We start from the raw sequence: 56,662 nt of genomic DNA, 5'->3' as shown, positions 1-56,662 counted from the left end.
CCGCTGGTGTCGGTGGCGCGCCGCGGGTCGGCGAGGTAGAGGCGGACGGTGTTGCCGACGCCGGTGGTGTAGCCGCGCTCCAGGACCAGCAGCCGGCCGTCGGGGGTCGCCTGGACCTCGGGCACGCCGAGCCCCTTGTCGGCGCGGTAGGCGTACTGCGCGGAGAGCCGGAAGTGGTCGCCCTTCGTCCGCTGCCAGGTCTGGAAGCGGACGGTGTCGGCGGCGTCGCCGGAGAGCGCGCCCTCCATGGCGGCCAGCAGCGTGCGCCCGCCGGGCAGCAGGGTCAGGCCCTCGAAGGTCTGGTTGTTCGTGGCGCGCCCCGCAGGGGCGACCAGCAGCGAGGACGGGACCGGCAGCCGGTCGAGGATCCGGCCGTCGCGGGAGTAGCGGCGTACGGACGGCTCGGTCTCGGAGCTGATCAGCCGGGTCCCGTCGCGGTCGATGACCAGGCCCTCGGAGTCCAGCTGGGCGCCCTTCTCGTCGGCGAGCGGGAGGACCGACGTCGGCTGGAGAGTCCGCGCGTTCAGCCGGAAGAGCTCGGAGCGGTCGGAGAGGGCGGCGAGCGAGCCGTCGCGGTCCACGGCGAGCGCGGAGAAGTTGCCGACGAAGGAGCCCTCGTACGTCGTCTTGTCCAGCGCGTCCGAGAAGCGGTCGACGGAGACGGCGGGCGAGCAGGCGTTGCCCGTCGCGGAGGCCGCCCCTGCGGTGCCCGCGGCGGTGAGGCAGGTGGCCGCGGCCAGTGCGGCGGTGAAGGTGGCGAGTGCGGTTCTCATGCGCATGGGCGTCACCGTAGGGCAGGTCGGTGACGCCGTGGGGTCCGCGCAGTGAAGGCTCAGCTTCCGGCCGCGGCGAGGTCCTTGTGGATGGCCTTGGCCACGCCCTGGACGGTGCTGATGCCGTAGTTCATCGTGCTGTTGCCGTGGGTCAGCACGGTGATCATGTAGTCGTGCCCACGGCCGTCGAACGTGCCGACGCTGTGCACCCGCCAGCCGTGCGTGGAGCGCTGCAGCCAGCCGTTCTTGACGTGCACGGAGACACCGGAGGGCGCGCCGTACGGGGTGCCCCAGCGCTGCGCGGGGACGACCTGGCCCATCAGCTTGCGGACGTAGGCGCGGGAGTTGTCGCTGAGCACGGCGTTCTTGGCGGTGACGAGCTTGAGCAGCTTCTGCTCGTCGGCCACGGTGATCTGGGTCAGGCCCCAGTGGCCGTTCGCGCCCGGCTTGGTCTGCGTCATCTTCGCGGCGGCCAGGAAGCCCTTGATCTTCGTCAGGCCCAGCTGCTTCCACAGCTTGCTGGTCGCGTCGTTGTCCGACTTGGTGATCATGGCCTTGGTGAGCGTGGCCTCACGGTCGGTCAGATAGCGGTTGTGCTTCTTCGCGTCCCACAGCAGCGTGGCGAGGACGGTGACCTTGACGACGCTGGCCGAGTCGTACGCGGTGGAGGCCCGCAGGGTGCAGGTCGTCGTGGAGGTCCGGTCGTAGAGGCCGACGGCGACGGTGCCCTTGCGGCCCGCGAGGGCGGCCGTGATGTCCTTCTGCAACTTGCCGGCGAGGCCCGCCCTGGCGGACGTGCAGCTGACCGCCGGCGCGGTGGCGGCGGCGGCCGGCGCGGCGACGACGAGACCCGGCACGAGCGCCGCGGCACCGACGCCCGCCGCCAGTACCGCGGTTCGTCTGGATATCCGATGAGTCATGTACCTGTTGACTCACAAGTACGAACGAAAGGTTGTACGTCCCGGCGTGTTCACAGGAAGCGGCAAGGCGCGGCACAGCGGCCACCCACCCCGGCCGGGCACGATGCGCCGGTGACCTCAGCCACCGATCCAGTCCCCCACCCGGCCCCCCACTCGACCGCACCCCCGGAGACGCCGCCCACCCGCCATGCGGCGCCCCGGACCGCGGCGCCCCGCTGGTCGCTCCCCGCGCTGGCCGCGATCATGATCCTGGCGGCGGTGCTCTACTCCTGGAACCTCTCCGGCTCCGGTCTCAACAGCTTCTACAGCGCGGCGGTGCTCAGCGGCACCCAGAGCTGGAAGGCCTGGTTCTTCGGCTCGTTGGACGCGGGCAACTTCCTCACCGTCGACAAACCACCGCTCGCCCTCATGGTCATGGGCCTGTCCTGCCGCGTCCTCGGCTACGGCACCTGGCAGATGATGGCGCCGATGGTCGTGGCCGCGCTGGCGACGATCTGGATCCTGCACTCGTCCGTGAAGCGGGTGTGGGGCCACGGGGCCGCCGCGGTCGCCGCGCTGGTCCTGGCGCTGACCCCGATCACCGTGGCCATCAACCGCGACAACAACCCCGACACCCTGCTGGTCCTGCTGATGGTCGGCGGGGCGGCGCTGGCGCTGCGCGCGGTCGCGGCCGGCCGGCTGCTGCCGCTGCTGGGCTCGGCGGCCTGCTTCGGCCTCGCGTTCAACACGAAGATGCTCCAGGGCTATATCGCGCTGCCCGCCGTCTTCGCGGTCTATCTGTACGCGGCCCGGCCGCCGCTCGTGAAGCGGATCGTCAATCTGCTGCTCGCGGCCGTGGTGCTGGCCGTCGCCAGCTTCTGGTGGGCGGCGGCGGTCTCTCTCGTCCCCGCGTCGGAGCGGCCGTACATCGGCGGTTCCACGGACGGCACCGCCTGGAACCTGATCATGGGCTACAACGGCCTCGGCCGGATCTTCGGCGGCGACGGCAACATGGGCGGCGACGGAGGGGGCGGTGGGGGCGGCTTCTCCGGCGCCGCCGGGCTCGGCCGGATGTTCAACGACATCCTCGGCGGCCAGATCTCCTGGCTGCTGCCCTTCGCCGCGGTCGCCCTGGTCGCCGGTCTGCTGCTGTGCGGGCGCTCCCCGCGCACCGACCTCACCCGCGCCGCGCTGGTGCTGTGGGGCGGCTGGACCGCGCTGCACTTCCTGACCTTCAGCATGGCCGAGGGCACCATGCACCCGTACTACACGACCGCGCTCGCGCCCGGCATCGCGGCGCTGTGCGGGGGCGGCGGGACGATGCTGCTGCGGGCGTTCCGCGCCGACAAGCGCTGGGCGTGGGTGCTGCCCGTGGCCCTCGCGGTGACCGGGATCTGGGCGATCGTGCTGCTGCGCCGGGCGGCGGGCTGGCACACCTGGCTGTGGCCCACGGTCGGCGTGGTCATGGCGGCGGCGGTCGTGGGCCTGCTGGTCTTCCGCGACGGCAGGCGGCTGCGGCTGCTGGCGGCCTCCGTGACCGCGGCGGTGGTCGCGGCGGTGGCGGGCCCGGCGGCGTACGCCTGGTCGGTGCCCTCGGGCTCGGGCGGCGGCATGGGCGGTACGAACCCGACGGCGGGCCCCACCACGGGCGGCGGCTTCGGCGGCGGGGGCGGCTTCGGCGCGAACGGGGGTCCTGGCGGCGGGGGTTCGGGCAACGGCGAGATGCCCGGGCAGGGCGGCGCGAACGCGGAGGCGGGCGCGGGCTTCCCGGGCGGTGGCGCACCCGGCGGCGCGTCGCCCGGCGGTGGTGAAGCGCCCAGCGGCACGCCCGGCGACGGTGAGCTGCCCGGCAGCGGTCAGCAGGGCGACGGCCCGGCCGGCAACGCCTCCGGCGAGGGCGGCACCGGGCGCGCGGGCGGCTTCGGCGGCATGCCCGGCACAGGCGGCATGGGCGGCGGTGCCGACAGCGAGCTGATCGCGTACCTGAAGAAGCACCAGGACGGCGCCACCTGGCTGCTCGCGGTGTCCGGTTCGCAGAGTGCGGCGCAGCTCATCGTGAGCAGCGGCCGGCCGGTCATCTCTATGTGGGGCTGGTCAGGCACGGACCGGGCGATGACGCTCGCGAGGCTCAAGGAGCTGGTGAAGAAGGGCGAGTTGCACTACATCCAGCTCGGCGGCGGTGGCCTGGGCGGCGGCCCCGGCGGGGACAGCGGCGTCAGCTCCGAGGTCACGGCCTGGGTGCGGAAACACGGTACGGCGGTGCCGGAGAGCGCGTACAGCAAGACCGCGTCGTCGGAGTCGTCGGATACGTCGTCGGACTCGGGTTCGTCGTCGAAGTCCTCTTCGGATTCCGCGTCCGAGTCGTCGTCCGGCTCGGCCGACAACGCGGCGACCTCGTCGACGGTCTACCGGCTGGACCCGTCGGACGTGAGCTGACCCCGTCGCCGCACGGCCCCTCGGCCCCCGACCGCCCCACGGTCGGGGGCCGTTCGGTGCGCGGCGGACGGAGCGTGTCGCATTCCGTCACGCAACCGACACCCGCCGTACACCACCGCCATCGCATGTCCATGTCACCCTACTCGGTGCCGCCTCCATTCAACCCGCGTAGAACGGACCCCACATGATGTCGGCGACACCCCTGCGCCGCTGGAGGACAGTGGCGTTGACCACGGCCACCGTCCTGGTCGCGCTCACCGCCCCCACCCTCACCGCGGCCCCGGCCCTGGCGACGACGACCGCGTACGACACGACGTACTACAAGAACGCGGTCGGCAAGTCGGGCACGAGCCTCAAGTCCGCCCTGCACACGATCATCAGCAGCCAGAGCAAGCTGTCCTACGCCCAGTTGTGGGACGCGCTGAAGGTGACCGACCAGGACCCGAACAACAGCAACAACGTGGTCCTGCTGTACTCGGGCATCTCCCGCAGCAAGTCCCTCAACGGCGGCAACGTCGGCGACTGGAACCGCGAGCACGTCTGGGCGATCTCGCACGGCAACCTCACCACCTCGACCGGCCCCGGCACCGATCTGCACCACATCCGCCCCGAGGACGTCCAGGTCAACTCCACCCGCAGCAACAAGGACTTCGACGAGGGCGGCAGCACCTTCACCAACTCCGGTGGCAGCCGCACCGACTCGGACTCCTTCGAGCCCCGCGACGCCGTCAAGGGCGACGTGGCCCGCATGATCCTCTACATGGCGGTCCGTTACGAGGGCGGCGACGGCTTCGCCGACCTCGAACCGGACGAGAAGGTCAACAACGGCAGTACGCCCTACATAGGCAAGCTGTCGGTCCTGAAGCGGTGGAACGACGAGGACCCGCCGGACGCCTTCGAGGAGCGCCGCAACCAGGTCATCTACGACTCCTACCAGCACAACCGGAACCCGTTCGTGGACCACCCGGAGTGGGTGGACGCCATCTGGTAGACGCGCCACGGCCGCCCCTCCGGTGCGGCCGGTCCTGGGCCCGGGCTGCTGCCGGCCCGGGCCGTCGTCCTCAGCCGAGATGCGTCGGCGCGAACATCCGCAGCACCGCAGGGAGCACGACCACCGACGGCCCTGGTGTCGCCAGCGCGGTCGCCAGGTCCGCCTCCAGGGTCTCCGGGCCGGTACGGACACCCGGCACCCCGAAGGACTCGGCGAGCGCCACATGGTCCGGACGGATCAGCTCCGTCGCCGTGGCCCGGCCGAACGCGTCGGTCATGTGCGCGCGCAGGATGCCGTGACCGCCGTCGTCGACGATCAGCCAGGTGACGTTCAGACCGTACTGGCGGGCCGTCGCCAGCTCGGCGATCGAGTAGAGGGCGCCGCCGTCGCCCGACACCGCCAGCACCGGGCGGGTCGGGTCGGCGACGGCCGCGCCGAGGGCCGCCGGGAAGCCGTAGCCGGGGCCGCCGGCGCCCTGCGCCGAGTGCATGGCGTTCGGGGCCTGGGCGTCGAAGGCCGACCAGGCCCAGTAGGCGAGGATCGTCATGTCCCAGAAGGACGGGGCACCGGCCGGCAGGGCGCGCCGGACCGCGGCCAGCACGTCCTGTTCCAGGGCGAGTTCCTGGGCGGCGATGCGGTCGGCGACCTTGGCGAGCAGGGTGCGCACCCGCTGCGGCGCCGCGGCGTCCGTGCGCTCCGCCACCGTCTCCAGCAGCGCCTGCAGGGCCGGCCGGGCGTCCGCGTGGATGCCCAGGGCGGGGTGGTTGGACTCCAGCTTGCCGAGGTCGGCCTCGATCTGGATCACCCGGCCGCGCGGCGCGAACGTGTGGTGGTTGGAGGACAGTTCGCCGAGTCCCGAGCCGACCACCAGCAGGACGTCCGCGTCCTCCAGGAAGTCGGTCGTGTGCCGGTCCTCCAGCCAGGACCGGAGGGAGAGCGGATGCTCCCACGGGAACGCGCCCTTGCCGCCGAAGGTCGTCACGACCGGGGCGTCGAGGCGCTCGGCCAGCCGCAGCAGCTTGCCGGCGGCGTCCGCCCGGACCACTCCCCCGCCGGCGATGATCGCCGGGCGGGCGGCGCGCGCGAGCAGATCGGCGGCGAGGGCGGTCAGTTCGGGGCGCGGGGGCAGTTCGTCCGGGGTGGCGTCCGGCGCGGTCACCACCGGCAGGGCCGTCTCCGCCAGCAGCACGTCCTGCGGGATCTCCACCCACACCGGGCCGTGCGGCGCGGTCAGCGCCGACTTCCAGGCGGCGGCGAGCGCGGACGGGATCTGTGACTGGGCGCGGACGGTGTGGACCGACTTCACCACACCCCGGAACGAGGCCGCCTGGTCCGGGAGTTCGTGCAGATAGCCGTGGCGGCCACCGCCCAGCCCGGCCGTCGGGATCTGGCTGCTGATGGCGAGGACCGGGGCCGAGGCCGCCGCCGCCTCCTGGAGCGCGGCCAGCGAGGTCAGCGCGCCCGGTCCCGTCGACAGCAGCAGCGGCGCGGCCTCGCCGGTGATCCGGCCGTACGCGTCCGCCGCGAAGCCGGCGTTGTTCTCCATGCGCAGGCCCACGTAGCGCAGGTCCGAGCGGCGCAGCGCGTCGGACACGCCGGGGCCGTGCCGGCCGGACAGGCCGAACACGGTCGTCGCACCCAGTCCGGCCAGGGTCTCCACGACCAGGTCCGCGCCGCTGCGGCCGGGGGGCGGGCTGAGGGCGGCGGCCGTCTGCGCGGGCGTCGGGCGGAGTACCAGGTCGTGGTCGTGCGTCACTGGGGCTCGGTCTCCTGGGAGCGGTGCGTGCGGGGGGAGTCACACGGTGCGGTCCGCCGCGATCCGGCGGGTCATCAGGGTGGTCAGCTCGTACGCCGTGTGGGAGGCGGCCACCGAGGTGATCTCGGCGTGATCGTACGCGGGCGCCACCTCCACGACGTCCGCCGACACCAGGTTGCAGGACGCCAGGCCGCGCAGGATCTCCAGCAGTTCGCGCGAGGTCATGCCGCCCGCCTCGGGGGTGCCGGTGCCGGGCGCGTGCGCCGGGTCGAGGCAGTCGATGTCGATGGAGATGTACAGCGGCCGGTCGCCGATGCGCCCGCGCAGCTGGTCGGCGATCTCGTCGGCGCCGCGCCGGTAGACGTCCGCCGAGGTGACGATGCCGAAGCCCAGCTTCTCGTCGTCGCTGAGGTCCTGCTTGCCGTAGAGCGGGCCGCGGGTGCCGACGTGGGAGAGGGCGGAGGTGTCGAGGATGCCCTCCTCGACCGCGCGGCGGAACGGGGTGCCGTGCGTGTACTCGGCGCCGAAGTAGGTGTCCCAGGTGTCGAGGTGGGCGTCGAAGTGGAGCAGCGCCACCGGGCCGTGCCGCTTCGCGACCGCGCGCAGCAGGGGCAGCGCGATGGTGTGGTCGCCGCCGAGGGTCATCAGCCGGGCGCCGGTGCCGAGCAGGTCGTCGGCCGCCGCCTCGATGGTCTCCACGGCCTCGTTGATGTGGAACGGGTTCACGGCGATGTCGCCGGCGTCCGCGACCTGGGCGAGCACGAAGGGGGAGGCGTCCTGCGCCGGGTTGTAGGGGCGCAGCAGCCGGGACGCCTCCCGGATGGCGTTGCCGCCGAAGCGGGCGCCCGGCCGGTACGAGACGCCGGAGTCGAACGGCACGCCCACGACGGCGACTTCGGCGGTGCCGACCTCGTCGAGGCGGGGCAGCCGGGCGAAGGTCGCGGGGCCGGCGTACCGCGGGACGCGGGAGGAGTCGACGGGGCCGCGGGGCGTCTCGCTGCTGCTCATGGTGAAATGCCTTCTTTCCTGCGCTTATTCGTGTATGTACCGCTTTGGCGGTGACTCCACCGGTGGGCCGAGGCGGGTTCGAGCGCGCGTCCGGGGGACCGCCCGGCGAGGCGCTCGCGGCAGACGCCCGTGCCCGCGACTGCCGGTCCGCACCGACATTAGGTGGCCGGAGGGCGACTGCGAAGTGTACGTTTCATCCATTCGAGCGAGTGAGAATGGAGGGAACGCACACAATGCCGGACCCGTCCGCACCGGCCGCGCCAGCCGTCGTCCCGCCCACCCCGCCGGTCCCGCTGGCGGCGCTGCTGGCCCGGGAGGACCTGGCCCTGCGGCAGATCGCCGGTCCGTCGGGGCCCGGGGTCGTCATCCACGGAGCGCACACCTCGGAGATGTCCGATCCCTACCCGTATCTGCTGGGCGGCGAGCTGCTGCTGACCGCGGGCGTGCACATCCCGGAGGCGGCGGGCTCGGACGGGGGTGCCCCCGGCGGGGGGAAGCCGGGACGGGGGGACTATTTCGACGACTACGTCGCCCGGATCGTGGCGGCGGGCGGCGCGGCACTCGGCTTCGGTGTCGCCCCGGTGCACGACACGGTCCCGCGGGCCCTGGCCGCGGCCTGCGAGGCGTACCGGCTGCCGCTCGTCGAGGTCCCGCCGCAGACGACGTTCTCGGGCGTGGCCCGGGCGGTCTGGCAGCTGATGGCCCAGGCCCGGCTGGCCGAGCTGCGCCGGGTCACGGAGGCCCAGCAGGGCCTCGCGTCCGCCGCGTCCCGCCCCGACCCGGTCCACGCGGTGCTGCGTCAGCTGGCCCGGCGTCTGGGCGGCCGGGCGTCCCTGTACGGCCCCGACGGCACGGAGATCGCCTCCGCGGGCCGCGCCCCGGGGGACGACGTCCGCACGGCCCTGGACCGGCTGACCCGGGTGGTACGGCCCGTCACGGACGGTCCCCGCCCCGCCCCGGACCAGGCGGACCGAGACCAGGCCCCGAGGTCCCGGACCCCCGAGCCGAGCCACCCGCACCCGGCGCCGACGGATCCCGCGCCCACGGGTCCGGCCGCCGCGGGCCGGGCGCCTGCGACGCGCACAGATCCTTCGGACGCCCCCGCTCAGGCCGCGGACCCGGGCCGCGCCTGCTCCGGTGGCCGCACCCTCGCGCCCGCCGCTTCCTCCGGCCCCGCCGCCGGCCGGTCCGGGCCCGCCTCCGCGACCGATGCGCTGGGTGGTACCCATCTCGCCGCCTACGCCCTGGGCAACGGGCAGGGGTTCGTGCTCGGGGTGGCGGTGCCCCGGCGGGAGGCCGGCGATCACACCATCGCCTCCGTGGCCGCCGTCCTGTTGTCGCTGCTCACCGGGGAGCAGCAGAGCGGCACCGGGGCGGCGCGCTCCTCGGCGCTGGTCCGGCTGCTGCTCGGCGCGGCGCCGGACGACGTGGCACCGCTGCTGGGCGACGGACGGTGGCTCGTCGTGCACGCCCGCCCGCAGTCCCAGGCGCCGGACCCGGTCGCCGGTTCCGCGCTGGGCGCGGCACTGGGCTCGGCGCTGGTCGACGTGGACCGTGAGGTCGTACGGGTGCTGGTGCCCGCCGGCCGCGAACCCGCCCCGCAACCCGGCTGGACCCTCGGCGTCAGCGCCCCGGCCGCCCCGCACGCGTGGCCGTCCGCCGACGCCCAGGCGGCCCGCGCCCTGGCCCGTGCCCGTGTCACCCGTACGGCGCTGGTCCGCCACGGCGGCCGGACCGGACTTGACGGGCTGGTCCCGGCGGGCGAGGCGGAGGGGTTCGCCCGCGAGCTGCTCGCGCCGCTCGCCGGCCGGCCCGCGCTCGCCGACACCCTGCGCACCTGGCTTTCCCTGCACGGCAGTTGGGACCGCACCGCGGTCACGCTCGGCGTGCACCGCAACACCGTGCGGCAGCGGATCGGGCGGTGCGCGGCCCTGCTCGGCACGGACCTCGACGATCCCGATGCCCGCATGGAGCTGTGGTTCGCGCTGCGACACCGGTGAGTGACCCGCGTCCCAGCGTGCGATACACCAGGGGAATCGCACGGCCCGCTGCCCCACAATGGGGGGCATGCCGATACCCGGGACACCCAGCCGCGCCGAGCTTGTCGACCACCTAGTGAGCACCCGTATCGCGGGCGATGTCGCCACCCCCCGCGAGAACAACCTCTCCCACTACCGCAAGCTGGCCAACGGCGACCGCAATTTCTGGCTCGGGCTGGAGCTCGGGGACCGCTGGCAGGACGAGCAGGACGTGCTTGCGGTGATGGCGGAGCGGGTCGGCGTCAACGACGACGCCGAGTACCGGTACGGACAGGACACCATCGACCCCGAGTTGACGGTCGACGCCCTGGGCCGGCTGGCCCTGCGGCTGCGCAAGGCGGCCGACGGACGGCAGCGGGTGCTGTTCGCCACCGGCCACCCCGGCGGTCTGCTCGATGTGCACCGGGCCACGGCCGCCGCGTTGCGCGCCGCGGGCTGTGAGGTCGTGGTCATCCCGGACGGGCTGCAGACGGACGAGGGATACGTCATGCAGTTCGCGGACGTGGCGGTCCTGGAGCACGGCGCCACGCTGTGGCACACCCACTCCGGCGAGCCGATGCGGGCCATTCTGACGGGACTTGAGCGCGAGGGGCGCCCGCTGCCGGACCTGGTCGTGGCCGACCACGGCTGGGCCGGGTACGCAGCGCAGCACGGCCTCGACTCCGTCGGGTACGCCGACTGCAACGACCCGGCGCTGTTCCTCGCCGAGTCGGAGGGCACGCTCCAGGTGGCGGTGCCGCTCGACGACCACGTCCTCAGCCCGCGCTACTACGACCCGATGACGGCCTATCTGCTGACGGAAGCGGGCCTGGCCCAAGGCGATTGACGGATCGACCGACTCCGGACGCAACGATGTGCGGCCCCGATGAGGGAGCCGCACATCGCGCTATGTGCGTGATCGGTCAGCGTCCGCCGCCGTGGCCGCCACCACCACCGTGACCGCCGTAACCGCCACCGTGGCCACCGTGACCGCCACCGTGACCGCCGCCATGGCCGCCACCGTGACCGCCACCGTGACCGCCGCCATGACCGCCACCGTGACCGCCACCGTGACCGCCGCCGTGACCGCCACCGGCGTCGCCGTAGCCGGCGTAGTGGCTGGAGTATCCGGAGTCGACGTGCGACGGGGCCGCCGAAGCAGTGCCTGCTGCGCCGATCGCGGCGCCACCGGCCATCAGGATGCCGGCAGCGGACACCACGAGGAGACGCCTCGTGCGTTGTGCTCGCATGGGAATGCCTTTCCTTCCATCGTCTCGCGCGCCTCTCCTGAGAGGACGAGCGAGGGGATGGCCGCAGCCGCCAGGAAAAGAAGGTGCGGCGCGGTCTCTGGCTTCACCGCTTGGATATGAAGAGCACGTCTCGGTGCCGATGCCGCCAGGTCGGACCACGCGGTACGCGTGGGCGAGATCAACGACCGGAGTTCCGCGTCTCGGGAACTTCAACGGCACGGGGCGTGCCCTGTTTTGCGGCTCGCCATTCAGCCTAGTCCGGCCCCAGAGGATCGGCACCTCGGGCAGGACATCAAAACCTTTGACGCCGACACGGGCCGTACGACCAGCGGTTCAGCCCGCCGGACCCGGTGAGTTGGCCGCCGAGCGGTCCGCCCGCAGCCAAGGCCGAGCGCCGACGAGTCCGCCATGACGGGCGCCCCGAACCGGCCCGGTCCAGAGGCGACGGCCCCGGCCGACGGGGAGGCCGCGCCCACCAGCCGTGCGCCCTGTCCCCGGTCTCACCTGGGTACGCGGACCACGCCTTCCTGGATCACCGAGACGGCGAGCCGGCCGTCCTGGGTGTAGATCCGGGCCTGGCCGAGCCCGCGGCCGCCGTGCGCGGACGGTGACTCCTGGTCGTACAGCAGCCATTCGTCGGCGCGGAACGGCCGGTGGAACCACATCGCGTGGTCCAGCGAGGCCCCGACCACATCGCCGACGGCCCAGCCGCCGCGGCCGTGCGCGAGCAGCACGGAGTCGAGCAGCGTCATGTCGGAGACATAGGTGGCGAGGACGACGTGCAGCAGGGGCGCGTCGATGTCGCCGTCCAGCTTGCCTTCGGTGCGGAACCACACCTGGGAGTGCGGCTCGCGCGGAGCGCCGTAGCTGCCGTAGGGCGGCTCGTCGACGTAGCGCAGGTCGACCGCCTCGCGCGCCTCCAGGAGCTTCTCCACGATCCGCGCGTCGAGGTGCGGGTGGCCGCGCAGCCGCTCCGATGCGGTGGGCAGCGTCTCCGGGTCGGGTGCGGCGGGCATGGGCGCCTGGTGTTCCAGTCCCTCCTCGTACGTCTGGAAGGACGCCGAGAGGTGGAAGATCGGCTGCCCGTGCTGGACCGCGACCACCCGGCGGGTGGTGAAGGAACGGCCGTCGCGGATGCGGTCGACGGTGTAGACGATGGGGGCGCCGGGGTCGCCGGGCCGCAGGAAGTACGCGTGCAGGGAGTGCGCGTGCCGGTCGGCCGGGGCGGTGCGCCCTGCGGCGACCAGCGCCTGGGCCGCGACCTGCCCGCCGAAGACGCGCGGGACGACGGATGGCCTGGACTGACCGCGGAACATGTCCTGTTCGATCCACTCGAGGTCGAGCAGATCGAGCAGCGACTGAAGTGCCTGACTCATGAGTCAGTTGTATCCTGCACTCTTTTCGTGAACTTGCCGGGGACCTTACAGGCCCATGTCCTTGGCGATGATCGTCTTCATGATCTCGCTGGTGCCGCCGTAGATGCGGTTGACGCGGTTGTCCGCGTACAGGCGGGCGATCGGGTACTCGTTCATATAGCCGTAGCCGCCGTGCAGCTGGAGGCAGCGGTCGATGACGCGGTGCGCGACCTCGGTGCAGAACAGCTTGGCGCTCGCGGCCTCGGCCGGGGTCAGCTCGCCGGCGTCCAGGGCCTCCAGGGCGCGGTCGACGACCGCCTCGGCGGCGTCCACCTCGGCCTGGCAGGCGGCCAGCTCGAACTTGGTGTTCTGGAAGTGGGCGACGGGCTTGCCGAAGACGACGCGCTCCTGGACGTACTGCTGGGCGAACCGGACGGCCGCCCTGGCCTGCGCGTAGGCACCGAAGGCGATGCCCCAGCGCTCGGAGGGCAGATTGGCGCCGAGGTAGTGGAAGCCCTTGTTCTCCTCGCCGAGCAGGTCCTCGACCGGGACCTTGACGTCGACGAACGCCAGCTCGGCGGTGTCGGAGGTCTTCAGGCCGAGCTTGTCCAGCTTGCGGCCGACGGAGTAGCCCTCGGACTTGGTGTCCACCGCGAACAGGGAGATGCCGAAGCGGCGGTCCTCGGCCGTCGGCGCGGAGGTGCGGGCGCAGACGATGACGCGGTCGGCGTGGACGCCGCCGGTGATGAACGTCTTGGCGCCGTTGAGGACGTAGTGCGTGCCGTCCTCGGAGAGCCTGGCGGTGGTCTTCATGCCCGCGAGGTCGGAGCCGGTGCCCGGCTCGGTCATCGCGATCGCCCACATCTCGTCGGCGGAGACGAACTTCGGCAGGTAGCGCTTCTTCTGCTCGTCGGTGGCGAGCATCTTGATGTACGGCAGGGCGAGCAGCACATGCACGCCGGAGCCGCCGAAGCTCACGCCCGCGCGGGCGGTCTCCTCGTACTGGATCGCCTCGAACTTGTGCGACTCCAGCCCGGCGCCGCCGAACTCCTCCGGGACGTTGATGCCGAACAGGCCCAGCTCGGCGAGCTTGTAGTAGAACGCGCGCGGGGCCTGGCCGGCGGCGAACCACTCGTCGTACACCGGCACGACCTCGGCCTCGATGAAGGCGCGAAGGGTCTCCCGGAACGCCTCGTGATCCTCGTTGTACACCGTACGGCGCACGCGCCACCTCCACGGACCTCGACATGTCTAAGCGCTTGCTCAGATACCACGGTACCGGTGAGTACGGACCCCGTCCAGGGGATCCCTGGGGTAACCCTCATCACGCCCGGCGCTGTTCAGTCCGCCCCCGCCGCCGCGAACGCCCCCCGGGCCATGCGGTGCAGCAGGGCCGCCGTCGTCGCGCGGCCCGGCAGGGAACCCGGCCGGCCCAGGTGCGGGGTCGAGTTCAGCAGGCCGAAGACCGAGTGGACCGCGGAGCGCGCGGCCGGTTCGGCGAGCCCGGGATACGCCGCGCGCAGCGCCTCGACCCACAGCTCCACGTACTGCCGCTGGAGCTGGCGCACCAGCTTGCGGTCGCTGTCCCGGAGGCGGTCCAGCTCACGGTCGTGCAGGGTGATCAGGGGACGGTCGTCGAGGGCGAAGTCGATATGGCCCTCGATGAGGGAGTCGAGGACCGCCATGGGACCGGCCGCGCCGTCGGCCTCCGCCAGGCGCCGCTTCGCCCCGGTCAGCAGCTGCCCGCTGATCCCGACCAGCAGCTCCGCGAGCATCGCGTCCTTGCCCGCGAAGTGCCGGTAGAGACCGGGACCGCTGATGCCGACCGCGGCCCCTATCTCGTCGACCCCGACGCCGTGGAAGCCGCGCTCGGCGAACAGCCGGGCGGCCTCCCTGAGGATCTGCTCGCGACGGCCGGCGGCGCCGGTTCTGGTGACCATGGCAGCAATTCTAGACAGCAGGGTTAGCGCTCGTTAACCTGGAAGAAATGGTTAACGCTCATTAACAGTCGACCACTGGGTGAGGGGACCGCAGGATGCTGGAGGCACCGGAGCTGACGAGCGCGGCAGACCCCGCGTCGGAGGCCTGGCGGGCCAATGAGCAGGCGCACCGCGCGCTCGCGGAGGAGCTGCGCGGCAAGCTGGCCGCGGCCCGGCTCGGCGGCGGCGAGCGGGCCCGCGCCCGGCACACCGCGCGCGGCAAGCTGCTGCCGCGGGACCGGGTGGACACGCTGCTGGACCCCGGGTCGCCGTTCCTGGAGCTGGCACCGCTCGCGGCCGACGGGATGTACGAAGGGCAGGCCCCGGCGGCCGGGGTGATCGCCGGGATCGGCCGGGTCGGCGGCCGGGACTGCGTGATCGTCGCCAACGACGCCACCGTCAAGGGCGGCACCTACTACCCGATGACGGTGAAGAAGCACCTGCGGGCGCAGGAGATCGCCCTGGAGAACCGGCTCCCGTGCCTCTACCTCGTCGACTCCGGCGGCGCCTTCCTGCCGATGCAGGACGAGGTGTTCCCGGACCGTGAGCACTTCGGCCGGATCTTCTACAACCAGGCGCGCATGTCGGGCGCCGGCATCCCGCAGATCGCGGCCGTCCTCGGATCCTGCACCGCGGGCGGCGCCTACGTACCGGCGATGAGCGACGAGGCCGTGATCGTGCGCAACCAGGGCACCATCTTCCTGGGCGGCCCCCCGCTGGTGAAGGCCGCCACCGGCGAGGTCGTCACCGCGGAGGAACTGGGCGGCGGCGAGGTCCACGCGCGCGTGTCAGGCGTCACCGACCACCTCGCGGAGAACGACGCGCACGCGCTGCGAATCGTCCGCGACATCGTCGCCACGCTCCCCGCACGCGGGCCCCTGCCCTGGCAGGTGGCACCGGCCGCCGAACCGAAGGTGGACCCGTACGGGCTCTACGGCGCGGTGCCGGTCGACCCGCGCACCCCCTACGACGTCCGCGAGATCATCGCGCGCGTGGTCGACGGTTCACGGTTCGCCGAGTTCAAGGCGGAGTTCGGGCAGACCCTGGTCACCGGCTTCGCCCGGATCCACGGCCACCCGGTCGGGATCGTCGCCAACAACGGCATCCTGTTCTCCGAGTCGGCCCAGAAGGGCGCCCACTTCATCGAGCTGTGCGACCAGCGCGGGATTCCGCTGGTGTTCCTGCAGAACATCTCCGGCTTCATGGTCGGCAGGGACTACGAGGCCGGTGGCATCGCCAAGCACGGCGCCAAGATGGTCACCGCCGTCGCCTGCACACGCGTGCCCAAGCTGACCGTGGTCGTCGGCGGTTCGTACGGCGCCGGGAACTACTCCATGTGCGGCCGGGCCTACTCCCCGCGCTTCCTGTGGATGTGGCCGGGCGCCAAGATCTCCGTCATGGGCGGGGAGCAGGCCGCCTCCGTCCTCGCCACCGTCAAGCGGGACCAGCTGGCGGCCCGGGGCGAGTCCTGGCCCGCCGAGGAGGAGGAAGCCTTCAAGGCCCCGGTCCGGCAGCAGTACGAACGCCAGGGCAACGCCTACTACGCCACCGCCCGGCTCTGGGACGACGGCGTGATCGACCCGTTGGAGACCCGGCAGGTGCTGGGTCTGGCCCTGACCGCCTGCGCGAACGCCCCGCTGGGCGAGCCGCGGTTCGGCGTCTTCCGGATGTGAGGGGACCGAAGACGATGTTCGAGACAGTCCTGGTGGCCAATCGCGGCGAGATCGCGGTGCGCGTGATCCGCACGCTGCGCGCGCTGGGCGTGCGCTCGGTGGCCGTGTTCTCCGACGCGGACGCCGACGCGCGCCATGTGCGCGAGGCCGACACGGCGGTGCGGCTCGGTCCGCCGCCCGCGGCCGAGAGCTATCTGTCGGTGGAGCGGCTCTTGGAGGCCGCCGCCCGCACCGGCGCACAGGCCGTCCACCCCGGGTACGGCTTCCTCGCCGAGAACGCGGACTTCGCGCGCGCCTGCGCACAGGCGGGGCTGGTGTTCATCGGCCCGCCGGCCGACGCCATCGCCCTCATGGGGGACAAGATCCGCGCCAAGGAGACGGTGCGGGCGGCCGGGGTGCCGGTCGTCCCCGGCTCCAGCGGGAGCGGCCTGTCCGACGCCCGGCTCGCCGCGGCGGCCCGAGAGATCGGCATGCCGGTGCTGCTGAAGCCCTCGGCGGGCGGCGGCGGCAAGGGCATGCGCCTGGTGCGGGAGGCGTCCGCGCTGGCGGACGAGATCGCCGCCGCCCGGCGCGAGGCCCGCGCCTCCTTCGGCGACGACACGCTCCTCGCGGAGCGCTGGATCGAGCGGCCCCGGCACATCGAGATCCAGGTCCTGGCCGACGAGCACGGCAACGTGGTGCATCTCGGCGAGCGCGAGTGCTCGCTGCAACGCCGGCACCAGAAGGTCGTCGAGGAGGCGCCGAGCGTGCTCCTCGACGAGGCGACCCGGGCGGCGATGGGCGCGGCTGCCGTGCAGGCGGCCCGCTCCTGCGGCTACCGGGGCGCGGGCACGGTGGAGTTCATCATGCCGGGCGGCGACCCGTCGTCGTACTACTTCATGGAGATGAACACCCGGCTCCAGGTGGAGCATCCGGTCACCGAGCTGGTCACCGGGCTCGACCTGGTGGAGTGGCAGCTGCGGGTCGCCGCGGGCGAGCTGCTGCCGCTCGCGCAGCGGGAGATCCGGCTGACCGGGCACGCGATCGAGGCCCGGATCTGCGCGGAGGACCCCGCGCGCGGGTTCCTGCCGTCGGGCGGCACGGTGCTGCGGCTGCGCGAGCCGCAGGGCGACGGAGTGCGCACCGACTCGGGGCTCAGCGAGGGCACCGAGATCGGCAGCCGGTACGACCCGATGCTGTCCAAGGTGATCGCGTACGGCCCTGACCGGGCGACGGCGCTGCGCCGGCTCCGTGCGGCCCTGGCGGAGACGGTCACGCTGGGCGTGCCGACCAATGCCGGCTTCCTCCGCCGGCTGCTGGCCCATCCGGCGGTCGTGGCGGGCGAGTTGGACACCGGGCTGGTCGAGCGGGTGGTGGCCGGCCTGGTCCCGGCGGAGGTACCGGAGGAGGTGTACGAGGCGGCGGCGGCCGTCCGTCTCGACGCGCTGCGGCCCGCCGGCGACGGCTGGACGGACCCCTTCTCGGTGCCGAACGGCTGGCGGCTCGGCGGGGTGCCCCGGCCCGTCTCCTTCTCCCTGCGGGTGACCGACCCCGTGGAGTACACCCCGCGCGGCACCCACACCGTCACCGACGACCAGGTGTCCGTGACCCTGGACGGCGTCCGTCACACCTTCTACCGGGCGGGCGACTGGCTCGGCCGCGACGGTGACGCCTGGCCGGTGCGGGACCACGATCCGGTGGCCGCCTCGCTCACCCGGGCCGGGCTCGCGGGCGCCGACTCGCTCACCGCGCCGATGCCCGGCACGGTCACCGTGGTGAAGGTCGCCGTCGGCGACGAGGTGAGCGCGGGCCAGAGCCTGCTGGTGGTGGAGGCGATGAAGATGGAGCACGTCGTCTCGGCCCCGCACGCGGGCACGGTCACCGAACTGGACGTACGGCCCGGCAGCACGGTCGCCATGGACCAGGTGCTGGCCGTCGTCGCACCGCACGAGGAGGCGGCGGAATGAGCGCACCGGGACTGCCGATGGTCGTACCCGCGCAGGATCTGCCCGAGCGGGTGCGGATCCACGAGGTCGGCCCGCGCGACGGGCTGCAGAACGAGAAGTCGGCCGTGCCGACCGAGGTCAAGGCGGAGTTCATCCACCGGCTGGCCGACGCGGGCCTGACCACCGTCGAGGCGACGAGCTTTGTGCGCCCCGAGTGGGTGCCCCAACTGGCCGACGCGGAGCAGTTGTTCCCGCTGCTCGGCGATCTGCGCGGGGTCGCGCTCCCGGTGCTCGTGCCCAACCGGCGCGGCCTGGACCGGGCGCTGGCGCTCGGCGCCCGCCGGATCGCGGTGTTCGCCAGCGCCACCGAGTCCTTCGCGAAGGCCAACCTCAACCGCACGCTGGACGAGTCGCTCGCGGTGTTCGAGCCGGTGGTGCGGCACGCGAAGGACGAGGGCGTGCATGTGCGCGGCTATGTCTCCATGTGCTTCGGCGACCCGTGGGAGGGCGCGGTCCCGCTGCACCAGGTCGTGCGGGTGTGCCGGGCGCTGATGGCCATGGGCTGCGACGAGCTGAGCCTGGGCGACACGATCGGCGTGGCGACCCCGGGCCACGTCCTGGAACTGCTCGCCGCGCTCAACGAGGAGGGCGTGCCGACGAACGTCCTCGGCGTGCACTTCCACGACACCTACGGCCAGGCGCTCGCCAACACGTACGCGGCGCTGGAACACGGCGTCACGACGGTCGACGCCTCGGCCGGCGGCCTGGGCGGCTGCCCGTACGCCAAGTCCGCCACCGGGAACCTCGCCACCGAGGACCTGGTGTGGATGCTCCAGGGCCTCGGCATCGAGACCGGGGTCGATCTGGGCCGGCTCACCGCCACGAGCGTGTGGCTGGCCGAACAGCTCGGCCGGTCGAGCCCGTCCCGCACCGTCCGCGCCCTCTCCCCCAAGGACCAGTGATCAGCATGGACCACCGTCTCAGCCCCGAGCTGGAGGAACTCCGCCGCACGGTGGAGGAGTTCGCGCACGACGTGGTGGCGCCGAAGATCGGCGACTACTACGAGCGGCACGAGTTCCCGTACGAGATCGTCCGCGAGATGGGCCGCATGGGTCTGTTCGGGCTGCCGTTCCCGGAGGAGTACGGCGGCATGGGCGGCGACTACCTGGCGCTGGGCCTGGTCCTCGAGGAGCTGGCCCGGGTCGACTCGTCCGTGGCCATCACGCTGGAGGCCGGGGTCTCGCTGGGCGCGATGCCGGTCCATCTGTTCGGCACCGAGGCGCAGAAGCGCGCGTGGCTGCCGCGGCTGTGCGCGGGCGAGATCCTGGGCGCGTTCGGGCTCACGGAGCCGGACGGCGGCTCGGACGCGGGCGCGACGCGCACCACGGCCCGGCTCGACCCGGACACCGGCGAATGGGTGATCAACGGCTCGAAGTGCTTCATCACCAACTCGGGCACGGACATCACGGGTCTGGTGACGGTCACTGCGGTGACGGGCCGCACCCCGGACGGCAGGCCGCTGATCTCCGCGATCATCGTGCCGTCCGGCACCCCGGGCTTCACGGTCGCGGCCCCGTACTCGAAGGTCGGCTGGAACGCCTCGGACACCCGCGAGCTGTCGTTCGTGGACGTCCGGGTCCCGGCGGCCAACCTGCTCGGCGAGGAGGGCCGCGGCTACGCGCAGTTCCTGCGGATCCTCGACGAGGGCCGCATCGCCATCGCGGCGCTGGCGACCGGTCTCGCGCAGGGCTGTGTGGACGAGTCGGTGAGGTACGCCAAGGAGCGGCATGCCTTCGGGCGGCCGATCGGCGCCAACCAGGCCATCCAGTTCAAGATCGCGGACATGGAGATGAAGGCCCACACGGCCCGCCTCGCCTGGCGGGACGCGGCCTGCCGGCTGGTGGCGGGCGAGCCGTTCAAGAAGGAGGCGGCGCTGGCCAAGCTGTACTCGTCGACGATCGCCGTCGACAACGCCCGCGACGCCACCCAGATCCACGGCGGCTACGGCTTCATGAACGAGTATCCGGTGGCCCGGATGTGGCGCGACTCCAAGATCCTGGAGATCGGCGAGGGCACGAGCGAGGTGCAGCGGATGCTGATCGCCCGGGAGCTGGGCCTGGCGGGCTGACCCGGCGTCCGGTGCGCACGGCCGGCGGAAGGCTCGGGTGGGCCCGTGTGGCGCCGGTCACCCGCGATCACCCCTTGGGGGGAATCTGAGGTTAGGCTAACCTAATCTCGACCTCGGTTCAGTGATCCCTAGCACGAAGGCGGAGCCCGCCCATGTCGAACGCCAGATCCGCCCGCCTCTCCCGTCGTGGACTGCTCGCAACCGGCGGCGCCCTCGGCCTCGGCGCCGCGCTCGCGGCCTGCGGCGACGGCGACGCGAAAAGCGACGACGCGGGCAGCGGGGCGAGCGCCGCGTCCGGCCCCTGGACCTTCAAGGACGACCGCGGACAGACCGTCAAGGCCGACAAGGCCCCTGCGGCCATCGTGGCGTTCGTCGGTGTCGCCGCCGCGCTGTACGACTACGGCATCCAGGCCAAGGGCGTCTTCGGTCCGACCACGACCAAGGACGGCAAGGCCGACGTCCAGGCCGGCGACATGGATGTCAGCAAGGTGACCGTCCTCGGCAACGAGTGGGGCCAGTTCAACATCGAGAAGTACGCGTCCCTCGCCCCCGACGTGCTGATCTCCACGATGTTCGACGACGCGGGCACCCTCTGGTACGTCCCGGACGAGTCGAAGAAGAAGATCGAGGCCGTCGGCGCCCCGAGCGTGGGCATCTCGGTCTACGACCGCCAGCTCACCGAGCCGTTGCAGCGCATGCTCGCGCTCGCCGAGTCCCTCGGCGCCGACATCACGTCGAGCAAGGTCACCGACGCCAAGAAGCGGTTCGAGGAAGCGGCCGCCCGGTTGCGTGCCGCCGCCAAGGCCAAGCCCGACATCAAGGTGATGGCGGGTTCCGCGAGCCAGGACCTGTTCTACGTCTCCGGCAGCGACCTCTCGATCGACCTGGAGTACTTCAAGGCCCTCGGCGTGAACTTCGTCGAGCCCCCGGAGCAGGCGAAGGCCCAGGGCGGCGGCTGGTACGAGTCGCTCAGCTGGGAGAACGTCGACAAGTACGACGCGGACATCATCATGATGGACAACCGCACCTCGGCCATCCAGCCCGCCGACATCACCAAGGCCACCTGGAAGAAGCTCCCCGCGGTCAAGGCCGGCCAGGTCATCTCCCGCAACCCCGAGCCGATCCTGTCGTACGACAAGTGCGTCGCCCTGCTCGACGCCCTCGCCGAGGCCATCGAGAACGCCAAGAAGGTCAGCTGACGCAAGCCCGTCGGGGGCGCCGGGCGACCCGGCAGCGTGCGGGCCGGCTGCGGCTCCTCGCGCGGTAGCCCCGCGCCCCGGAGGGCTGCCCTCCTGCACGACGGCCCAGGAACCCCCGCTGAAGCGAGACCGCGCGCGGGGGCGTCCTGCGGCGGGCCGGGCGCGAACTGCCGTACGGCGTCCGGGCGGTGACGCGCCCCTCCGCCCTGCGCGCGCCGCGACTCCCGCGGCCTCACCACCGTTTCCTCGACTTCGCCACGCACGGCGCCGAGCCGGGCACAGCGGGCCCCGCCTGCCACGATGGCCGACCACCGCACGATCCGCTTCCGCGCGCCCGAGGACACCGATCCGGTCGTGCCGCGCGGGGCGACGGGACCGCGATGCCCGCCGCCCCGGCCGTCCCGAGTCCCCGCCGGCCGGCGGAGCCGCACACCGGTGCCGCGGCATGCGCGCGGTGGAGCAACCACCGCTGAAGTGACGGCAGTCACGGGAGGGGCCGGACTTTGACTTCGCGAAGATTACTTAGGTTAGGCTAACCTAAGTTCAGCACGCGCGGCTCGGCTCCGTCCCTCTCCCCATCCGTCCGGACCGTCCCCTCGGAGGACCCCCACATGCGCTCGCACCTGCTCAATGACCTCACCGCGGAGCATTACCGCCGCTCCGTGACCGAAGGAGTCGAGCGGGTGGCGGCCAGACTCGCCACCACCGAGCGACCGTTCACCGGTGTCACGGTCGACGCCCTCGCCCCCCGCGTCGAGCGGATCGACCTCGACCGTCCGCTGCACGACACCACCGCGGCGCTCGACGAGCTGGAGGAGATCTACCTCCGCGACGCGGTCTACTTCCACCACCCCCGCTATCTCGCCCACCTCAACTGCCCGGTGGTGATCCCGGCGGTGCTCGGCGAGGCCGTCCTGTCCGCCGTCAACTCCTCCCTGGACACCTGGGACCAGTCGGCCGGCGGCACGCTCATCGAGCGCCGGCTCATCGACTGGACGACCGCCCGTATCGGCCTCGGCCCCGCCGCCGACGGCGTGTTCACCTCCGGCGGCACCCAGTCCAACCTCCAGGCGCTGCTGCTCGCCCGCGAGGAGTCCAAGCCGGGGCGGGCGGCGTGGGAGGAGGGAGCCTCGCTCGCCTCCCTGCGCATCCTCGCCTCCGAGGTGAGCCACTTCAGCGTGAAAAAGTCGGCGAAACTGCTCGGCCTCGGCCAGGACGCCGTCATCCCGGTCCCCGTCGACCAGGACAAGCGGATGCGGACCGTCGCCCTCGCCCACGAGCTGGAGCGCTGCCGGCAGGACGGTCTGACCCCGATGGCCGTCGTCGCCACGGCCGGCACCACCGACTTCGGGTCCATCGACCCGCTGCCCGAGATCGCCGAGCTGTGCGCCCGGTACGGGGTGTGGCTGCACGTGGACGCGGCCTACGGCTGCGGGCTGCTCGCGTCCGTGCGGCACCGGGACCGCCTCGCGGGCATCGAACGCGCCGACTCGGTCACCGTCGACTACCACAAGTCCTTCTTCCAGCCGGTGAGTTCGTCCGCCGTGCTGGTCCGGGACGCCGCCACGCTGCGGCACGCCACCTACCACGCGGAGTACCTCAACCCGCGGCGCATGGTGGAGGAGCGCATCCCCAACCAGGTCGACAAGTCCCTGCAGACCACCCGCCGCTTCGACGCCCTCAAGCTGTGGCTGACCCTGCGCACCATGGGCGCCGACGGCATCGGCGAACTCTTCGACGAGGTCTGCGACCTGGCCCGGGAGGGCTGGCGGCTGCTGGCCGCCGACCCCCGGTTCGACGTGGTCGTCGAACCCGCGCTCTCCACGCTCGTCTTCCGCTACATCCCGGCGGCCGTCACCGGCCCGGACCGGATCGACCGCGCCAACCTGTATGCCCGCAAGGCCCTGTTCGCCTCCGGCGACGCGGTGGTCGCGGGCACCAAGGTGGGCGGCCGCCACTTCCTGAAGTTCACCCTGCTCAACCCCGAGACCACGGCGGCCGACATCGCCGCCGTCCTCGACCTGATCGCCGGCCACGCCGAGCAGTACCTGGGAGAGTCTCTTGACCGCGCGTCCTGAAACCCCGACCAAGACCTATGACTTCGTGGGGATCGGCCTGGGCCCGTTCAACCTCGGCCTGGCCTGCCTCACCGAGCCGATCGCCGAACTCGACGGCGTCTTCCTGGACTCCAAGCCCGACTTCGAGTGGCACGCCGGGATGTTCCTGGACGGCGCCCATCTGCAGACCCCGTTCATGTCGGACCTGGTCACCCTCGCCGACCCGACCTCCCCGTACTCCTTCCTCAACTACCTGAAGGAGAAGGGCAGGCTCTACTCGTTCTACATCCGTGAGAACTTCTACCCGCTGCGGGTCGAGTACGACGACTACTGCCGCTGGGCCGCGAGCAGACTGAGCAGCCTCCGCTTCGGCACGACGGTCACCGAAGTGACGTACGACGACGGGCTGTACGCGGTGCACACCCGGGCCGGCGAGACGTTCCGCGCCCGCCATCTGGTGCTCGGCACCGGCACCCCGCCGCACCTCCCGGACGCCTGCCGGGACCTGGGCGGCGACTTCCTGCACAACTCCCGCTACCTCCGGCACAAGGAGCAGTTGCAGGCCAAGGAGTCGATCACCCTGGTGGGCAGCGGCCAGTCCGCCGCCGAGATCTACCACGACCTGCTCAGCGAGATCGACGTGCACGGCTACCGGCTGAACTGGGTCACCCGCTCGCCGCGCTTCTTCCCGCTGGAGTACACGAAACTCACGCTGGAGATGACCTCCCCGGAGTACGTCGACTACTTCCACGCACTCCCGGAGGCCACCCGCTACCGCCTCGCGGACCAGCAGAAGGGCCTGTTCAAGGGCATCGACGGCGACCTGGTCGACGAGATCTTCGACCTGCTCTACCAGAAGAACCTCGGCGGCCCCGTCCCCACCCGCCTGCTCTCCAACTCCGCTCTGGAGAAGGCGAGTTACCAGGACGGCGGCTACACCCTGACCTTCCGCCAGGAGGAGCAGGGCAAGGACTTCGAGCTGCGCTCCGAGGGTCTCGTCCTCGCCACCGGCTACCGGTACACCGAGCCCGAGTTCCTGAAGCCCGTCCGCGACCGGCTGCGCTACGACACCCAGGGCAACTTCGACGTGGCCCGCAACTACGCCATCGACGTGACCGGCCGGGGCGTCTTCCTGCAGAACGCGGGCGTGCACACGCACAGCGTCACCAGCCCCGACCTGGGCATGGGCCCGTACCGCAACAGCTACATCATCCGCGAGCTGCTCGGCACCGAGTACTACCCGGTCGAGAAGACGATCGCGTTCCAGGAGTTTTCACTGTGAACTTCACCTTCCGTCCGCTCGACCCGCTCCAGGACTCCGAGCTGCTGCACGGCTGGCTCACCCACCCCAAGGCCGCGTACTGGATGATGCAGGACGCGAAACTGGAGGACGTCGAGCGCGCCTACATGGAGATCGCGGCCGACGAGCACCAGGAGGCCCTGCTGGGCCTGCTGGACGGCGAGCCCGCCTTCCTCATGGAGCGCTACGACCCGGCCCACCGCGAACTGGCCGGCCTGTACGAGCCCGAGCCGGGCGACGTCGGCATGCACTTCCTGGTGCCGGCCACGGACGCCCCCGTGCACGGGTTCACCCGGGCCGTCATCACCGCCGTGACCGCGTACCTCTTCGAGGACCCGGCGACCGCCCGGATCGTGGTCGAACCGGACGTGCACAACAAGGCGGTGCACGCCCTGAACGAAGCCGTCGGGTTCGTGCCCGAACGGGAGATCCAGAAGCCGGAGAAGCGGGCGCTGCTGAGCTTCTGCACCCGGGAGCGGTTCGCGCGGGCGGTGGCGGCATGAGCCTCGCCGACGCCGTGGCCCATCTCTCCCCCGAACGCTGGGAGCGGGCCAACCGCCTGCTGGTGCGCAAGGCGCTCGCCGAGTTCGCGCACGAGCAACTGATCACCCCCGAGCCGGACGGGGACGGGTACGTCGTACCCAGCGACGACGGGCTGACCCGCTACCGCTTCACCGCCGTGCGCCGCGCCCTCGACCACTGGCAGATCGACGCCGACTCGCTCACCCGGCACCGCGACGGCGCCGAACTCCCGCTCGGCGCCCTGGACTTCTGCATCGAGCTGCAGCGGTCACTGGGCCTGAGCGACCAGATCCTGCCGGTGTACCTGGAGGAGATCTCCGCCACCCTGTCCGGCACCTGCTACAAACTCACCAAGCCGCAGGTGACCTCGGCACAGCTGGCGCGGGCCGGTTTCCAGGACATCGAGACCGGCATGACCGAGGGCCACCCCTGCTTCGTCGCCAACAACGGCCGGCTCGGCTTCGGCATCCACGAGTACCTGTCGTACGCCCCCGAGACCGCGAGCCCCGTCCGGCTGATCTGGCTGGCCGCGCACCGCTCCCGGGCGACGTTCACGGCCGGTGCCGGCATCGCGTACGAGTCCTTCGTACGGCAGGAGCTGGGCGAGGCGACCGTCGACCGGTTCGAGCGGCAGCTGACCGACCGGGGCCTCGCCCCCGCCGACTACCTCCTGATACCCGTCCACCCGTGGCAGTGGTGGAACAAGCTCACCGTCACCTTCGCCGCCGAGGTGGCCCGCGGGTACCTGGTCTGCCTGGGCGAGGGCGACGACGAGTATCTGGCCCAGCAGTCGATACGGACCTTCTTCAACACCTCGCACCCGGACAAGCACTATGTGAAGACGGCGCTGTCCGTCCTCAACATGGGCTTCATGCGCGGCCTGTCCGCCGCCTACATGGAGGCCACCCCGGCGATCAACGACTGGCTGGCGCAGCTGATCGACAACGACCCGGTGCTCAGGGCGACGGGCCTGTCGGTCATCCGCGAGCGGGCGGCGGTCGGCTACCGGCACCTGGAGTACGAACGGGCGACGGACCGCCACTCGCCGTACCGCAAGATGCTGGCCGCGCTGTGGCGGGAGAGCCCGGTGCCCGCCCTCCGGGACGGCGAGACCCTCGCCACCATGGCCTCGCTCGTCCATGTGGACCACGCGGGCGCGTCCGTCGCCGGCGCGCTGATCGAGCGGTCGGGGCTGACGCCCACGCGGTGGCTGCGCCGCTATCTGCGGGCCTACCTCACCCCGCTGCTGCACAGCTTCTACGCCTATGACCTGGTCTACATGCCGCACGGCGAGAACGTGATCCTGGTCCTGAAGGACGGCGTCGTACAGCGCGCGGTCTTCAAGGACATCGCCGAGGAGATCGCGGTCATGGACCCGGACGCGGTGCTGCCGCCGGAGGTGCGGCGCATCCGCGTCGAGGTCCCCGAGGAGCAGCGGCTCCTGTCGATCTTCACGGACGTCTTCGACTGCTTCTTCCGCTTCCTCGCCGCGAACCTGGCCGCCGAGGGCATTCTGGAGGAGGACGACTTCTGGGGGACGGTCGCGGAGGTCATCCGCGAGTACCAGGACTCGGCGCCCGAACTCGCCGACCGGTTCCGGCAGTACGACATGTTCGCCCCCGAGTTCGCCCTGTCCTGCCTCAACCGGCTCCAACTGCGCGACAACCGGCAGATGGTGGACCTGGCGGACCCCTCGGGCGCGCTCCAGCTCGTGGGCAGCCTGCAGAACCCCATCGCGGGGCGCTGACCGCACGGACGGACGCGCCCGCACGGACGGACGGGCACCCCGGAGTACGGTCCTCCGGGGTGCCCGTCGCTCTGCCGCGGCGCGGCACGTCGAAGGGCCTGAGCTCGGTGCCGCGCCCGGCCGGCGGTGGAACAATCCCCGTATGGCGGAAATCCTCCAGAAGGACGGCACATGGGTGTTCGACGGCGACACCCTCCGACTGACCCCGGGGCGGGACAAGAACGTCAGCCTGCTCCGCCGGACCCTGGGGGAACGGGTGGTCCCGCTGGCGGCGCTGGCGGGGATCTCGTTCGAGCAGGGCAGGAAGTCGGGCCGGTTGCGGCTCCGGCTGCGCGACGGCGCCGATCCGCTGCTGCACGCCACCGGCGGCCGGCTCACCGAGCCGCACGATCCGTACCAGCTCGCCGTCGAACCGGACCGCCACGGCGTCGCCGAGTACGTCACGGACGAGGTCCGCACCGCCCTGCTGCTGAACCGGGTGCCGGCCGACCCGGTGACCGAGTTCCTGCTGCCCGGCCCGCCCGTCCCGCTGTCGGTCTCCGCCGGGGACGGCACGGCCGCCTTCGACGGGGAGCAGGTGCGCCTGGAGTGGAACTGGAAGACCGAGGACGCCAAGGCCGCCGCCGGGGCCCGCACCCTCGCCGTCGCCGACATCACCGGCGTGGAGTGGCAGCCGGCGGCCGGGCTGGAGAACGGGCATCTGCGCTTCACCGTGCGGGGCGCGGCCACCAAGGCGCCGCCCAAGTACGACCCCCACGCCGTGGAGCTGTGGGGCTTCAAGAAGGACCCGCTGATGGCACTGGTCGCCGCCGCCGTGCAGGCCCGGCTGCCGCATCCGTCGACGGCCGGGGCGCCGGATCAGGACGTACGGCCGCAGCCGCCCGTGGCGCCGGCGCCGGGGCCCTCCCCCGCCGCCGCGGACGACCACGACGCGCTGCTGCGGCGGCTGCGCGAACTGGGCGAGCTGCACCGGGCCGGGGTCCTGACGGACGAGGAGTTCGGCGTGGCCAAGCAGGCGGTCCTCAAACGCCTGTAGCGGCGAGGTGCCGACCGAAGAGGGCGACAGCCCCCAAACAGCGTCTCATAAGAGTTTCAACAGTCTGCTGCCCGATATCGGGCAGGTTTCTTGCGAAACTGCCATCGATACCCCAGGATCGACCGGGTGCACGACGAACTTGTTGATCACCTGACGCGGTCCACCACGCTCGACAAGGGCGAGGCGCTACGGGTGATCCAGGACGTGCTCGCCTATTTCGACGAGACGACCGAGGACTACGTCCGTCGCCGCCACCGCGAGCTCCAGGCCCAGGGCCTGGTGAACGCGACGATCTTCGAACGGATCGTCGCGGATCTGAAGTACCGAGCGGTGGCACCGCCCGAGCTCACGCTCAGGCAGTTGCGGCGCATCGTCTACGGCTGAGAACCGACGGCCGGCCGGCCGACCGGCCACGGACAGAGGGATACCTGCAATATGTGCGGAATTGTCGGATACATCGGGAAGCGCGACGTCGCCCCACTGCTCCTGGAGGGCCTGCAGCGCCTTGAGTACCGCGGCTACGACTCCGCGGGCATCGTCGTCACCGCCCCCAAGGCGCCCGCCCTGAAGATGGTCAAGGCCAAGGGCCGGGTGCGTGACCTGGAGGCCAAGGTCCCGGCGCGCTTCAAGGGCACCACCGGCATCGCCCACACCCGCTGGGCCACCCACGGCGCCCCGTCCGATGTGAACGCCCACCCGCATCTGTCGGCCGACAACAAGGTCGCCGTCGTGCACAACGGCATCATCGACAACGCCGCCGACCTGCGCCGCAAGCTGGAGGCTGACGGCGTCGAGTTCCTCTCCGAGACCGACACCGAGGTGCTCACCCATCTGATCGCCCGCTCCCTGGCCGAGAAGCTGGAGGACAAGGTCCGCGAGACGCTGCGGGTGATCGAGGGCACCTACGGCATCGCCGTCCTGCACGCCGACTTCCCCGACCGCATCGTGGTGGCCCGCAACGGCTCCCCGGTCGTCCTCGGCATCGGCGAGAAGGAGATGTTCGTCGCCTCCGACGTCGCCGCGCTGGTCGCCCACACCCGCCAGATCGTGACCCTCGACGACGGCGAGCTGGCCACCCTCAAGGCCGACGACTTCCGCACGTACACCACCGAGGGCACCCGCACCACCGCCGAGCCGACCACCGTGGAGTGGGAGGCCGAGTCGTACGACATGGGCGGCCACGACACCTATATGCACAAGGAGATCCACGAGCAGGCCGAGGCGGTCGACCGGGTGCTGCGCGGCCGCATCGACGACCGGTTCTCCACCGTGCACCTCGGCGGGCTGAACCTGGACGCCCGCGAGGCCCGCCAGATCCGCCGGGTGAAGATCCTCGGCTGCGGCACCTCGTACCACGCGGGCATGATCGGCGCCCAGATGATCGAGGAGCTGGCCCGCATCCCCGCCGACGCCGAGCCCGCCTCCGAGTTCCGCTACCGCAACGCCGTCGTCGACCCCGACACGCTCTACGTCGCGGTCTCCCAGTCCGGTGAGACCTACGACGTACTGGCGGCCGTCCAGGAGCTGAAGCGCAAGGGCGCCCGGGTGCTGGGCATCGTCAACGTCGTCGGCTCGGCGATCGCCCGCGAGGCGGACGGCGGCATGTACGTGCACGCCGGCCCCGAGGTGTGCGTGGTCTCCACCAAGTGCTTCACCAACACCACGGTCGCCTTCGCGCTCCTCGCCCTGCACCTGGGCCGCACCCGCGACCTCTCCGTCCGCGACGGCAAGCGGATCATCGAGGGCCTGCGCAGGCTGCCCGAGCAGATCACCGAGATCCTCAAGCAGGAGGAGGAGATCAAGGAGCTGGCCGAGCAGTACGCCGAGGCGCGCTCGATGCTCTTCATCGGCCGGGTCCGGGGCTACCCGGTGGCCCGCGAGGCCTCCCTGAAGCTCAAGGAGGTCTCCTACATCCACGCCGAGGCCTACCCCGCCTCGGAACTCAAGCACGGCCCGCTCGCCCTGATCGAGCCCGCCCTGCCGACGGTCGCCATCGTGCCGGACGACGACCTGCTGGAGAAGAACCGGGCCGCCCTGGAGGAGATCAAGGCCCGCAGCGGCCGGATCCTCGCGGTGGCCCACCAGGAGCAGGAGAAGGCCGACCGAACGATCGTCGTGCCGAAGAACGAGGACGAGCTGGACCCGATCCTCATGGGCATCCCGCTGCAACTGCTCGCCTACCACACGGCGAAGGCCCTGGGCCGCGACATCGACAAGCCCCGGAACCTGGCAAAGTCGGTGACGGTGGAGTAGGCCGCTCCCCACAGGGCAGCGGGGCCGTACCGATGTGCGGCTCCGCCGCCCTTTCCCGCCGGGGGCAGTTGGCGAGCCGGCTTCGGAGGTCGGGGCCGTGGCTCGGGAGTTGACGGTGTGACACGGGAGCCGGCGGTGCGACGCGGGCTGTTGACGGTCCGTGAGGCGGCTACGGGATGACCACCACGGGCCGCTGCGCCCGCTTGGCCAGCCGGCCGGCCACCGAGCCGAAGATCCGGCCCACGAGACCGTGCGTGGAGCCGACGACGATCGCGTCGGCCTCGTACTCCCGCCCCACCTCTTCGAGTTCGTGGCAGATGTCGCCGCCGCGCTCGACGAGGATCCAGGGCACCTCGGCCAGATAGTCCGCACAGGCGAGTTCGAGGCCCAGGACCTCGGTGCGGTGATCGGGCACGTCGACGAAGACCGGTGGCTCGCAGCCCGCCCACACCGTGGTGGGCAGCCGGTTGGCGACATGGACGATGATCAGCCCCGACTGGGAGCGGTGCGCCATGCCGATCGCATAGGCGAGGGCGCGCTCACTGGACGTGGAGCCGTCGAAGCCGACGACCACTCCGTGTTTGAAGGCGGGATCGCAGGAGGAGCGTGACTCTTCCGCCGCCAGGGGCTCGGCCGCCGTGGGGTCGGCGACGAACCGCTTGCGGTCCGCGGGTTCGAAGAATTCGTGACCGGCCATGGGTGTCTCGGCGTTGTGATCCTCGTGGGTGGGACAACAGTGTGCGGCGGAGCTGTGTCCGGGAAGCATCTTCCCAACCCCATACCCCCAAGGGTACGGCGGCACGCCTCCTTAGCCCAGATCCCGCGTGCGCTCCGCGGGGTTCCAGGGAGCATGCACGAGGCGCGCCCGTAACGCAATGCTTGGTGGGCTGTACAGGCGGTTTGCACAGGATTCCGTTACGTGACCGCCCGCAGGTCACCCCCACAGTGACCGACCGGCCGAACACGCGTTGATCAGCGTGAACCACGCCACAGGGAGCACGCATGCCAGGACCCGTCGCCCGCACCGGGGCACATCGCGCGCGCCCGCCGGCCGCACCCGCCCGATCCGCCCCACCGACGCCCGCCACACCGCCCACCCCGCCCACCCCGTCCGCCTCGGACACGGCGACCGACGTCGTCCGCTGGGCGGCCTTCAGCTGCTTCCTGGTCCCGGTGATCCTCCTCTGGTACGGCACCTCGCTCGCCGGCGCCGCCGGCACCGCGTTCGGCCTCGCCGCCGTGACCGCAGCCTGCCGCGTCCTGCTGCGCCGCTCCGAGCGTGGCGCCACGCGTTGCGCCACGCAAAGAGGCGGACGTCACACCCGGGGCGGTACACCGGTCAGCTGACCGGTTTCCGTGCACGCGTCCGCTGCTTTTCAGCCAACTTCTGGACACCGTCCCGGCCGCAGGCCAAGCACCCCCCAACCCCCGTTCCACCTGCACGGAAAGGGCCTCAGGGGCCCTGCGCACCCTACGCGGATTGGCCACTGCGACGAGGCGCACTTCCCTGCACGGCCCACTAGTGCAACCCTTCGTGATCGAATGCTTTACGCCAAGTTGTCATGTCGACAATGTGCCGCATCTCGAACTGGTCACCGCGGCACCGCGGGACACAGTAGATTCGATCTTGACTGTCTTACGGCGGGGGACTCGTGCAGGACCAAGGGGAAACGTGCAGGAGCGACACAACCGAGGAGCCGCGACCACCGAGGGGGGCTTAGCAGGATGAGCCACGACTCCACTGCCGCGCCGGAAGCCGCTGCCCGGAAACTATCCGGGCGACGCCGCAAGGAGATCGTCGCGGTGCTGCTGTTCAGCGGCGGCCCCATCTTCGAGAGTTCCATACCGCTTTCGGTGTTCGGTATCGACCGCCAGGATGCCGGAGTGCCGCGCTACCGGCTGCTGGTGGCCGCCGGTGAGGAAGGCCCGCTGCGGACCACGGGGGGCCTGGAACTCACCGCGCCGCATGGCCTGGAAGCGATCTCACGGGCGGGCACCGTCGTCGTGCCGGCCTGGCGATCGATCACCTCGCCTCCGCCCGAGGAGGCGCTCGACGCGCTGCGCCGCGCGCACGAGGAGGGCGCCCGCATCGTGGGCCTGTGCACCGGCGCGTTCGTCCTGGCTGCGGCGGGCCTGCTGGACGGCCGGCCGGCCACGACCCACTGGATGTACGCGCCGACGCTGGCCAAGCGCTATCCGTCGGTGCATGTCGATCCCAGGGAGCTGTTCGTCGACGACGGCGACGTACTGACGTCGGCGGGCACGGCGGCCGGGATCGACCTGTGTCTGCACATCGTGCGGTCGGACCACGGCAACGAGGCGGCCGGCGCGCTCGCCCGGCGCCTGGTGGTCCCGCCGCGCCGCAGTGGCGGTCAGGAGCGCTACCTCGATCGGTCTTTACCAGAGGAGATCGGCGCCGACCCGCTCGCCGAGGTCGTCGCCTGGGCGCTGGAGCACCTCCACGAGCAGTTCGACGTGGAGACGCTGGCCGCGCGCGCGTACATGAGCCGCCGCACGTTCGACCGCCGCTTCCGCTCGCTGACCGGGAGCGCGCCGCTGCAGTGGCTGATCACCCAGCGCGTGCTGCAGGCCCAGCGTCTCCTGGAGACGTCGGACTACTCGGTGGACGAGGTCGCGGGCCGCTGCGGCTTCCGCTCCCCGGTGGCGCTGCGCGGGCACTTCCGCCGCCAGTTGGGCTCGTCCCCCGCCGCCTACCGCGCCGCCTACCGGGCGCGCAGGCCGCAGGGCGACCGGCCGGGAGACGGGGAGCCCACGGTGTCGCAGCCGGGGCCCGCGGGCCCGGGTGCGACGGGACTCGCCGGCCCCGTCGGACCGGTGCCCGCCCTGCTGCACCCGGAGGCCGGCGGTGTCCCGATGCAGTCGCGGCGCACCGCCGCGATGAGCCTGCCGGGGCCGCGCACCGGCGCGTGACACGGTGACGGATCGGACGTGACGGATCGGGGTCCGGGGCGCTGCCCCGGACCCCGATGCGCATCGGCGGCCACGACGCCTCGCCGTGACTCCGCGCACGGCAGGCCCCGGAAGCGGCTACGGGCCGTAAGGTTAGGCATATGAACGATCGCATGGTGTGGATCGACTGCGAGATGACCGGTCTCTCGCTGTCCGACGACGCGCTCATCGAGGTGGCCGCGCTGGTCACCGACTCCGAGCTGAACGTACTCGGCGAGGGGGTGGACATCGTCATCCGTCCGCCGGACTCGGCGCTGGAGACGATGCCCGAGGTGGTGCGCCAGATGCACACCGCGTCCGGGCTGCTCGACGAGTTGCCCGGCGGCACCACGCCGGCCGACGCGGAGGAGCAGGTCCTGGCCTACGTACGGGAGCACGTCAAGGAGCCGGGCAAGGCCCCGCTGTGCGGCAACTCCGTCGGCACCGACCGCGGCTTCCTGCTGCGCGACATGCCCACGCTGGAGGACTACCTCCACTACCGGATCGTGGACGTCTCCAGCATCAAGGAACTCGCCCGCCGCTGGTACCCGCGCGCGTACTTCAACAGCCCGGAGAAGAACGGCAACCACCGCGCCCTCGCCGACATCCGCGAGTCCATCGCGGAGCTGCGCTACTACCGCGAGGCCATCTTCGTCCCCCAGCCGGGCCCCGACTCGGACACCGCCAGGACGATCGCGGCCAGACACGTCCTGCCCGCGGCACACTAGCCACCGGCGGCCGGGCGGCGACGAACGCCCGGCACGGACGGAGGCCCGGCCGCGGGGTCGGCCGCCGTCCGTCCGAGGGCGCCGCGAAAGACGTGCGCGAGCACCCCTTCGGACCCTGTACACTTTTTCTCGGCCGGTCACCACCGGTCATGGTGGGTGTAGCTCAGCTGGTAGAGCACCTGGTTGTGGTCCAGGATGCCGCGGGTTCGAGTCCCGTCACTCACCCTCACCGATCAGGGGCTGACCTGGGAAAACAGGTCAGCCCCTGGCGTTTCTCGGCACCGTGGGAACCGATCATGGAATTACCGGCCTGTCTTCCCCACGCTGACGGCCGTCGTGGGTGATGACGGGGAGCTGGTGCGGTTCGAACGGCGCTGAACCTGAGGCGAAGGGGCGCGCGATCGTCATCGCCTACGCCCCGGCACCACCACTGGCATCGACGCCGACCTCATCCCACTGAGGGCGTCCTCCACAATCTGAACACCCCACCGGGCGGTAGCAGATGGCACGCCTGTTCCACCACCGTCGACCGGGCCGGCACCGCCGCGCTGCACGTCAACCCCGGCACGGCCCCCACCCGGCAGTCCGTGCCGGAGTTCCTTGAGCTGGAGATCACCGACAAATGCCAGCTCACAGAAGGTGCAGTTCATCGGCGCGAGCCGACCATGCACCCGGACTTCGAGGCGCCGGAGCACTGGGCCCTGTTCGAGCACCCGAAGGTGTCCCTGGCAGCGTCGCGCACGGCGTAGGCCCGCGAGGTGACACCGCGGGAGCGGATGCGTCGCGGTCACGACGACGAGCGGATCACCAGTTCCGTCGGGAGGACCGCGTGCCGGCGTTCCAGGCCGCGGGAGACCGCCGGGCGGCGGTCGGCGATGTCCGTCAGGAGCAGGTCGAGCATGGCGCGGCCCATCTCCTCGATGGGCTGGCGGACGCTGGTCAGCGGCGGGTCCATGTGGCGGGCTATGGCCGAGTCGTCGTAGCCGACCAGGGCCACGTCGTCGGGGATGCGGCGGCCCGCCCCGCGCAGCGCCTGGCGGGCGCCGGCCGCGGTGACGTCCGAACCGGCGAAGACCGCGTCGAGGCCGGGCCTGCGCTCCAGCAGCCGGGCCATCGCGCGCCGGCCGCCCTCCTCGGTGAAGTCGCCCGGTTCGATGAGGAGTTCGTCCACCGGGTGGCCCGCGTCCCGCAGGGCCGCGCGGTAGCCGTCGACACGCCGCTGGGCGCCGTACACATCGAGCCGGCCGGTGATGTGGGCGACCGTGCGCCGCCCGCGGCCGAGCAGGTGCTCCACGGCCGAGCGGGCGCCGCCGTAGTTGTCGGAGTCGACCGAGGCGAGCGCCTCCGCCGCCGAGCGCGGGCCGCTGATCACCGCCGGGATCTCCAGCTGGGCCAGCAGATCGGGCAGCGGGTCGTCGGCGTGCACGGACACCAGGAGCACGCCGTCCACGCGGTGCGCCGCCAGATACTGCGCGAGCCGCTGCCGCTCGCGGTCGCTGCCGGCGAAGATCAGCAGCAACTGCATCTCGGTGTCGGAGAGTTCGGCGCCCACCCCGCGCAGGATGTCCGAGAAGTACGGCTCCGCGAAGAACCGGGTCTCCGGCTCGGGGACGACCAGGGCGATGGCGTCCGTGCGGTTGGCGGCGAGCGCCCGGGCCGCCGTGTTCGGCACGTACCCCAGCTCGGCGACGGCCGCCTCCACCGCCGCGCGCGTGGTTTCGCTGACCCGGGGCGAGCCGTTGATCACCCGGGAGACGGTGCCACGGCCCACACCGGCGCGTGCGGCGACCTCTTCAAGGGTCGGCCGACGGCCACTGCGCCCCCGCGTTCCGTGGCTTGCCATGGGCTCTGCCTCCCTGGACCGGCAATCTGGCTGGTGTGGAATGTAACAGCCCCGCGTGCGGAGCCCGCTGTGCGCCGGTGTCGTCGGGGCCCCGGTGGGGCGGGCGGGGATTAGTTAACAGGCAGATAACTGAACGCAGTCGGCCCTGTCCGCTCCCTTGACACCCCCGCCCGAACCGACGACTCTTCAACACATCACTTGTGGGAGCGCTCCCACAGTACCTGACACATACACGTCCCGCACGTTCCCCGCCCGAGCCGCAGCGAGTACGAACGGGCCCAACAGAGCAGTTGGCCGGGGGGTCGGCACGTCAGGCAACAGGAGGACTCAATGCGCACGAGTACCCGCCGGTCCCGCAGGCTGGTGGCCTTCGCGGCCGTCGCCGCGCTGACTACGGGAGTGCTGGCCGGCTGCGCCAACGACTCCGACGACGGTTCGTCGAAATCGGGCGGCGGCAACGGTGACGGCAAGGGCAAGACCACGTTGACCATCGGGACCTTCGGTGTCTTCGGCTACAAGCAGGCCGGCCTCTACGACGAATACATGAAGCTCCACCCCGACATCACCGTCAAGGAGAACGTCACCACCCGCACCGACGTCTACTGGCCCAAGGTGCTCACCCGGCTCCAGGCCGGTTCCGGTGCCGACGACATCCAGGCCATCGAGGTCGGCAACATCACCGAGGCCGTGCAGACCCAGGCCGACAAGTTCGTGGACCTCGGCAAGGAGGTCGACACGTCCCAGTGGCTGGACTGGAAGCTGGCCCAGGCCACCACCAAGGACGGCAAGACGATCGGGCTGGGCACCGACATCGGCCCGATGGCCATCTGCTACCGCAAGGACCTGTTCGAGAAGGCCGGCCTGGAGACGGACCGGACCAAGCTCGCCGCGCAGTGGAAGGGCGACTGGGCCAAGTACGTCGAGCTGGGCAAGGAGTACATGAAGAAGGCGCCGTCCGGCACCAAGTACGTGGACTCCGCCTCCTCCGTCTACAACGCGGCGATCGGCGGCGAGACCGAGACGTACTACGACCGGGACGGCAACGTCGTCTGGGACAAGTCCGCGGGCGTGAAGAAGTCCTGGAACGTGGCGATGACCGTGGCCACCAGCAACATGTCCGCGAAGCTGAAGCAGTTCGACAAGCCGTGGGACCAGGGCTTCGCCAACGGCACCTTCGCCACGGTGGCCTGCCCGGCCTGGATGATGGGCTACATCCAGGAGAAGTCCGGTGACTCGGGCAAGGGCAACTGGGACGTGGCGGCGGCCCCGACCGCGGCCAACTGGGGCGGCTCCTTCATCGGCGTGCCGACTGCGGGCAAGCACCAGAAGGAGGCCATCGAGCTGGCGAAGTGGCTGACCGCGCCCGAGCAGCAGGCCAAGGTCTTCGCCAAGCAGGCCAGCTTCCCGTCGACCCCGTCGGCGTACGCGGACCTGGAGCCGGCCGCGGCCACCACCGCGTACTTCTCCGACGCGCCGATCACGCAGATCTTCTCCGACTCGGCGAACACGATCCCGACGCAGTACCACGGCGCCAAGGACCAGCCGATCCTCAGCGCGATCACCGACATCGGCATTCTCCAGGTGGAGCAGAAGGGCAAGACCCCGACGCAGGGCTGGGACGCCGCCACCAAGGAGATCAAGGACGTGCTCGGCCAGTGACCGGCTCCAAGCAGGCTCTCGCGCAGCCCGCGTCGAGTGCCGACGCCGCGCCCGGCTCCCAGCCGGGCGCGGCCCGGGGCGCTCACGGTCGCGGTGCGCCGGCGGGCGCCGACTCCTGGCGCAGCCGGCTGTACCGCTGGGACATGAAGGCGTCCCCGTACGCGTTCATCGCCCCCTTCTTCATCCTCTTCGGGGCCTTCTCGCTGGTCCCGCTGCTGTACACCGCCTGGTACTCGCTGCACGACGTGCAGCTGTCGTCGCTGGACCGGCAGACCTGGGCAGGGCTGGACAACTACAAGAACCTGTGGGCCTCGGACTTCTTCTGGACCGCCCTGAAGAACACCTTCACCATCGGTGTCATCTCCACCGTGCCGCAGCTGCTCGCGGCGCTCGGGCTCGCGCATCTGCTCAACTACCGGCTGCGCGGCTCGACCGTGTGGCGGGTCGTGATGCTCACCCCGTACGCCACCTCGGTGGCCGCGGCAACACTGGTCTTCACGCTGCTGTACTCGTGGGACGGCGGCATGGTCAACTGGATCCTGCACTTCTTCGGCGTGGATCCGGTCAACTGGCGGGAGTCGGACTGGGGTTCGCAGTTCGCGGTGTCGTCCATCGTGATCTGGCGGTGGACCGGCTACAACGCGCTGATCTATCTGGCGGCGATGCAGGCCATCCCGACCGACCTGTACGAGTCGGCGGCGCTCGACGGCGCCAACCGCTGGCAGCAGTTCCGGCATGTGACGATCCCTCAGCTGCGGCCGACGATCCTGTTCACGGTGGTCGTCTCCACCATCGGCGCGACCCAGCTGTTCGGTGAGCCACTGCTGTTCGGCGGGGTCAGCGGCTCGAAGGGCGGCTCCGAGCACCAGTACCAGACGCTCGGTCTGTACATGTACGACCAGGGCTGGATCATCGGCAACCTGGGCAAGGCGTCCGCGATCGCCTGGTCGATGTTCCTGATCCTGGTGATCGTCGCCGTGATCAACATGCTGTTCACCCGACGCCTGAGGAAGTCCCAATGACCACCAGTGAACTCACCCTCCCGCGCGGCGCGGGCACCGAGCGGCGTGGGCGCGGGCGGCGCCGGGTGATGGGCGCGGGCAAGCAGCTGCACGCGGGCCCCGTCACCTATGTCGTGCTGACGGTCTTCGCGCTGGTCTCGCTGGCGCCGCTGGTGTGGACGGCGGTCGCGGCCTCCCGCACCGACCGGCGGCTGGCCGAGACCCCGCCGCCGCTGTGGTTCGGCGGCAACCTGTTCACGAACCTGCAGTCCGCGTGGGACGAGGCGGGCCTTGGCACCGCCATGGTCAACTCCGTGATCGTGGCGGGCACGATCACGGTCAGCACGGTCGTGTTCGCGACCCTCGCCGGGTTCGCCTTCGCCAAGCTGCGGTTCCGGTTCTCCGGCCTCCTGCTGCTGCTGACGATCGGGACCATGATGATCCCGCCGCAGCTCGCCGTCGTACCGCTGTATCTGTGGATGTCGGACCTGGGCTGGTCGAACCAGTTGCAGACGGTCGTTCTGCCCAGCCTGGTGACCGCGTTCGGCACGTTCTTCATGCGGCAGTACCTGGTGCAGGCGCTGCCGACCGAGCTGATCGAGGCGGCCCGGGTGGACGGGGCGAGCAGTCTGCGGGTGGTGTGGCACGTGGTGTTCCCGGCGGCGCGGCCGGCGATGGCCGTGCTCGGCCTGCTGACCTTCGTGTTCGCCTGGAACGACTTCCTGTGGCCGATCATCGCCCTGAACCAGCAGAACCCGACGGTGCAGGTCGCCCTGAACTCGCTCGGCACCGGCTATGTGCCGGACCAGGCGGTGATCATGGCGGGCGCGCTGCTCGGCACGCTGCCGCTGCTGGTCGCCTTCCTGCTGTTCGGCAAGCAGATCGTGGGCGGGATCATGCAGGGCGCGATCAAGGGCTGACCCGCCACGGACCCCGGAGCCCCGGGGGCCGGGCCACCGCCGCCCCGGCCCCCGTGTCTCCCGCCCCTCCCCCTCTTCTCTGTCCACCACCCCACCGGTCGCCACGACCACTCGATGGGAGCGCTTCCATGCCTGAGCCCGTTACCTCCGTGAGTTTTCCTCCCGCCTTCCTCTGGGGCGCGGCGACCTCCGCGTACCAGATCGAGGGGGCGGTACGGGAGGACGGCCGCACCCCCTCGATCTGGGACACCTTCAGCCATACGCCCGGCAGGACGGCCGGCGGCGAGACCGGTGACATCGCGGTCGACCACTACCACCGCTACCGCGAGGACGTGGCGCTGATGGCCGGGCTGGGCCTGAACGCCTACCGGTTCTCGATCTCCTGGCCGCGGGTGCAGCCGACGGGCCGGGGCCCGGCCGTCCAGGTGGGCCTGGACTTCTACCGCCGTCTGGTCGACGAGCTGCTGGCCGCCGGCATCAGGCCCGCGGTCACGCTCTACCACTGGGACCTGCCGCAGGAACTGGAGGACGCGGGCGGCTGGCCGGAGCGGGACACCGCCCTCCGGTTCGCCGAGTACGCGCAGATCGTCGGCGAGGCGCTGGGCGACCGGGTGGAGCAGTGGATCACCCTCAACGAGCCCTGGTGCAGCGCCTTCCTGGGCTACGGCTCCGGGGTGCACGCGCCGGGCCGGACCGACCCGGCGGCCTCGCTGCGGGCCGCGCACCACCTCAACCTGGCGCACGGGCTGGCCACATCGGCCCTGCGTTCGGTGATGCCGGCCCGCAACACGATCGCGATCAGCCTCAACTCCTCGGTGGTGCGCACCGTTTCGCAGGATCCGGCGGACCTCGCGGCGGGCCGGCGGATCGACGACCTGGCCAACGGCGTCTTCCACGGCCCGGTGCTGCACGGGGCGTACCCGGAGACGCTGTTCCAGGCCACGGCCTCGGTCACCGACTGGTCGTACGTCCAGGACGGCGACCTCCGCGCGATCCACCAGCCGCTGGACGCGCTGGGCCTCAACTACTACACGCCGACGCTGGTCTCGGCGGCCGACCCGGACGCGACCGGGCCGCGGGCCGACGGGCACGGGACGAGCGACCACTCGCCCTGGCCGGCCGCGGACGACGTGGCCTTCCACCAGACGCCGGGCGAGCGCACGGAGATGGGCTGGACGATCGACCCGACGGGCCTGCACGAGCTGATCATGCGGTACTCCCGGGAGGCCCCGGACCTGGCGCTGTACGTGACGGAGAACGGGGCCGCGTACGACGACAAGCCGGACCCGGACGGCCGGGTGCACGACCCGGAGCGCATCGCCTATCTGCACGGCCATCTGTCGGCGGTCCGCCGGGCCATCGCGGACGGCGCGGACGTGCGCGGCTACTACCTGTGGTCCCTGCTGGACAACTTCGAGTGGGCGTACGGCTACGAGAAGCGCTTCGGCTCGGTGTACGTCGACTACGCCACGCTGGAGCGGACGCCGAAGTCGAGCGCGCGCTGGTACGGCGAGGCCGCCCGGTCCGGCTCGCTGCCGCCCGCCGAGGGCGTGTAGCCGGAGGCAGGGGTGCGGCGCGTCGTGGGGTCGCGTCGCGCCCCGCGGGGGTGTCGGAGCGCCGTGCGCCGGGGGGCGGTCGGCGAGCCGGCACCGGTGATGTCCGGGCCACCGCCGTGGGCACACCGGCGCCCCGGCCGGATGGGGGATGCCGGCCGGGGCGCCGCCCCCGTGTCCCGGAAGGGTCTCGGGTCAGCGGTGAGCGGCGAACGCCTTGGAGAAGGCGAACGGGTCCTGGACGATCGAGCTGCATGTGGCGTCGGCGGTGGGCCTGCTGCCGCCGGCGCACTGCTTGTCGCGGGTCGCCGACCACATGGAGAGCCAGCCGAGGCCCTTGGACTCGGCGAAGCCGACCAGCTGGGTGGCGTCGTCGACCGTGAAGACCTCGGAGGCGACGTCGTTGACGCCGATCATCGGAGTCACCGCGACCGCCTGCCACGCCGCGCTGTCGGAGAGGCCGAGGACGCTCTTGATCTGCGCCTGCGTCGCGGTCGCCGCCTGCTCGGCGTAGTCGCCCATGTCACCGCTGTACGCGGCGCCGTAGTCCATCGCCATGATGTTCACGGTGTCGATCCGCACGCCCTTCGATGTGGCGTCGGCCAGCAGGTTCACCCCGTCCTGGGTGAGGCCCTCCGGCATCACGGGCAGTGTGAAGGAGACGTCCAGGTCGGGGTGTTGGACCTGGAGCCGGGCGATGGCCTGGGCACGCCGGGTGTTCGCCGCGGTGTCGGGCAGCGCCCCGCCCTCCACGTCGAAGTCGACCTTCCTGAGCCCGTAGGCGTCCACCACCTTGCCGTACGCCGCCGCCAGCGCGTCGGCCGAGGAGCAGGTGGTGGCCAGTTCGGAGCCGGACGCGCCGCCGAAGGAGACCCGGACGTCGCCGCCCTCGGCGCGCAGGGCGCCGATCTGCGCGGCCACGCCGTCGCCCGACAGGTCCGTCACGCCGCCCCACTTGGGGGTGCAGCCGCCGCCGTCGGTGACGAAGGCGAGGTTGTAGTCCTTGACGCCGGTCGCCGCCGCGCTCGCCAGCAGGTCGAAGGCCGGGTACAGGGAGGTGTCGACGTACGGGGCGAAGCCCGCGCCGGCGGGCGTGCCGGTGCCGGTGCTCCCGGTCGGGGACGGGGTGGCCGTGGGGGTGGGGGTCGCGGTCGGGGCGGGCGCGTCGGTCGGGCGGCCGCTGGGCTCGGGCGTCGCGGCGTCGTCCGCCGAGCAGGTCGCGCCGCCGATCAGACAACCGGTGGGATCGGCGGTGCCGTTGACCACGAAGCCGATGGTGAGCGATGCCCCGGCCGCCAGGCCCTCGGTCTGCCACTTCGGCGGCTTCACCGTGACGTGCTGCCCGTTCACGCTCGACTCGCCGTTCCACAGGGAGCTGAGCTTCGCGCCGGCCGGCAGGTCGAACTCCAGCGTCCAGTCCCGCTGCACATCGCCGTTGTTGTTCGTGACGACGTACTGCGCGGTGTAGCCCGTCGACCAGTCGCTGGTCCTGGTGTACGCGGCGCCGACACCGGCCGCCTGCGCGGTGCCGGCGAGCAGGACGGCGCCGCCGGCCACCGTGGCGGCCGCCACGAGACCACCCAACACCTTGTGCCTGCCTCTGATGCTGCGCCGATGCGTGCTCATGCGCGTGCCTGCCTTCGCTGTTCCAGGGGGTGGGTGCGGCAGCACGCTAGCGCTCCGGAATCGGGCAAAGCGCTTGATCCGGACGGGCGTTGAGCTTCTTAGGGTGCGCTTAAGGAAGGGATCGGGGGCGGTTAAAGGTCGAGACCAGGAGCGGGGTGGACGCGTGCGGGGGCGTGCGGCGCGGGGTCATCTCAGGGCCGGGCGTCTGCGCCGCCGCACCGCACCGCGGTGTCCCCGGCGCACCGGTTCCCGCCCGGCCAGCTGGATCCAGATGCGCACCTCGGTCCCGCCCAGCACCGACGAGCCGATCCGCACGTCCCCGCCGGTGGACTCGGCGAGTCTGCGCACGATGTCCAGGCCGAGTCCGGTCGAGCCGGCGCTGCCGGAGCCCCGGCCGCGGGCCATCGCGGCCTCCGGGTCGGGTATGCCGGGGCCGGCGTCGGACACGAGCACGATCACCGCGTCCTCGGCGTTGTGCACGTCGACCGCGAAGGCCGTGCCCTCGGCGGTGTGCCGGAAGACATTGCCGAGCAGTGCGTCGAGCACGGCGGCCAGATCGGCGCGGGCCACGGGGATGCGCACCGGACGCTCCACCCCGGCCAGCCGCCACTTGCGGCCCTCGTCCTCGGCGAGCGCGGACCAGAACGCCATGCGTTCCCGGACCACTTCGGCCGCGTCGCAGCCCGCTCCCGGGCCGGCCGCGGCCGTCTGCGGCTTGGCGTCCCGCGCGGTGCGGATGATCGTGTCGACCTCGCGCTCCAGCTGGGCGACCGCGGCCCGGGTCTGGTCGGCGGCGGGCCCGTCGCCGAGCGAGGCCGCGTTCAGCCGCAGCACGGTCAGGGGCGTGCGCAGCCGGTGGGACAGGTCCGCGGCCAGCTCCCGCTCGTTGGCGAGGAGCTGGACGACCTGATCGGCCATGGAGTTGAACGCGACCGCGGCCAGCCGCAGTTCGTTCGGCCCCTCCTCGGGCACCCGCGCGCCCAGCTTGCCCTCCCCCAGCTCGTGGGCGCCCTCGACCAGCCGCTGCGCGGGCTGCACCATCCGCACGCCGAGCCGGTCGGCGACCGCGACCGAGCCGAGGACCAGGGCGACACCCACCGCGGCGAGCACACCCCAGGCGGCGCCGACGCCCCTGCTGACATCGGCGTCGGGCACGAACACCTCCACGACCGCGATGGCGCCCGAGCTGAGCGCGACCGGCTGGAGCAGCGTCGAACCGCCCGGCACCTCCGTGGTGGAGGCGCGCCCGAGTCTGCGCACGGTACCGATGTCCCGGTCGGCGGCGCGCTGCCGGCCGATGTCGACGGCCGCCGTGTCGTCCACGGCCGGTATGTGCACGGCCATCCCGGAATCGGAGCCCGCGGCGGCCACGACCCGCTCCAGCTTGCCGCGGTCGGTGGTGATGGACAGCGCCGGGGCGAGCGCGGCGGCCTCGCGCTCCGCGTTGGAGAACGCGCGGTCGCGGGCCATCTCCTTGATGACCAGTCCGAGCGGCACGGCGAAGGCGACCACGACCATCGTGGTGACCGCGAGACACACCTTGACCAGGGCCCACCTCATGGCGCGGACTCCCCTCCGGGCGGCTCCAGCTTCACGCCGACGCCCCGCAGGGTGTGCAGATAGCGCGGCCGGGCGGCCGTCTCCCCCAACTTCCGGCGCAGCCAGGACAGATGGACGTCGATGGTCTGGTCGTCGCCGTACGACTGCTGCCAGACCTCGGCGAGCAGCTCCCTGCGGGGTACGACGACGCCGGGCCGGCCGGCCAGAAACGCGAGCAGGTCGAACTCACGGCGGGTCAGGTCGAGCCGTACCCCGTCCAACTCGGCCTGGCGGCGCAGCGGGTCGACGGTGAGCCCGCCGACGCGCAGAACGGAGGAGGGCCCGGCGTCGGGGGAGGCGGCGCGGGCGCGGCGCAGCACGGCGGCGATGCGCGCCGACAGATGATCGACCGAGAACGGCTTGGTCAGATAGTCGTCCGCCCCGGCGTTCAACAGCCGGACGATCTCTGTCTCGTCGTCCCGGGCGGTGGCGATGATCACGGGTACGTCGGTGATGCCGCGCAGCATCTTCAGGGCCTCGGAGCCGTCCAGATCGGGCAGTCCGAGGTCCAGGATGACCACGTCGAAGCGGAAATGGGCGACCTCGCGCAGCGCCTCCAGTGCCGTGCCGACGCTGCGCACGGTGTGCGAGGCGTCGGTGAGGTGCCGGATGAGCGCCGAGCGTACGAACTGGTCGTCCTCGACCACGAGAACACTTGCCATGCGCCGCACCGTACGCCATGCGGCCCGCACCGGCCGGGTGCCTGTGGACAACTCCCGCCGTGCACCTGTGGACAACTCCCGGCGGGTGCGGCCCATGGGGCGCGTGCGGCAGTATGGCCCACGATGCGCAGAGGACTCGTACACGTACTGGCGTGGTCGCTCGCCACGGGCGCGGCGGTCACGCTGTCGTGGTGGGGTGTGCGCACGGTGATGGCGGGGACGGCGTACGACCCGCCCCGCGCGCTGCCCATCACGGCGGCCGACGCGACCACGCAGGGCGCGAAGCCGCTGGTGTCGGCGACCGCACGGCCGCCGTCCCCGTCGCGGACGCCCGCGGAGCGGCCGTCGGGCACACCGTCAGCGCGGCGCACGCCGGCGCCCGCCCGGAGCACAGCGAGCAGCCCCGCCCCGTCGCCGTCCCCCACGGCCTCCGGCCGGGTCAAGGGCTATGACACCGACGGCGGGCGGGCGGTGTTCGACCTCGGGGAGACGAGCGCGTCGCTGGTCTCGGCGACGCCGGGCACGGGGTGGTCGATGCAGGTGTGGAAGACGGAGGCGTGGATCCGGGTGGAATTCAGCCGCGGCGCGGACCGGGTGTCGGTGTTCTGCACGTGGCACGACGGGCCGCCACGCGTGGAGATCGGCACCTACTGAGCGGGGCGGTCAGCGGAACACGGAGGGCGGCGGGGCCGGTGAGGCCACCGCCACCGCGTCCGTCACGGGGACGGCGCCGCCGGTGAAGTCGGTGAGCTGCTTGCCGTGTTCGACCCGGCCGGGGTGCGGGTCGGAGGCGGCCCTGCGGGTCAGTTCGGCGACCGGCAGCGGGCCGTCGGCGGCGACCAGGACCGCGTTGCCGAACCGTTTGCCGCGCAGCACCGCCGGGTCGGCGACCAGGGCGACCTCGGCGAACCGGGCGGCGGCGGTGGCGATCTGGCCGCGCAGATGGGCGAGCGGCGGGCCGTCGGCGAGGTTGGCGGCGTAGACACCGGTGGGGCCCAGCACGCGGCGTACCTCGTCGAGGAATTCGGTCGAGGTGAGGTGGGCGGGTGTCCGGGCGCCGCTGAACACATCGCTGACGACCAGGTCGGCCCAGCCGTCCGGGATCTTGGCGAGGCCCGCACGGGCGTCCGTCGAGCGCACACGGATCCGGGCGGCCGGGTCCAACGGCAGCTGTCGGCGCACGAGTTCGACGAGGCGTGCGTCGCGTTCGACGACCTGCTGGGTGGACCGGGGGCGGGTGGCGGCGACGTACCGGGCGAGGGTGCAGGCGCCGCCGCCGAGGTGCACGGCGCGCAGCGGCTTTCCGGGCGGGGCGGCCAGGTCGACGACGTGTCCGAACCGGCGCTGGTACTCGAAGGAGAGGTGGGCGGGGTCGTCGAGGTCGACGTGCGACTGCGGGGCCCCGTCGATCAGCAGCGTCCAGGCCCGGCCGCGGTCCGGGTCGGGTATCAGCTGTGCCAGCCCGCCGTCGACGTTCTCGGCGACGGTCTCGGCACCCGTCGTCCTGCGCCGCGCGTTCCTTGTCCTGCCCACGCCCTTATTCTCGCAGCCGTCGTACGCAGTCGTCGTACGTCGGACGCACCCGCCGCCCGCGGCCGGGCCCTGCCCGACCGCGCTACGGGCAGGGCAGGGCCCGCGGGACGACGCCGTGTCAGGCCCCTCCCGGCGGAGCGCTCAGCGACAGCTGTCCGCCGCCTCGATCAGGCGGGCCGCCTCGCCGAGGGCGCGGCGCAGCACCGCCGGGTCCGTGGCGAGGTCGGCCTCGCCGGGCGGCAGGAGCCAGTCCGAGCCCTCCACCGGGGGCTCGGGATTCAGGCTCAGGCCGCGCCCGTCGGTCTCGGTGCACGTGCTGCCCGGGACGTCCCAGGCTGCCGCCGTGCCCGGCGGCACGAGGAAGCCGAGGGTGCCGCCTCCGTCGTCGTGCAGCACGGGCCCCACCGCGTCCCCTGCCCCCCGTCGAAGGATGTCGACGGCCTCCAACCCCTGTCGGGTCGGCACGGTCACGAGATCGCACACCTCCCGCGACGAAGCGTCAGATCCGTTACTTCGGCTGGTCTCCATTCCGGCCTCCACCACGCAGCCTCTTGCAGTCCACCCGGTTCAACGCGCGAGAGCGTCAACAGCTACGCACAAGTCCGCCGCAAAGGATGGCAGTTCATGGCGGATGGTGGGGCAGATATCCGGTTTGTAGCCAAACACTGCGTGCCGGGACCGTCACAACCGGTACGTTCTTGCCCCGCCGGAACCGGGGTGCCACACGGACAACCCACCTCGAATCCGGCACGGTTCGACGGTTCGCACGAGAGGACCCCCGGCCATGGCGTCGTCAACCGTGACCTCGTCACAGTCCGACCGGCCACCGCGGCCGAACCTCGCCTTCCGGCGCTTGCGCGGCCGGCGTTCACCCGCCGAGTTCGCGGCGCTGGTACGGCGTGCCGCTCACGAGATCGGTGAGCGGGTGAGCTGTGACGCGCGCTATGTCGGCCGGGTGGAGGCGGGTGAGATCCGCTGCCCGAACTACGCGTACGAACGGGTGTTCCTGCACATGTTCCCCGGCCGCACGCTCGCCGACCTCGGCTTCGCACCCCGGTCGTCCGTCCGCGGACGCGGGGCACGCCCGGCCGGGGACGCGACCCCCGCGCGCGCCGCCGACCCGGCACCCACCGCGAGAGAGACAGGGGTGGCCGTCGCACCGAAGGACACGCAGGACCCGTACGAGACGCACGAGAACCACGAGAACCACGAGGAGAGCGACGTGCTGCGTCGCGCATTCATGACCGGCGGGGGCGCCACGGCGGCCGCCGCCCTGGGGCCCTTCGGCCTCACCATCGACGCCGCGGCCGCGCCCGCGGACCGGCCGCCGCGGCGCGCCGGATCAGCGGAGGCGGACGCTCTCGAAGAGGCCGTCCGCCGGATCCGGCTGCTCGACGACCGGCACGGCGCGGACAGCCTCTACCGGCACGCGGCCGCCCCGCTGCGCGCCGCGTACGCGCTGCTGGACGCCGGCGCCACCCGGCAGGCCACCGCCGACCGGCTGCACTCGGGCGCCGGTGAACTCGCCATCTCGGTGGGCTGGCTGGCGCACGACTCCGGCCGTTTCGACGACGCGCGCTCGCACTACGCGGAGGCGCTGGCGACCGCCCGGGTGACCGGGGACCCGGCCCTGGAGGCGCACGCCTTCTGCAATACGGCGTTCCTCGCGCGGGACGCCGGACGGCCGCGGGAGGCGGTGCGGGCGGCGCAGGCCGCACAGCGGGTGGGGCGCCCGCTGGGCTCCGCGCGCCTGATGTCGCTGCTCGCGCTGCGCGAGGCGGGCGGCTGGGCGGGGCTCGCCGACCGCACCGGCTGCGAACAGGCGCTGGCCCGCGCTCAGGCCCTCTTCGAACGGGGCCGCTCGGACGCCGACCCCGAGTGGATGACGTTCTACGGAGAGGCCGAACTGGAAGGACTGGAGGCCCAGTGCTGGTCGACGCTGGGCGACTGGCCGCGCGCGGCCCGGCACGCGCGCCGCGCGGCCCGGCTCCAGGACCCCCACTTCACCCGGAACATCGCCCTGTACACGGCGGAACTGGCCGACGACCTCGCGCTCGGGGGGCGCCCCGACGAGGCCGCGCAGGCCGGTCTGCGGGTCCTGGACCTGCTGGGCCAGGTCCAGTCGTCCCGCATCCAGACGATGCTGGCCGGGACGGCACGCGTACTGCTGCCGCACCGCAGGACCTCCGGGGTGTCGGAGTTCCTGGAGCGGCACGCCGCACTGCCGCGCAGCATGTGAGCCCGCTCACCCGGCGAGGTGCCCCAGGTCGTTCCAGCTCTCGATCGCCGGTTCGCCGTACGCCCAGCCGAGGACCGACAGGGACGTGGGGTTGAGGCGGATGCGCGCGGCGAAGTCGAGGGGCAGGCCCAGCCACCGCGCCCCTATGGAGCGCAGGATGTGCCCGTGGGCGAAGACCAGGACGTCGCGGTCAGCCGACCGGGCCCAGGCCACCACCTCGTCCGCGCGGGCCGTCACCTCGGCCAGACCCTCGCCCTCGGGTACGCCGTCCCGCCAGATGAGCCAGCCCGGGCGGACGGCCTGGATCTCGGCGGGGGTCATGCCCTCGTAGGCGCCGTAGTCCCACTCCAGGAGCGCGTCCCAGGTGTCGGCCCGCTCGCCGAACCCGGCGAGTTCGCAGGTCTCACGCGCGCGTGCCAGCGGGCTGGTGCGCACCTCGGCCCCGGGCAGGCCGTCGAGGGGCGCCCGGTGCAGCCGCTCGCCGAGCAGCTTGGCGCCCCGGCGCCCCTCCTCCAGGAGCGGCACGTCGGTCCTGCCGGTGTGCTGGCCGGACAGCGACCACTGGGTCTGTCCGTGCCGGGCCAACAGAATGCGCGGTGCCATGAGGGGGGCCTTTCGGGACGAGCGGTACGAAACCGTCGGAGATCGAGGGAGGAGAACAGGGCGGAAAACGAGCGAGAACGGAAGCGGAACGGGTCCATCATCGCGCACGCCCCGCGGGGGCAACCCGGCGGGCGATCTCGACGTCTTTGAGTGCTGGAACGCCCCGCACGGGCGGACCACGTACACCGTAAAGTGGCACGGTCGGCACGCCGGGCGCCGCGTGGGAAGAGGGGGAGGGCGATCGGATGCCGCAGACCGTGACACCGGGCACCGGGGAGTCCCGGCGGATCCGGCTGCGGTGGTGGACCGAGCTGCCACTGATCCTGCTGGTGTACGGCTGCTACTCGGCCGGCCGCCTGCTCGCCCGCGGGGACGTCTCGACCGCCGTCGACCACGGACTGGCGATCCTGCGCGTCGAGCAGTTCCTGCGCATCAACGCCGAGCACCCGCTCAACCGGCTGTTCACCCGCGAGGCGTGGCTCGGCGTACCCGCCGACTTCTGGTACGCGTCCCTGCACTACCTGGTGACACCGCTCATCCTCGTCTGGATCTTCCGGTTCCGCAGCGCCCACTACCGCGCGGCCCGCACCTGGCTGATGACGTCCACGTTCATCGGCCTGATCGGCTTCACGCTGCTGCCCACCTGCCCGCCCCGGCTGCTCTCGCCGGAGCACGGCTTCGTCGACACGATGGCCCAGTACAGCTCGTACGGCTGGTGGGGCGGCCAGGCCAGCGCCCCGCGCGGGCTGGGCAGCATGACGAACCAGTACGCGGCCATGCCGAGCCTGCACGTCGGCTGGTCGCTGTGGTGCGGGGTGATGCTGTGGCGTTACGGCGGCACCCGGCTCACCAAGGTCCTCGGTGTGACCTATCCGCTGCTGACCACGATCGTGGTCATGGGCACGGCCAACCACTATCTGCTGGACGCGGTCGCGGGCGCGGTCGTGATGGGCGCCGGACTGCTGCTCGCACCGCATGTGACGCGGGGCGTCGCCGCGGCGCGGACCCGCCTCGCACCGCCCGTGGCCCGGGCCGGTACCGCACTGCGGGCCCGTCTTTCCCCGGCCGCCACCGCCGTCACGGGACGCTCCGGCGGCGCAGGTTCCCCGATTGTCGGTGGCGGATGCCAGACTTCGACGGGTGAACGAATTCCACGGCAGCGCGAGGACCGGCTCGGGCCCGGAGCCGAGCCTGACACCTCCCCCAGGGGCGCGGGAGAAGGGGCCCCGGACTGGGATCTCCCCCGCTCCGGCGAAGTCGAGAGTCTGGGGAAGACTCGCTGAGCTGCGCGGCGGCCCCGACGTCCCGCCCAGGGCACTGGACGCGCGCGCCCTCGCGGCACTCGCCGCGAACCCGGGATGCCGCAGGCGGGCGATCCTGGACGGTGCCGGGGTCGACAAGACCGCGCTGGCCGAATCGCTGGGCGCGCCGGCCGTCTTCGGCCAGTCGCAGTTCGCGCTGACCCGGGGCAACGCCTTCGAGGCACGCGTGAAGGCGGGCGAGGGCGCGGAGTTGCTGCGGCTCGTGCACACCACGCTGGATCCGGCCGCCGAGCCGCCCCGGGAGGCCGCCGTCCCCGATCTGTCCGCGATCGGCCCCGAGGGGCGCACGGCCCGTACGGCGCTGGCGCTGCGCGAGGCCACGGCCGCCCGGGGCACCTGGACGCTGCTCGACCATCCGATGCTGGCGCTCGACGTCGCGGGCTCCCCCACCTTTCTGGAACCGGACGCGGTGGTCGTGCACCCGGACGGCAGCTGGTCCGTCGCGGAGATCAAGTCCTTCCCGATGCTGGACGGTGCGGCGGACCCGGCGAAGGTGGGCGCCGCCGCCCGGCAGGCCGCGGTGTACGTGCTGGCCCTGGAGGAGGTCGCCGCCCGCCTCGAACCGGCCCCGCGCGTGCGCCACCGGGTGCTCCTGGTGTGCCCCAAGGACTTCTCCAACCTGCCCGCCGCCTCCGCCGTCGACATCCGCAAGCAGCGTGCCGTCACCGCCCGCCAGCTGGCCCGGCTGACCCGGATCCAGGACATCGCCGACGCCCTGTCCGAGGGCACCTGCTTCGCCCCGGACCTGCCCGCCGCCGAGCTGAGCGCCGCGGTCGACTCGGTACCGGCGACGTACGCGCCCGAGTGCCTGGCCGCCTGCGAGCTCGCCTTCCACTGCCGCGCACGCTCCCGGGCGGCCGGCGCGGTCACCGCACTCGGCCGTCCGCTGCGCGCCGAACTGGGCGGTCTGAGCACGGTCGACGACGTGCTGTCGGCGGCCCGTGGCGCGAGCGGCGACCCCGACGACCCGGCGGTCGCCGCCCTGCGCCGGGCGACGGCCCTGCGCGCGGAGGCGCTGCGCGAGCCGGCCCCGGACGAGCCGGCGCTGCCCGGCGCACGGGCCGACCGGGAGGTGGCCCCTTGTCGCTGATCGCCACCCTCGGCCGGCTGGAGGCCGTGCGCTGTGGCCGGGCCGAGCCCGCCGCCACCGTCCGGCACCGGCATCTGTCCGACCGGCCCCTGGTGTTCGTGCCGCTGACCACCGCGGGCGAGGCCGGTGCCCCGCTCGGCGCCCTGGTCGGCACCGACCGGGCGGCGCCCCGCCTGCTGGTCGTGCCGCAGCCGCGCGACCGCGACCTGCGCTTCGCCTTCCTCGCCGAACTCGCCGACATCGTCCTGCCGTACCTCGACGCCTACGCCGACCAGGTCGAGGACGCCGAACGCACCGAGACAGAACCGGAGACCGGCAAGCGGGTCAAGGTCGTGACGGAGCTGTGCGCGGACGCGCCCCAGCTGATCGTGCCGAGCCGCGCGGGCGCCGACTTCGTACGGCTGCTGGGCCGCTCCATGCGCTTTCGCCGCACGGCCGAGCAGGACCCGCAGGCGCCGTACCCCGCGCCGCCCCGGGTGCCGCTGCTCGGCCGGTGGCTGACCCACTTCGGGGAGCGGGCCCGGGTGCCCGGCTCGTCGCTGCTGCTCGCGCTGACCGATGTGCTGGCCCGGCACTGGGCGACCGGCCAGTCGAGCCTGGAGGACCAGCACCTGGGCGCGCTGCTGGCCTGGATCGAACCGCCCGACGGCGAGTCCGGCGGCGCGGCGGCCGAGCGGGTGGAGCGGGCCCGCGGCGCCGACGGCCAGTTGCTGCACCCGCCCGCCGGCCCGGCCACCGATCCGGCCTTCGACAACCGGCTGCTCGCCCCCGCCATCGAGCGCCACCACCGCGCCCGCACCGCTCTCGCCGCCGCCGCGGACGGCCTGGAGGCCGACGCGCGGCTCGGTCAGGTCACCGCCGCCGAACGGGAGATCCAGGCCCTGGTCGAGAGCCGTACGCGGCCCACCTGGGACGCCGTGTGGCGCGGGCTCGATCTGCTGCGGGCGCTGCCCGAGGGCGCGCACGTCGAGGAGCGATGGACCCGGGACCGCTGGTCGTTCACCGGGCACCGCGACCGCGTACGCGCCGGCGAGCCCCCGCAGCCGCGCCGCGACGACGCGGTCACCGCGGCGAACAAGCTGGCCGCGCGCGAGCGCGAACAGGCCCGGCTGGAGGCCCAGGAGGCGCTCGACGATCCACTGGTGATGGCGGGGCGGCGGCTCGCCGGGGAGGCGTTCGCGGGCGAGGTCACCGATGTCGTCATGGCGTACAGCGAGGGGAAGCGGCCCAGTCCGCGCCCGCTGGTCACCGTCCGCACGGACGACCGGCCGCACCTCGGGGAGCGGGCGAAGGCGTACCGCTCGCTGGGCGGCAGACCGCAGGCGGCGGAGTTCGTGGGGTACGAGGACGAGGGGCTGATCGTGCTGCGGGTCCTGGACAAGATGGGCCGCGGCAAGGAGCCCGAGGCCGGGTCCGTGCCGGAGAAGGGTGACCGGCTGTGCTTCACGCTGTTCGAGCACGAGCAGCGCGGCGGGGCCAGGCTGCCCGATCCGGAGCAGACCCCGTGGACGCACGGCGGGCCGCCGGGCGAGGCCGTGCCGGAGGCCGCCGATTCCGTCACCGAGGAGGACGTACTGTGACCGCGCAGACCTTCGACCCCGGTGCCGCGGCGGCCCGCGCCACCGAGGCGATCCTGCGGGACACCCTGCACGGCGAGCACCGGGGCGTGGTGGTCGACTCCCCGCCGGGCGCCGGCAAGTCCACGCTCGTGGTCCGGGCCGCGCTCGAACTCGCCGACGCCGGGCGGCCGCTGATGGTGATCGCGCAGACCAACGCCCAGGTGGACGACCTGGTCCTGCGGCTCGCCGAGAAGAACCCCGAGCTGCCCGTGGGCCGGCTGCACAGCAGCGACACCGATCCGTACGACAAGGCGCTGGACGAGCTGCCGGGCGTGCGCACGTCGGCGAAGGCGGCGGATCTGGCCGGCGTCCCGGTGGTGCTGTCCACGGCCGCGAAGTGGGCGCATGTCACGGTGGACGAGCCGTGGCGGCACGCGATCGTCGACGAGGCGTACCAGATGCGCTCGGACGCGCTGCTCGCGGTGGCCGGGCTGTTCGAGCGGGCGCTGTTCGTGGGCGACCCGGGCCAGCTGGACCCGTTCGCGATCGTGGGCAGCGAGCAGTGGGCGGGGCTGTCGTACGACCCGTCGGCCTCCGCCGTGACGACGCTGCTCGCGCACAACCCCGAGCTGCCGCAGCACCGGCTGCCGGTGTCCTGGCGGCTGCCGGCCTCGGCGGCGCCCCTGGTCTCGGACGCCTTCTATCCGTACACGCCGTTCCGCAGCGGCACGGACCACGGCGACCGCGGGCTGGTCTTCGCCGTGCCGTCCGACGGCTCCGGCCCCGACCGGGTGATCGACGAGGCGGCGGCCTCGGGCTGGGGCCTGCTGGAACTGCCCGCGCGGCACACGCCGCGCACGGATCCGGAGGCGGTGCGGGCGGTGGCCGCGGTCGTCCGCCGGCTGCTGGACCGCGGTGGCGCGGCGACCTCGGAGCGCGGTACGGGGCCGGTCCCGCTCACCGCCGACCGGATCGCCGTCGGGACGGCGCACCGGGACCAGGCGGCGGCGGTGCGAGCGGCGCTGGCCGAGCTGGGCGTGGCGGACGTCACCGTCGACACGGCGAACCGGCTGCAGGGCCGGGAGTACGACGTGACGGTGGTGCTCCATCCCCTGTCCGGCCGCCCCGACGCCACCGCCTTCCACCTGGAGACGGGCCGCCTGTGCGTGCTCGCCTCCCGGCACCGCCACGCCTGCATCGTGGTGTGCCGGGCGGGCGTGGCCGAACTCCTCGACGACTACCCATCGACCGACCCGGTCCAACTAGGCACCCTCGTGAAGTTCCCGGACGGCTGGGAGGCGAACCACGCGGTCCTGGCCCACCTGACAGAACACCGGGTCACCTGGCAACCATGACCGACACCACCACCCGACACCGCCCCACCGCCGGACGGAGTCCGGCACGTCGGTCGGCGTGGTCGGGCGCTGGGATGTGGGCTTGTGGGGGCGCGGGAGAATGGACGTGGCGCAGCCTTTGACGGGGCGGCCCACGCAACCGTACGAGGAGGACGAGACATGGCGGAGCCCACGCCGCGTCGGAACGAACCGCGGCTACGCCCCGCGCCCCTGCTCTTCGAGCCCGTGGCGGCGGTCGCCGATCCCGAGCACTTCTTCGACCTGGAGTCGATGGACGACCCCCGGGCCCTGCTGGCGCGCGCGACCGAGTTGGCCCAGGCGTTCCGCGCCGCCGCCGACCGCGCCGTGGAGTACCAGGCCGTCGCGGCGGCCCAGCTGGCCGATCCACGCCGCTTCGACCGGCTGACGCCCGCGGACATCGCCGAGCGGGCGGAGTGGACCGAGGACTACGCCAAGAAGATGGTCGAGTTCGGCCGGGACCTGATGCGCGGGGCCGACACCGAGGAGCGTGGCACCGCCGATCCCGTGTGACACCCGCGCCACTACCCCACGGCATATGCCAGGCGGGCAAGATACTCCCTCTTTCGCCCTCCCGTCCCGAATTTCCGCAACTCACAGCAACGGAAATTTCACGGGCGGTAGATCTATGACCCATGAGCAGCACACGCAAGATCACCGCCGCCGGCGCCTCCTGGCTCGCCTCTGCAGGAACGTATCCGCGCAGCACACTCGCGCAGTGGGAGGAGCGGCCCGACGCCCCGCTCGTCCTGCCCTGCGGCACCGCCTTCGACGTGGTGAACGCGCCGGCGATCTTCGGGCGGCAGATGCTGGACCGGTTATGGGCCGAGGGCCCGGGTTCCGGGCCGGTCGCCGTGTTCCGCGGCCGTGTGCTCCTGTTCGTCGCCCCGGGCACGGCCCAGCGCCTGCCCTCGCTGCTGGCCTGGGAGGAGTGGGGCAGCCGGGGCCGTACCTGCGGCGTGCCGCCGCTGCTGTGCCACGGCACCGGGGACGCGGTGACCGCGCCGGCCCTGCGCGCCCCGGACGGCGCGGAATCCGCCGCCCGCGACGGCTCCCGCTGGCTGGTCGCGCCCGACACCCGGCACCCCTGGCTGCCCGGGCCCGAGGTGGTGCTCTGGGCCGCGGTCCGGGCGGCCCGGGAAACCGTGCGGATATCGATTTTTCCTCCCGCCGACCAGGGTGCTAAGGTCTACGACGTCAGCAGGCGCCGCTAGCTCAGTTGGTTAGAGCAGCTGACTCTTAATCAGCGGGTCCGGGGTTCGAGTCCCTGGCGGCGCACCATGACGATGGCGAGGCACGTTCGCACCACGCGCGAACCCCCTCGCCATCTCTGTTTCCCCCCTCTCCCCGCACCCGCGCCGCCCCTCCGCGGGCTCAGCCCACGATCTTCGATGTGATCTTCACCGTCCAGGCGCCGGACACCGTGCGGTCCTCCACCTCGACCCGGACACCGTCACCCGGCACCGTGAAGCTCTCGCCGAGGTCGACCGGGGCGTCGGCGAGCGGCGGGTAGACCGAGCCCTCCCAGCAGGCCTCGGTGCGCGGATGGGCGTCCACGACCTCGATCGGGCCGTCTCCGGACGCCGCGCCGCTGTGCACCCGGTACACCAGCACGCCCTTACGGCAGACCCCGTGGTCGCTCCCGGCCGGCCCGCGCGCCTCGAAGGCCAGCGCGCTGTCGGACCCGGTGCGCACGACGGCCAGCTTCACCCCGCCGCCCAGGCCGAACACCGGGGACCCGGCGGTCCGCGCGGCCGGTGTCTCCCCGGCGGCCAGCGGCTCCAGGGTCAGCCGGGTCGGCCCGGTCCCGCGTACGCACACCACCTGGCGGGGCTCCAGCCAGCCGAGCTTCCACTTGTGCCAGGCGAACAGGTCGGGCGCCAGCCCGAACTGACTGCCCATCAGGTCCCAGTCGCCGACGTACGTGTCCCAGTCGCCCTTGCCGTCCGCCGGGCGGTGGTAGAGGTCCGGCAGGTCGAAGAGGTGCCCGGTCTCGTGCGCGAGGACCAGCCGGTCCGGCGGGTGGTTCTCGAAGACCGTGACGACCCGGCGGACGTCCTTGCCGTCCACCCGCACCGGGGTGTCCAGGTTGACGACC

Annotated in this window: 49 protein-coding genes and 2 tRNA genes (2 of these 51 running past the window's edge); 34 read left to right on the top strand and 17 right to left on the bottom strand. The window is 72.4% G+C overall.

Annotated features, from left to right (window positions below):
- Positions 1-779, bottom strand: partial view of an esterase-like activity of phytase family protein gene (locus CTZ28_RS08245; protein ID WP_121888607.1) — the 5' portion only. It extends 247 nt beyond the left edge of the window; only the first 779 of its 1,026 coding nucleotides appear in the window; its start codon is at positions 777-779; the stop codon falls past the left edge of the window.
- A 53-nt stretch (positions 780-832) separates the two neighbouring features.
- Complete coding sequence (locus tag CTZ28_RS08240; RefSeq protein ID WP_121888606.1) at positions 833-1,693, bottom strand: serine hydrolase; 861 nt, start codon at positions 1,691-1,693, stop codon at positions 833-835.
- Positions 1,694-1,804: 111 nt separating this feature from the next.
- Between CTZ28_RS08240 and CTZ28_RS08235 the strand changes: the two genes are divergently transcribed.
- Positions 1,805-4,108, top strand: coding sequence for an ArnT family glycosyltransferase (locus CTZ28_RS08235; RefSeq protein WP_121888605.1), 2,304 nt, complete (start codon positions 1,805-1,807; stop codon positions 4,106-4,108).
- Positions 4,109-4,295: 187 nt separating this feature from the next.
- On the top strand, positions 4,296-5,099 hold the full coding sequence (locus CTZ28_RS08230; RefSeq protein WP_121888865.1) for an endonuclease I family protein: 804 nt from the start codon (positions 4,296-4,298) through the stop codon (positions 5,097-5,099).
- Between the two features lie 70 nt (positions 5,100-5,169).
- On the opposite strand, the gene CTZ28_RS08225 is transcribed toward CTZ28_RS08230, so the two are convergent.
- Both CTZ28_RS08225 and speB read right to left on the bottom strand, forming a co-directional pair.
- A complete protein-coding gene (locus CTZ28_RS08225) occupies positions 5,170-6,855 on the bottom strand; it encodes a thiamine pyrophosphate-binding protein (RefSeq protein ID WP_121888604.1) in 1,686 nt (561 codons plus the stop codon).
- Between the two features lie 39 nt (positions 6,856-6,894).
- Positions 6,895-7,863, bottom strand: coding sequence for an agmatinase (gene speB / locus CTZ28_RS08220; RefSeq protein WP_121888603.1), 969 nt, complete (start codon positions 7,861-7,863; stop codon positions 6,895-6,897).
- 233 nt (positions 7,864-8,096) lie between these two features.
- On the opposite strand from speB, the gene CTZ28_RS08215 reads away from it, so the two are divergent.
- Both CTZ28_RS08215 and CTZ28_RS08210 read left to right on the top strand, forming a co-directional pair.
- Entirely contained in the window at positions 8,097-9,863 is a 1,767-nt protein-coding gene (locus CTZ28_RS08215) for a helix-turn-helix domain-containing protein (RefSeq protein WP_259471506.1), read from the top strand.
- A 67-nt stretch (positions 9,864-9,930) separates the two neighbouring features.
- Positions 9,931-10,728 carry a phosphatase gene (locus tag CTZ28_RS08210; protein WP_121888601.1) on the top strand — a complete coding sequence of 266 codons (798 nt, stop codon included), beginning with the start codon at positions 9,931-9,933 and terminating at the stop codon, positions 10,726-10,728.
- Between the two features lie 60 nt (positions 10,729-10,788).
- Here the strand turns inward: CTZ28_RS08210 and CTZ28_RS46865 are convergent, their stop codons facing one another.
- The 4 genes from CTZ28_RS46865 to CTZ28_RS08190 form a co-directional block, all read right to left on the bottom strand.
- Complete coding sequence (locus tag CTZ28_RS46865) at positions 10,789-10,974, bottom strand: hypothetical protein (RefSeq protein WP_183154301.1); 186 nt, start codon at positions 10,972-10,974, stop codon at positions 10,789-10,791.
- Positions 10,975-11,631: 657 nt separating this feature from the next.
- Entirely contained in the window at positions 11,632-12,507 is an 876-nt protein-coding gene (locus CTZ28_RS08200; RefSeq protein ID WP_121888599.1) for an acyl-CoA thioesterase, read from the bottom strand.
- 45 nt (positions 12,508-12,552) lie between these two features.
- On the bottom strand, positions 12,553-13,710 hold the full coding sequence (locus CTZ28_RS08195) for an acyl-CoA dehydrogenase family protein (protein ID WP_121888598.1): 1,158 nt from the start codon (positions 13,708-13,710) through the stop codon (positions 12,553-12,555).
- 116 nt (positions 13,711-13,826) lie between these two features.
- A complete protein-coding gene (locus CTZ28_RS08190; RefSeq protein WP_121888597.1) occupies positions 13,827-14,426 on the bottom strand; it encodes an SACE_7040 family transcriptional regulator in 600 nt (199 codons plus the stop codon).
- Positions 14,427-14,521: 95 nt separating this feature from the next.
- On the opposite strand from CTZ28_RS08190, the gene CTZ28_RS08185 reads away from it, so the two are divergent.
- The 12 genes from CTZ28_RS08185 (at position 14,522) to glmS (ending at position 30,305) form a co-directional block, all read left to right on the top strand.
- Positions 14,522-16,138: a carboxyl transferase domain-containing protein gene (locus CTZ28_RS08185; RefSeq protein ID WP_121888596.1), complete on the top strand. Its 1,617-nt coding sequence runs from the start codon at positions 14,522-14,524 to the stop codon at positions 16,136-16,138.
- 14 nt (positions 16,139-16,152) lie between these two features.
- Entirely contained in the window at positions 16,153-18,084 is a 1,932-nt protein-coding gene (locus CTZ28_RS08180) for an acetyl/propionyl/methylcrotonyl-CoA carboxylase subunit alpha (RefSeq protein WP_121888595.1), read from the top strand.
- Positions 18,081-19,025: a hydroxymethylglutaryl-CoA lyase gene (locus CTZ28_RS08175; RefSeq protein WP_121888594.1), complete on the top strand. Its 945-nt coding sequence runs from the start codon at positions 18,081-18,083 to the stop codon at positions 19,023-19,025. The genes CTZ28_RS08180 and CTZ28_RS08175 overlap by 4 nt, the downstream gene beginning before the upstream one ends.
- 5 nt (positions 19,026-19,030) lie before the next feature.
- A complete protein-coding gene (locus CTZ28_RS08170; RefSeq protein WP_121888864.1) occupies positions 19,031-20,191 on the top strand; it encodes an acyl-CoA dehydrogenase family protein in 1,161 nt (386 codons plus the stop codon).
- A 152-nt stretch (positions 20,192-20,343) separates the two neighbouring features.
- The gene (locus CTZ28_RS08165) at positions 20,344-21,390 is read left to right on the top strand and encodes an ABC transporter substrate-binding protein (RefSeq protein WP_121888593.1); all 1,047 of its coding nucleotides are present in this window, start codon (positions 20,344-20,346) and stop codon (positions 21,388-21,390) included.
- A gap of 611 nt (positions 21,391-22,001) precedes the next feature.
- Positions 22,002-23,468 carry a lysine decarboxylase DesA gene (gene desA, locus CTZ28_RS08160; RefSeq protein WP_121888592.1) on the top strand — a complete coding sequence of 489 codons (1,467 nt, stop codon included), beginning with the start codon at positions 22,002-22,004 and terminating at the stop codon, positions 23,466-23,468.
- Positions 23,452-24,729: a lysine N(6)-hydroxylase/L-ornithine N(5)-oxygenase family protein gene (locus tag CTZ28_RS08155; protein ID WP_121888591.1), complete on the top strand. Its 1,278-nt coding sequence runs from the start codon at positions 23,452-23,454 to the stop codon at positions 24,727-24,729. The genes desA and CTZ28_RS08155 overlap by 17 nt, the downstream gene beginning before the upstream one ends.
- On the top strand, positions 24,726-25,250 hold the full coding sequence (locus tag CTZ28_RS08150) for a GNAT family N-acetyltransferase (RefSeq protein ID WP_121888590.1): 525 nt from the start codon (positions 24,726-24,728) through the stop codon (positions 25,248-25,250). The genes CTZ28_RS08155 and CTZ28_RS08150 overlap by 4 nt, the downstream gene beginning before the upstream one ends.
- Positions 25,247-27,016 (top strand): IucA/IucC family protein, encoded by a 1,770-nt coding sequence (locus CTZ28_RS08145; RefSeq protein WP_121888589.1) that lies wholly within the window; start codon positions 25,247-25,249, stop codon positions 27,014-27,016. Before CTZ28_RS08150 ends, CTZ28_RS08145 begins: the two co-directional genes overlap by 4 nt.
- A 142-nt stretch (positions 27,017-27,158) precedes the next feature.
- Positions 27,159-28,052, top strand: coding sequence for a DUF4429 domain-containing protein (locus tag CTZ28_RS08140; protein ID WP_121888588.1), 894 nt, complete (start codon positions 27,159-27,161; stop codon positions 28,050-28,052).
- A gap of 126 nt (positions 28,053-28,178) precedes the next feature.
- Positions 28,179-28,436, top strand: coding sequence for a hypothetical protein (locus tag CTZ28_RS08135; RefSeq protein ID WP_121888587.1), 258 nt, complete (start codon positions 28,179-28,181; stop codon positions 28,434-28,436).
- Between the two features lie 51 nt (positions 28,437-28,487).
- Positions 28,488-30,305: a glutamine--fructose-6-phosphate transaminase (isomerizing) gene (glmS, locus tag CTZ28_RS08130; protein ID WP_121888586.1), complete on the top strand. Its 1,818-nt coding sequence runs from the start codon at positions 28,488-28,490 to the stop codon at positions 30,303-30,305.
- A 169-nt stretch (positions 30,306-30,474) separates the two neighbouring features.
- On the opposite strand, the gene CTZ28_RS08125 is transcribed toward glmS, so the two are convergent.
- Positions 30,475-31,002, bottom strand: a complete 528-nt coding sequence (locus CTZ28_RS08125; protein ID WP_121888585.1) for a universal stress protein — start codon at positions 31,000-31,002, stop codon at positions 30,475-30,477.
- A 305-nt stretch (positions 31,003-31,307) separates the two neighbouring features.
- On the opposite strand from CTZ28_RS08125, the gene CTZ28_RS48075 reads away from it, so the two are divergent.
- The 5 genes from CTZ28_RS48075 (at position 31,308) to CTZ28_RS46860 (ending at position 34,731) form a co-directional block, all read left to right on the top strand.
- Entirely contained in the window at positions 31,308-31,652 is a 345-nt protein-coding gene (locus CTZ28_RS48075) for a hypothetical protein (RefSeq protein WP_259471505.1), read from the top strand.
- A gap of 378 nt (positions 31,653-32,030) precedes the next feature.
- The gene (locus CTZ28_RS08115) at positions 32,031-33,236 is read left to right on the top strand and encodes a helix-turn-helix domain-containing protein (protein ID WP_121888584.1); all 1,206 of its coding nucleotides are present in this window, start codon (positions 32,031-32,033) and stop codon (positions 33,234-33,236) included.
- A 140-nt stretch (positions 33,237-33,376) separates the two neighbouring features.
- The gene (gene orn, locus CTZ28_RS08110) at positions 33,377-33,982 is read left to right on the top strand and encodes an oligoribonuclease (RefSeq protein WP_121888583.1); all 606 of its coding nucleotides are present in this window, start codon (positions 33,377-33,379) and stop codon (positions 33,980-33,982) included.
- A 152-nt stretch (positions 33,983-34,134) separates the two neighbouring features.
- Positions 34,135-34,207: transfer RNA gene (locus CTZ28_RS08105), tRNA-His, on the top strand.
- A gap of 362 nt (positions 34,208-34,569) precedes the next feature.
- Positions 34,570-34,731 carry a hypothetical protein gene (locus CTZ28_RS46860; RefSeq protein ID WP_183154300.1) on the top strand — a complete coding sequence of 54 codons (162 nt, stop codon included), beginning with the start codon at positions 34,570-34,572 and terminating at the stop codon, positions 34,729-34,731.
- A gap of 38 nt (positions 34,732-34,769) precedes the next feature.
- On the opposite strand, the gene CTZ28_RS08100 is transcribed toward CTZ28_RS46860, so the two are convergent.
- Positions 34,770-35,825 (bottom strand): LacI family DNA-binding transcriptional regulator, encoded by a 1,056-nt coding sequence (locus CTZ28_RS08100; RefSeq protein WP_121888582.1) that lies wholly within the window; start codon positions 35,823-35,825, stop codon positions 34,770-34,772.
- 330 nt (positions 35,826-36,155) lie between these two features.
- On the opposite strand from CTZ28_RS08100, the gene CTZ28_RS08095 reads away from it, so the two are divergent.
- The 4 genes from CTZ28_RS08095 to CTZ28_RS08080 all read left to right on the top strand — a co-directional run bounded on the left by CTZ28_RS08095 (position 36,156) and on the right by CTZ28_RS08080 (position 40,961).
- A complete protein-coding gene (locus CTZ28_RS08095) occupies positions 36,156-37,484 on the top strand; it encodes an ABC transporter substrate-binding protein (protein WP_121888581.1) in 1,329 nt (442 codons plus the stop codon).
- Complete coding sequence (locus CTZ28_RS08090) at positions 37,481-38,506, top strand: carbohydrate ABC transporter permease (protein WP_121888580.1); 1,026 nt, start codon at positions 37,481-37,483, stop codon at positions 38,504-38,506. Before CTZ28_RS08095 ends, CTZ28_RS08090 begins: the two co-directional genes overlap by 4 nt.
- Positions 38,503-39,405, top strand: a complete 903-nt coding sequence (locus tag CTZ28_RS08085; protein WP_183154299.1) for a carbohydrate ABC transporter permease — start codon at positions 38,503-38,505, stop codon at positions 39,403-39,405. Before CTZ28_RS08090 ends, CTZ28_RS08085 begins: the two co-directional genes overlap by 4 nt.
- 128 nt (positions 39,406-39,533) lie before the next feature.
- Positions 39,534-40,961: a GH1 family beta-glucosidase gene (locus tag CTZ28_RS08080; RefSeq protein ID WP_121888579.1), complete on the top strand. Its 1,428-nt coding sequence runs from the start codon at positions 39,534-39,536 to the stop codon at positions 40,959-40,961.
- 192 nt (positions 40,962-41,153) lie between these two features.
- Here the strand turns inward: CTZ28_RS08080 and CTZ28_RS08075 are convergent, their stop codons facing one another.
- The 3 genes from CTZ28_RS08075 to CTZ28_RS08065 form a co-directional block, all read right to left on the bottom strand.
- Entirely contained in the window at positions 41,154-42,584 is a 1,431-nt protein-coding gene (locus tag CTZ28_RS08075; protein ID WP_121888578.1) for a glycoside hydrolase family 18 protein, read from the bottom strand.
- 186 nt (positions 42,585-42,770) lie between these two features.
- Positions 42,771-44,144, bottom strand: coding sequence for a sensor histidine kinase (locus tag CTZ28_RS08070; protein ID WP_121888577.1), 1,374 nt, complete (start codon positions 44,142-44,144; stop codon positions 42,771-42,773).
- The gene (locus CTZ28_RS08065) at positions 44,141-44,845 is read right to left on the bottom strand and encodes a response regulator transcription factor (RefSeq protein ID WP_121888576.1); all 705 of its coding nucleotides are present in this window, start codon (positions 44,843-44,845) and stop codon (positions 44,141-44,143) included. Before CTZ28_RS08065 ends, CTZ28_RS08070 begins: the two co-directional genes overlap by 4 nt.
- A 123-nt stretch (positions 44,846-44,968) precedes the next feature.
- Between CTZ28_RS08065 and CTZ28_RS08060 the strand changes: the two genes are divergently transcribed.
- Positions 44,969-45,499, top strand: coding sequence for a hypothetical protein (locus CTZ28_RS08060; RefSeq protein WP_121888575.1), 531 nt, complete (start codon positions 44,969-44,971; stop codon positions 45,497-45,499).
- Positions 45,500-45,508: 9 nt separating this feature from the next.
- Here the strand turns inward: CTZ28_RS08060 and CTZ28_RS08055 are convergent, their stop codons facing one another.
- Both CTZ28_RS08055 and CTZ28_RS08050 read right to left on the bottom strand, forming a co-directional pair.
- Positions 45,509-46,378 carry a spermidine synthase gene (locus CTZ28_RS08055; RefSeq protein WP_121888574.1) on the bottom strand — a complete coding sequence of 290 codons (870 nt, stop codon included), beginning with the start codon at positions 46,376-46,378 and terminating at the stop codon, positions 45,509-45,511.
- 141 nt (positions 46,379-46,519) lie between these two features.
- The gene (locus CTZ28_RS08050) at positions 46,520-46,906 is read right to left on the bottom strand and encodes a hypothetical protein (protein WP_183154298.1); all 387 of its coding nucleotides are present in this window, start codon (positions 46,904-46,906) and stop codon (positions 46,520-46,522) included.
- Between the two features lie 256 nt (positions 46,907-47,162).
- Here CTZ28_RS08050 and CTZ28_RS08045 point away from each other — a divergent pair, with 256 nt between their 5' ends.
- Complete coding sequence (locus tag CTZ28_RS08045; protein ID WP_121888572.1) at positions 47,163-48,617, top strand: NsdA family TPR-like regulatory protein; 1,455 nt, start codon at positions 47,163-47,165, stop codon at positions 48,615-48,617.
- Positions 48,618-48,623: 6 nt separating this feature from the next.
- On the opposite strand, the gene CTZ28_RS08040 is transcribed toward CTZ28_RS08045, so the two are convergent.
- Positions 48,624-49,220: a histidine phosphatase family protein gene (locus tag CTZ28_RS08040; RefSeq protein ID WP_121888571.1), complete on the bottom strand. Its 597-nt coding sequence runs from the start codon at positions 49,218-49,220 to the stop codon at positions 48,624-48,626.
- A gap of 245 nt (positions 49,221-49,465) precedes the next feature.
- Between CTZ28_RS08040 and CTZ28_RS08035 the strand changes: the two genes are divergently transcribed.
- From CTZ28_RS08035 to CTZ28_RS08005, 7 genes are all read left to right on the top strand, one after another.
- The gene (locus CTZ28_RS08035) at positions 49,466-50,503 is read left to right on the top strand and encodes a phosphatase PAP2 family protein (RefSeq protein ID WP_121888570.1); all 1,038 of its coding nucleotides are present in this window, start codon (positions 49,466-49,468) and stop codon (positions 50,501-50,503) included.
- Positions 50,457-51,632, top strand: a complete 1,176-nt coding sequence (locus CTZ28_RS08030) for a hypothetical protein (RefSeq protein ID WP_259471522.1) — start codon at positions 50,457-50,459, stop codon at positions 51,630-51,632. Before CTZ28_RS08035 ends, CTZ28_RS08030 begins: the two co-directional genes overlap by 47 nt.
- A complete protein-coding gene (locus CTZ28_RS08025) occupies positions 51,623-53,212 on the top strand; it encodes a hypothetical protein (RefSeq protein WP_121888569.1) in 1,590 nt (529 codons plus the stop codon). The genes CTZ28_RS08030 and CTZ28_RS08025 overlap by 10 nt, the downstream gene beginning before the upstream one ends.
- Positions 53,209-54,546, top strand: coding sequence for an AAA domain-containing protein (locus tag CTZ28_RS08020; RefSeq protein WP_121888568.1), 1,338 nt, complete (start codon positions 53,209-53,211; stop codon positions 54,544-54,546). The genes CTZ28_RS08025 and CTZ28_RS08020 overlap by 4 nt, the downstream gene beginning before the upstream one ends.
- A gap of 159 nt (positions 54,547-54,705) precedes the next feature.
- A complete protein-coding gene (locus CTZ28_RS08015) occupies positions 54,706-55,077 on the top strand; it encodes a hypothetical protein (RefSeq protein ID WP_121888567.1) in 372 nt (123 codons plus the stop codon).
- Positions 55,078-55,199: 122 nt separating this feature from the next.
- Positions 55,200-55,778, top strand: coding sequence for a bifunctional DNA primase/polymerase (locus CTZ28_RS08010; protein ID WP_121888566.1), 579 nt, complete (start codon positions 55,200-55,202; stop codon positions 55,776-55,778).
- Positions 55,769-55,845 (top strand) — tRNA-Lys (locus tag CTZ28_RS08005). Before CTZ28_RS08010 ends, CTZ28_RS08005 begins: the two co-directional genes overlap by 10 nt.
- 93 nt (positions 55,846-55,938) lie before the next feature.
- Here the strand turns inward: CTZ28_RS08005 and CTZ28_RS08000 are convergent.
- Positions 55,939-56,662: the 3' portion of a M6 family metalloprotease domain-containing protein gene (locus CTZ28_RS08000; RefSeq protein WP_121888861.1), read on the bottom strand. 488 nt of this gene lie beyond the right edge of the window; only the last 724 of its 1,212 coding nucleotides appear in the window; its start codon lies beyond the right edge, outside the window; it ends in the stop codon at positions 55,939-55,941.

Source organism: Streptomyces shenzhenensis (genome assembly GCF_003688995.1).
Lineage (GTDB): Bacteria > Actinomycetota > Actinomycetes > Streptomycetales > Streptomycetaceae > Streptomyces > Streptomyces shenzhenensis_A.
The sequence above is the reverse complement of the archived record's forward strand: the minus strand, read 5'-3'. Positions and strand labels throughout refer to the sequence as shown.

What these genes read in the sequence shown, in the direction of transcription:
- CTZ28_RS08240 (WP_121888606.1), bottom strand. Translation starts at nt 1,693, where the DNA reads ATGACTCATCGGATATCCAGACGAACCGCGGTACTGGCGGCGGGCGTC.
- CTZ28_RS08230 (WP_121888865.1), top strand. Translation starts at nt 4,296, where the DNA reads ATGTCGGCGACACCCCTGCGCCGCTGGAGGACAGTGGCGTTGACCACG.
- speB (WP_121888603.1), bottom strand. Translation starts at nt 7,863, where the DNA reads ATGAGCAGCAGCGAGACGCCCCGCGGCCCCGTCGACTCCTCCCGCGTC.
- CTZ28_RS08215 (WP_259471506.1), top strand. Translation starts at nt 8,097, where the DNA reads ATGCCGGACCCGTCCGCACCGGCCGCGCCAGCCGTCGTCCCGCCCACC.
- CTZ28_RS08210 (WP_121888601.1), top strand. Translation starts at nt 9,931, where the DNA reads ATGCCGATACCCGGGACACCCAGCCGCGCCGAGCTTGTCGACCACCTA.
- CTZ28_RS08200 (WP_121888599.1), bottom strand. Translation starts at nt 12,507, where the DNA reads ATGAGTCAGGCACTTCAGTCGCTGCTCGATCTGCTCGACCTCGAGTGG.
- CTZ28_RS08190 (WP_121888597.1), bottom strand. Translation starts at nt 14,426, where the DNA reads ATGGTCACCAGAACCGGCGCCGCCGGCCGTCGCGAGCAGATCCTCAGG.
- CTZ28_RS08185 (WP_121888596.1), top strand. Translation starts at nt 14,522, where the DNA reads ATGCTGGAGGCACCGGAGCTGACGAGCGCGGCAGACCCCGCGTCGGAG.
- CTZ28_RS08180 (WP_121888595.1), top strand. Translation starts at nt 16,153, where the DNA reads ATGTTCGAGACAGTCCTGGTGGCCAATCGCGGCGAGATCGCGGTGCGC.
- CTZ28_RS08175 (WP_121888594.1), top strand. Translation starts at nt 18,081, where the DNA reads ATGAGCGCACCGGGACTGCCGATGGTCGTACCCGCGCAGGATCTGCCC.
- CTZ28_RS08170 (WP_121888864.1), top strand. Translation starts at nt 19,031, where the DNA reads ATGGACCACCGTCTCAGCCCCGAGCTGGAGGAACTCCGCCGCACGGTG.
- CTZ28_RS08165 (WP_121888593.1), top strand. Translation starts at nt 20,344, where the DNA reads ATGTCGAACGCCAGATCCGCCCGCCTCTCCCGTCGTGGACTGCTCGCA.
- desA (WP_121888592.1), top strand. Translation starts at nt 22,002, where the DNA reads ATGCGCTCGCACCTGCTCAATGACCTCACCGCGGAGCATTACCGCCGC.
- CTZ28_RS08145 (WP_121888589.1), top strand. Translation starts at nt 25,247, where the DNA reads ATGAGCCTCGCCGACGCCGTGGCCCATCTCTCCCCCGAACGCTGGGAG.
- CTZ28_RS08140 (WP_121888588.1), top strand. Translation starts at nt 27,159, where the DNA reads ATGGCGGAAATCCTCCAGAAGGACGGCACATGGGTGTTCGACGGCGAC.
- glmS (WP_121888586.1), top strand. Translation starts at nt 28,488, where the DNA reads ATGTGCGGAATTGTCGGATACATCGGGAAGCGCGACGTCGCCCCACTG.
- CTZ28_RS08125 (WP_121888585.1), bottom strand. Translation starts at nt 31,002, where the DNA reads ATGGCCGGTCACGAATTCTTCGAACCCGCGGACCGCAAGCGGTTCGTC.
- CTZ28_RS48075 (WP_259471505.1), top strand. Translation starts at nt 31,308, where the DNA reads ATGCCAGGACCCGTCGCCCGCACCGGGGCACATCGCGCGCGCCCGCCG.
- CTZ28_RS08115 (WP_121888584.1), top strand. Translation starts at nt 32,031, where the DNA reads ATGAGCCACGACTCCACTGCCGCGCCGGAAGCCGCTGCCCGGAAACTA.
- orn (WP_121888583.1), top strand. Translation starts at nt 33,377, where the DNA reads ATGAACGATCGCATGGTGTGGATCGACTGCGAGATGACCGGTCTCTCG.
- CTZ28_RS08100 (WP_121888582.1), bottom strand. Translation starts at nt 35,825, where the DNA reads ATGGCAAGCCACGGAACGCGGGGGCGCAGTGGCCGTCGGCCGACCCTT.
- CTZ28_RS08095 (WP_121888581.1), top strand. Translation starts at nt 36,156, where the DNA reads ATGCGCACGAGTACCCGCCGGTCCCGCAGGCTGGTGGCCTTCGCGGCC.
- CTZ28_RS08085 (WP_183154299.1), top strand. Translation starts at nt 38,503, where the DNA reads ATGACCACCAGTGAACTCACCCTCCCGCGCGGCGCGGGCACCGAGCGG.
- CTZ28_RS08080 (WP_121888579.1), top strand. Translation starts at nt 39,534, where the DNA reads ATGCCTGAGCCCGTTACCTCCGTGAGTTTTCCTCCCGCCTTCCTCTGG.
- CTZ28_RS08075 (WP_121888578.1), bottom strand. Translation starts at nt 42,584, where the DNA reads ATGAGCACGCATCGGCGCAGCATCAGAGGCAGGCACAAGGTGTTGGGT.
- CTZ28_RS08070 (WP_121888577.1), bottom strand. Translation starts at nt 44,144, where the DNA reads ATGAGGTGGGCCCTGGTCAAGGTGTGTCTCGCGGTCACCACGATGGTC.
- CTZ28_RS08065 (WP_121888576.1), bottom strand. Translation starts at nt 44,845, where the DNA reads ATGGCAAGTGTTCTCGTGGTCGAGGACGACCAGTTCGTACGCTCGGCG.
- CTZ28_RS08060 (WP_121888575.1), top strand. Translation starts at nt 44,969, where the DNA reads ATGCGCAGAGGACTCGTACACGTACTGGCGTGGTCGCTCGCCACGGGC.
- CTZ28_RS08050 (WP_183154298.1), bottom strand. Translation starts at nt 46,906, where the DNA reads ATGGAGACCAGCCGAAGTAACGGATCTGACGCTTCGTCGCGGGAGGTG.
- CTZ28_RS08045 (WP_121888572.1), top strand. Translation starts at nt 47,163, where the DNA reads ATGGCGTCGTCAACCGTGACCTCGTCACAGTCCGACCGGCCACCGCGG.
- CTZ28_RS08040 (WP_121888571.1), bottom strand. Translation starts at nt 49,220, where the DNA reads ATGGCACCGCGCATTCTGTTGGCCCGGCACGGACAGACCCAGTGGTCG.
- CTZ28_RS08035 (WP_121888570.1), top strand. Translation starts at nt 49,466, where the DNA reads ATGCCGCAGACCGTGACACCGGGCACCGGGGAGTCCCGGCGGATCCGG.
- CTZ28_RS08015 (WP_121888567.1), top strand. Translation starts at nt 54,706, where the DNA reads ATGGCGGAGCCCACGCCGCGTCGGAACGAACCGCGGCTACGCCCCGCG.
- CTZ28_RS08010 (WP_121888566.1), top strand. Translation starts at nt 55,200, where the DNA reads ATGAGCAGCACACGCAAGATCACCGCCGCCGGCGCCTCCTGGCTCGCC.